Genomic DNA, 52,184 nt, shown 5'->3' on the forward strand with positions numbered 1-52,184 from the left:
AAGCCTGCACACCAACGCTGATCCCCTACCATTGGCAAGCGGCGAAGCTTACGCCACTTCGGCGGCGATTTCCGCGAACACTTTGTCGGCAATCGGCGCCAAGTGCTTTTCAAAGCGACGCCATTTCTCGACCGAGGATCGGTACATCGGCTGACGCACCTGCCACTTGCTGGGCGTGTGCACGGCGCGATCGTTGGAATGAAATTGAAGACAGGCGTCGTCCCACTGCAGTCCACAATGACGGATCAATTCGCGGCTGTGGGTCTCCGGATCCGCAACCAGCGACTCGTAGTCGTTGCTGTGAATCTTGATCGGCAAGACACGTTCCCAGTGCGCCATCAACCGTCGGTAGTTGCGATGATAGTGGACCAGTTGATCCAGGTCGCAAAACGGGGCATTCAGGTTCTGGCAATAACATGACACGAACACATCCATCGGATTGCGGCGGCAATGGATGACCGTCGCACCGGGAAATAGCGTTGCGATCAATCCGAGATGCATAAAATTGGTCGGCATCTTGTCGGTCACATGTCGCTCCCGCGTGCGGAATCGATCCAAGTGTTCCAGGTACCGTGCGGCATGTTGATTCAACTCGCTCGGATCCATGGCCCCCAACAACGCCGGATAGCGACTCCACGCCGCCTGATGAACGGCTGTCGGAGCATGCAACCGCGACATCTCCTGCCGAATTTGATTGATGTGATTCAACTCTCCCGCACCGGCGATCTCGGGATGGCTACTGAGGATCTGTTCGGTCAGCGTGGTACCCGAACGCGGCATCCCGACAATAAAGATCGGCGTTCGGCTCGGATTACCCGCATCACGTATGGAACGGAAAAAATCCGCCGTGTAGTGCCGTGTCGCATGTCGGGTGAACGATTCAAACCAAGGTTCGTCCCCCGGTGACACGGACGGCGTCGGCGTCTTGCCCGGCCTGTTGGCAGGCATGGATTTCAATCGATTCGCGCGATCATAGTGTTTCCAAGCCCGATCGAAATCGCCGGTGTCGTCGTACACCTTGGCGATCGCAAAGTTCAGGTAAACCTGTTTTTGTTTCGCCTGGCCGACTTCGCGGAGCTGCTGCTCCAACTGGTCCAGGTAACGTCGCGTCGGACCGCCAGGTCGGAAACGTTTCGCGCGTGCATACCGAAAATGGGCTTCGGCCCGTTGCGGATCCAGCCGGATCGATTCTTCGAATTGCCCGAGCGCGAGTTCGATTTCTCCGAAATCAACATTGGCGCTGGCTAGCGAGTTGAACGCTTTGGCCGACGTAGGATCCAGATCCGCGGCTTTCTGAAATGACGCCCTCGCGGCCGAATGGTCCAACAGCTGTTGTTGCAGACGTCCTTGCATCAACAAGCTTTGGCTGGTGGGTGCGGCCGCGTTGACGATTCGATAACACTCCAATGCCTCCTGCCGCAACCTGTGCTGGGCCAGATACATTCGTTTTCGCCCCAGCATGACGGCCCGCCGGTCCAACAGACGGGCGAGGGCAAAATTCAGCTTTGGTGAACGGCGATCGCGTATCAGTGAGACACGCAGGGTATGGATCGCGTCCTTCAATTGACGCTGGCGGGCGTGCAACCGTGAAAGCGCGAGCGCCGAGTCGTGTCCACCGTCGTCAAACAAAATGCCGCGCTCATAATACTCCGCGGCCTGATCGTACCGGTCGTCGCTCTCGGCAATCAGCCCCAACCATTTCCAACAGTCGGGCTGGTTCGGATCAAGACGAACGGCTTGGTCAAACGAATGCCTCGCCCGGCCGGTGTCTCGACGAACCAACCAGGCATAGCCGGCAAGCCGATTCCCGACGGGATCGCGTGCGAAGGTCTCGTCATCTCTCTGCAACAACTCCAGCGTCTTTGCGGTTTGACGCTGCACCAGCGTCGAAGCCGCCACGACATGCAAGGCTTGCATGTCCAGCGCGTTGCGGGAAAGCCGCTGCTGTGAACGTTGAACGATCACTTCGTTGGACTGCCGAACCGATTGACCAACGCGGTTGCAGACCGACTCCAGCAACTCGTTCAGAACGTCGCGGCCAACTTCGATCGCTGGACGGGGTGGTGACAGGGTGTTGAGAGACATACGGGTAATCTTGACGCGTTAATCGTGACACTGCGTTCTCGAACACGGATCCGAGAACCTTGCAAATCCAGACAGAGTTCCTCCGCGGCGTGACCAAGTCATCGCCCCGTCGGGGCGGCCTGGTTAAGGTCCCGTGTAGTAATACTCGTAGTAGTAGTACTCTGACCCATAGTTGTACTCACCGTCGTAGTACGACCCGTCGGAGTAATCGTAGGGGTCGTAGTAGGGATCATCCGCCGGATCGACCATGTCATCGTCTTGGTCGTCGGAAATGCCATCGGCCGTCAACGCAAAGCTGACGTTGGTGACGGGCGCGGTCCCGACCGCAATGGCGGTGAAACGAAGGATGTATTCGCCCTGCTGCAACCAGGCCAACGTGCTGCGGGTGATCCCGGCATGTGCCACCGCCACCATCTTGACTTCTCGGGTGTGGGCATCGTAGACCGTCAAGCGGACGGCCTGATCCGCATCCGCGCTGGCGGCATTCAAGTCGAATCGGTAGAGCCGCGTTTTCCCAGCCGTCCAACGAATGAATTTGTCCGATTCGCCCGTCAAATCGCCGCTGGCCAGATCATTCATCTGTGCTTGCGGGGACTCGAATTCTGCGATCGCCACGTAGTTTCCTGTGTCGACCGTTGAATTGGGGTCGACGCTGACTTTGACAAAGTAATCTTGCGACGCCTCGGGCTGCGCGACTTCGACGGTGAAAGTCCCATCTGCGTGCAGTCTGGCGTTGGCTCCGACGGCTTGCCCCTGGCCGTCGACCACTCTCAATCGCACATCGGGCCGGACCGCCCCGACGCCCGAGACATGCACCACCAAGCGTCCCTCGATCGTCGCGGGTGAGGTGATTTTGAAGTAGTCGACGTCCGCTGAGGATGAAATCGAAGACTGGATTTCATAACGTTTGGCTTCGAGTGTTTCGCTCGGAACCGGTTCAGTCGCGCTGGAAAGATGGTCGTCCAGACCGAGTTCATCGTCGGTCAGATCGAAATTGGCGAACAACGTGTCCGGCCCCGAGTCGTAGGCACCCGGATGAAAATCGCCGGCACGCTGCAATTCGCTCCGATAGTCCACTTCCATCCAGTAGTCGCCGACGGCATAGACATCACTCGCATCGACAGCGGAGACACGCAGATAGAGTTCGCCGAGGCTGGCGATGCCGGTGATCGTCAGTTCGTTATCGTTTTCGAACACCGAAACGGCACTGGTTTGATCGATCACCTGTCCGAAGGAATCGAGCACTTCCAAGCGTGATTGCAACAGGCTGACGCCGGAAGCACGCACACGCACGGTCACGGAATCCGCGCCGGCAATCGGAACGATCTTGTAGTAATCGACATCGGCGCCGGCGGACAAACTGCCGCGTGATCGGATCACTTCGGTCTGAGGATCCAGTCCGACCGGCGTCGGGATCAGCGAAGCGACTTGCAGGGTGCCGTTATCCATTTGCTCATACGGGTCACTGCGCTGTCCGTACAGCGCCGTGACCGACGCGATGTCCTCAGGGGCCAACACCCCCTTGGGCACGGTGTATTGCCGGAACATGACGGACCAATCCAGCAAGTTGTCGTCCAATCCAAGCGTGTTTCCGGCTTCGTGCAACAACAGGCTAAACAGATCGCGATCACCCTCGGCCAAGTTCGCCAGGTCGGGCCCTTGGTTGTCGGCCCAATCGTGAAACGTGAACTGCTCGTTTGAATTGAGCACCAGGTCACCCGAGTAGGTTCCGGCGACGGCTTGAAAGGGAATCGAATTGGCAACCAAACCTTCTTGCGGGAACGCGCCGATTCGAAATTCGCCAAAGCGAGGATCGCCGACTAGTAATCCCGGCACCCCGAAGGCGTTGTTGTAATCGTTGCGCAACCCGACGTTGATGTCGGCGTGCACCGCCCAAGTTTGGTAGGCGCGGAGCGCCAGTTCCTGCCATTGGCCACGCTGGGCGATGGTGTCCAGCAAAGCGTTGATATCGTTGTGTTGGCTGCCGATCTGTACGCCGTCGGCCGGAAAGCTGACGGTCAGATCGCGTTGGTTGGGCCAAACGTTCCCAAAGACGGCCAACATGCGACGGTCTTCGAGGGCCTGGAGGGAAGCGGCGGAAACGGTCCGGCCGCGGATGACACGTTTCATGTCAATCGAATCCTGGTGGAAAAAGAGTGTCAGCGGGTTAGTAAAACTTGAATGTCAACAGGAATCTGTTCGTCGTCGGCGACTTGGGGTTGGCGACGTCGGTCACGTCGCGATGTTTCCAAGAACCTTTCAATGACGCGAAACTCTTCGTGATCGCGGATCGATGCCAGGTCCGGATCGTCTCCGATGTCATCGGGCTCATATCCTTCGGCGATTGCCTTGGCCAGCAAGGTGACCGCCCTGCGTTGATTAAACGCTTTGCCGATCATTGCATGAACACACGCCGCTTGGTAAAGCGTTCTACCCGAGTTGAGATCCTCCATCGCGATCTTCGTGTCCGCCAACGCTTCCTGAATACGTCCGAGTCGAACGAGCGAGAGTGCCCGGTCGATCCTGGCAACCTCGTTGTTGGGCTGCATCTCGAGCACCTTTCCGTATGCCTCGACGGCCTCTTCATGGCGGTCAAGCTGGACCGCCAGAACCTGAGCGATCAGACGCTGCAGCGACGGTCGATCGGGATCCAACTGGTACGCCAACTGAAGATCGACGAGCGCGGCTTCCGGGTCGCGTTTGAAGCGTGCGTGAGCACGATAATAAAGTTCATTGGGGTCGTCACAGGGAACCGACATCGCCGTCGAATAGTCGGCATCGGCCGCGTCCGGTTGACCGAGGGCTCGATAGGTCTGCGCCCGCTTGAGCAACGTCCAAATTCGATTCGGTGATAGTTCCAAGGATCGGTTGAAACATTCCAACGCTTGTTGGTAGCGCTGATTCGCATGGTGCAATAATCCGAGTTGCGACCAAGCACCGACACTTTCAGGATCCAGCTCGATCGCTTTGCGGTAGTCCCGTTCGGCATAAGCGTCTTCACGCAAATCGAAGTGGCAGCGTCCCCTCAGCACGCGAAGTTTTGCCGAGTCCGGGGCGCGTTCGATCGATTGCGTGAAGGAAAGTTTGGCGTCTTCGACGCGTCCGGCGGCGAATTGGGCACGCCCCAGCATCGTCCATCGCAACGCCGGCGGCACACTGTTCCGATCCGCCAGTGCGGCCAGCAAGTCGCTCGCGGCCTGGTGATCGTGGTCGGCCAGCAACCGCACCGCTTCCAGATACAACTGCGAATCGGTTCGGGCCGGCGTGTCCTCGGCAATCTGCCGCAACACCTTGTATCGCTCTTCGTTGTCGGCCAATCGAACCCGCTCGGCCTCCAAGAACAAACTCGCCCGGCTCGATTCGCCATCTTCCACCACCTTGGCCGCTTCGATGAGACGATCCAAACGTGCGAAGTCGGTGGACGCTTCGGGGTCGGAATATCGCAATTGATCAAGACGCTGTACCTCCAAGATCGCGATGTGCGCGATGTGCCGGAACAGCGTTTCACGGACGAGTTGTTGCTGCGGTTGATCGAGCTTCGATACCCAGCTCTGCAACTCCTTTCGATCCAAGACGCTGTGCTTTTCCAGCAGCGCCACGCCCCGACTGACGTTGGACTCTTTCTGGCGAGACGGATCCGCCATCAACGTGGACAGGAACTCAGCCGATTCCTCCGAAAACTCCTCAAAGGCAACCTGCCAACGCAGCAACCGATTGTCTTTGACCGAAACAACCGTCATGTAGGAAAGGGGCACGAGGAGCGCGAGCAAGACGGCCGCGACCAGTCCAGACGCGATCGCGCGGGGGTGGCGTCGCGTCCACTTTTTGAACTTCCATGACTTCGGCTCGGCCGTGTGGACGAGTGCCAGGTTTTCTTGTTCGCGCTGCAAATCGAATTGCAAATCGTCGGCGCTGGCATACCGCTGTTCCGGTTCAAATTGCAAGCATCGGTTGACGATGCCCTTCAACCCCGGTTGAACACCGTCGTCGGCCCGCCAGTCCGGTTGCCCGCGGCGGGCTTCGATCGCGGCGTCCAAATCAATCGATGCAATCGAAGCGGGGGTCGGATAGGGCAATCGACCGGTGACAAATTCAAACAGCATCACGCCCAGACCATAGACATCCGACGCGGCACCGGGCTGGGTCTGCTGTCCCATCATCGCGCGATAGGTTTCCGGCGACATGTACGGCAGGGTTCCCCCGGCGTGTCGCAGGTTCTGTTGCCCCAAGGTTTGGGAAAGATTGAAATCCAACAGCGCCGGTTCACCGTCGTTGCGAATCAGCACGTTGCTGGGCTTGAGATCGTTGTGCAACACACCGCGGGCATGTGCATGAGCCAATGCTCCGGCGAGCCGTTGAAACAGGCAGATCGCCAATGCCTCGCAATCCAACGTGCGAAACGCTTCCAACGGTCGAAGCCCGGCCTTGTCCTCGGCGGCGGGAACCAGGGGCGCCGGCTGGGCGTCAGCCGCAACGCCGGAAGAATCCTCGCTGCGGATCGTGGTTTTGCCGATTCGCTCCCGAACCGTCCGGATCAAGCTTTGGCCGCCGCGCTGGGAAACGTCCACCTTGTCCTTTAAAAAGTCATGCAACGTCACGCGACCGGCATAGGGCATGCAGATCACCGATCGAGACAGGATTTGGTGGAAGGAGTAGATCGGAACGATGTTGGTGTGTTGGAGCAACGCCATGTACTCCGGCTCGGCCAACGTTTCAGTCACGATTTTCAACACCACAAATCGATCAGCCAGATCCACTTGAGTGGCCAGGTAAACGCGGCTAAATGCGCCCTCCCCGATCTTCTGGACCAGATGAAACCCGGCGTCGGCCAACGCCACTTCAAACGTCGCATCGGGCGACGGGTTGGAACGCAACTTGGCGGTGCGTGCGTGCGTTTGGTGAACCGATGTCTCCCGCATCAGTTCCTGGAACCAGTGTTCCCGGTTGACCCCCGGCAGCCCCCGCCAACGCATCACCGAGACGGGGTGCCCCTTGGCCGCACGCGAGCGATAATCCTCGAACGCGATTTCAGCGACGCGCTTTGGCCGGTCTTGCAAGATCGTGAACCGATCCAAATACTCACCGAGCTCGATCGACAGACCACGCTCATAGCGCAGTTCGATGTCGATGCGAATCAATTCGACAATCGCTTCCTCATCGTCGCTCAGGCCATGGGCCGCGAGCAACTCTTCGATGTTTGATTGCGACTGCAGCGACCACGTTTCCTCAAACTGATCGATCGCGTCTTCAAGTCGATCGAAAGTGCCTCGATTGATCATCCGGTTCTGAACCTAGGCGTGTCAAAGGTTGGAATCGTTCGTCATATTACGACCGAACATTACGACCGATTGAATCGTCGCAATGAGGAGCAGCGAAGGGCCAAGAACCCCGCCACGGAATTAGCAAAAAAAGAGGGCACGTGTAAAAGGGAATTCCGACCGACCGCCCCCACCGGCATTGAAATCTGTATTCAACACAGGTAGCGACGACACGATTTCACCGTCGACGACGACGGCGACAGACCGTTTTACGATTCATCCAGCAGTGACTCGGCCAACAACTCGCGACTCTTCTGCAGACTCCGCTCGACCGTGCGGCGACTCCTGCCGGTCAGGTCGCGAATCTCGTCAATACTGTGTCCCTGAATCCTCAACGAAAGGATCTTGCGGTGCAGCGGACGAAGCAACTCGAGCGACTCCTGAATGCAAACCTGAAGAAACTCGGCCGAAGCCAAGTCGATCGCCGGCCCCACCCCATCAAGCTCCGCGTCCAACGGTACATTGCGACTCGCGTCGCGTCGCTTGGCAGAATGATGGCTGGCCTTGTTGCTGAGTTTACGGACGGCAATCACCGCCAATAAATTCCAAAGCGTCGTTCCCGGAGGCGCGTCATAGTTGCCCGCCTGCATCCCGCGAAACATGCTCTTGAACACCGACTGCACGATGTCTTCCGGCTCGGTCATCGCGCTCAGCCGCGCCCCGAGTTTGGAACGCACCAGCCCGAAGACCCGGCGCGCGTAACGATCATACAACGCTTCGGCAGCATCCTCGTCGCCATCCCTCACCATCACGACAAGTGACTTGTCAGTGGGAGTGAACTCGATCGGGTCGGGGGACGCTGAATTCACGACTTGATCTGTTGCTGGGTGTTGATCGCGGAACGGATGGTCAAACCATAACCGCCAACGCCCCAAACTCAACCGTCACTCCCCCATTGCCGTGGGCGAGTCTTGCAGCAGGCAACATTGCACCGGGCAAGCGCGGTCATGAACTACTTACTGAGTCAGTAAGAATGCCCCGTCAAAACCGCGCTTGCACCTGTGCAAAAAAACACCTGCCCAGCTTGCCCCTCCAAACCACGAGTAGCCCCCCAAATCATTCGGACGATCTGGTCCCGAGTCTGTATCGCTGGACAGGCTCACAGTGGATCAACAGAATCGCGTGGTTCCCGCCAAAGATTTTGGCGATTTTCAATTTCTTTTTTCAAATGCGTGGCAAAGCCAACGCCTTCACCCCGTCGCATCAACGCCTGTCCATTTAAGCCCGCAGGTGGAAGCGAGAGGCCACGCGGCGAACCTCGCTGACGCGTTGGGCTGACGCGATCGCGTTGCATTTGGAAGATCGACACAATCGACAGGCCGTCAAGAATGTCCGCGAGCCAAACGAAAGCGGACCGGCCGTGCAACGCTCGCGCCGTTCGTACGGCGCAAAAAAAACGCGCCTGGGACATTGGGGCAAAACATCCCAGACGCTTGATGCGAGCCGTGCTCAGCACCCTCCACAAGGCTAATAAATAGGGAAGCCCGAGTCGAGTCCCAAGTGGGGGGCTTTTTGAAAAAGGAGGACAATTTCGTCCACCCGCCCCGCACTGCTCGTCAACTCACTGACCTGCCAACTCAGGAATCTCGTCTGCGGAAGCGTTGACCTGTCACGCGTCGCGGCTCATTCCATCAACAAGCCGTTGACGCTTCTGCTGCGCCCCCCGTTAACGCTGGCGTTGCAACAGCGCGCCGAAAATCGCCGAACGAAGCTCGTCCGGCGTCGTAATGATCCGGCGTGTCGGCGGCGATGTCCTGGGCGATCGCTGCAACTGTGCACCACCCGGAATGGCCGACCGCCCGCTGACTGTTGGCCCAATCTCTCCAACGCCCTCTCCAACGCCACGCCCCCGCGCCGCGTAGGGATCTGCGGAAACCGGGGCCCCGATCGCGGGTCCCCACACGGGACAGGGTTGTTGATCAAATCGATGGTCGATGATCGCCACCGGATGCCCACGCTTGGCGCTGCGTAACTGTTGCAGGTAACGAATCTCATAAACCAACCGCCCGTATGCTTCATAGACCGCCAGCCAGCTCTCTTCCAGATGCAGCTCGGGCGGATAAAGCGGATCGCCAAAAAACGTCAACTCCACCCGGGCATGCAAGGCATCGGTCGTGACGAAGCGACCGATCAGTCGATCGAAACGCGCCGGATCGCGGGCCGCCGATTTCAAATCACTGGTGCTGTCTTCCAAATCGTCGACAAGCCGCTCGACGCTGCTGCGAATCTTGGGCGTCCGCAACACCACGCGTTCAAAGTCCCGCACTGCGTCACGATAATCGCTGGCCGCGGCGTAAATCGGCGTGTTGCCCCCGGCCTCGCCCCCGCGCGGTGCGAGGAAGGTGAAAAAAAGACCGGCAAACGCAGTCGTCCAAAGGCTGACATTTCGATTCACTGGAAGCTCTCCGCGATGAGTGTTCTTGGCTACCGCCATGCCGTGCATTGCGCGTGCCGAGACGTCCCGACGATCGCACGCGACGCCGAAATCACGGTCTTTACCGCCGCAAAGCGGGTCACACCGGGATCGCAGAGCGGTGTCAATTCGACGGCACCGGATCTCAGAAGCGGACACACCACTCCCAATCGGGGTGAATTTCTGCCCCGGGGGATCCGCCGACTTTGTCTTGCAGTCATCCGGGCCCTGGCGGTATACCGGGGAGAATGGAGGGTTCGGGTCGTCCGAATCCATGAACAACTCAGCGAAAAGGACTTCGCCGTGGAAATCCGACTAGATGAAATGGCCCAGATGGTTGGCGGGACGCTCCACGGGGACGGGACGTTGGTTTGCCGCGGTGCCAACCCGCCGGACCAGGCGACGCCATCTGAAATCACCATGCTGGTCGGCCATAACCCGTCAGCGAATCTGGCGTCATCCAAGGCCATGGCGGTCCTTTGTGCCGAACAACTTGACTCGGACCCGCGCCCCCAAATCATCGTCGCCGATCCCCGCGCGGCTTTCGCGATCGTGGTTTCCCATTTCCGTCCCCCGATCCCGGTTTCACTTCCCGGTGTGGGCGTCGATTCATCCGCGGCCATCGCCAACTCGGCCAAGGTTCATCCCACGGCAACGGTTTGTGCGGGCGTGACGATCGGTGAGCGAACGCTGGTGATGCCGAACGTGGTCATCATGCCCGGATGCACCATCGGGGACGATTGCGTGCTGTACCCCGGCGTCACACTCTACGAATACTCATCGCTGGGAGACCGCGTGGTTTTGCATGCCGGAACGGTCATCGGGGCCCAGGGCTTTGGCTACCGGCAAAAGAATGGTCGTCACCTGGCGTCGGCGCAACTCGGTTATGTTCGTATCGATTCGGATGTCGACGTCGGAGCCGGGGTGACGATCGACCGTGGCAGCTACGGTGCGACGCGAATCGGTGAAGGCACCAAGATCGACAACCAGGTGATGATCGCCCACAACTGCCAGATCGGTCGACACAACCTGATCTGCAGCCAAGTCGGAATCGCGGGATCCTGTCGCACCGGCGACTACGTGATCCTGGCCGGCCAAGTCGGTCTGAAGGACCATATCACCTTGGGCGACCACACCATCGTGGGCGCCAAGGCCGGCGTGATGGATGATTGCCAGGGACACCAGGTCTATCTGGGATCTCCGGCGATGCCGCAGCGTGACCAGATGCAAATCTTTGCAATCGAACGCAAGCTGCCCGAGATGCGTCGCGAGCTGAGAACATTGCGAAAGCGACTCGACGCGATGACCGAACAGCTTGCCGAGGGAGAAACCGATTCCGGTCACTCAGAGGCGGGGCGAGCGGCATGATCCAGCGTCGTGGATACGGGCGAGAATTGATTCGCAAGGTCATGCCCGGATTTTCATCTTCGTCAAATCGCCAAGACCAGCCGCCGATCGGACTGATCGCCGGCTGGGGCAGCTTCCCCGTCGAAGTCGCCGAGCATGTGATCGCCAGCGGCCGACGCATCTGCTGCATCGCGATCACCGATCACGCGTCCACGGATCTGGAGTCGATCTGCGACCATGTGAAATGGTCCGGCGTCGGAAAGATCGGTGCGCACATTCGATACTTTCGACGCCACGGCATTCACCAAGTCACGATGGCCGGCAAACTGTTCAAATCCGAGTTGCTGTTTCAAGGCAGCGTCTGGATTAAGCATTGTCCCGACTGGACCGCGATTCGAACCTTCGGCCCATGCCTGCTGGGCAATCGCCCCGATTCACGCGACGACAGTTTGCTGTTGGCCGTCACCAACACCTACGCAAGACATTCGTTGAACATCTGCCCCGCCACCGACTTTGCCCCGGAGCTGCTCGTGGACCAAGGCCATTTGATCGGAACACCCCTGACGCAAAAACAGTCGCGTGACGCCGAGTTCGGTTGGCAAGTCGCCAAGCAGATGGGCGGCATGGACATCGGCCAATCGATCACCATCAAAGACGGCACGGTGCTGGCCGTCGAAGCGGTCGAGGGGACCGACGAGTGCATCGCGCGAACCGGAACGCTGTGCCGCCGCGGCGGATGGACACTGGTGAAGGTCAGCAAGCCGAATCAGGACATGCGATTTGACGTCCCGACGATCGGCCCGCAAACGGTCACCCGCGTGGCCGAAAACGGCGGCACCGCGATCGTGATCGAAGCCGACAAAACGATCTTGGTCGAGCGTGAAGAAACCTACCGCCTGGCAAAGCAACACGGCATCACCATCGTCGCCCTCGCCCAGCCGCAAGCGATTGCCGCCGCGGCATGAACCGCGCCGGTTGATTCAATCTCAGCGGCGAGTCCCTTGCCGCAACGGCGCGCAGAACTCTTTTTTCGAATGTGAACGCTGCGCCCACATCGACCGCCGAAACCGCGGCCATTTGCATCTGCAGAGTTGGCCACGTTCTCGCGTCGATTCGCGGTTCTTAGGCAATGTCATCTCCGATACCAGTCCCGACACTGCGATCGCCAACATTCCACCGGTACCAGCGATACGGCAGTGAATCCGATGCGACGCGATTTCGTGGAACACCGGGCTCGCCGGCAGACTGATCGACACTTGCGGTCTGATAAAAATCCAATTTTGGCTGGTCGCGGATTACTGGGACTCGCTGTCTTCTTTGCTTTAGCACCCAACTGCCTGGCCCACTACCTGTGGGTGGTGGTTGATGGCCGTGGAGAGGGCCGCGTGGCCAATCTTTACTTCGAGGAATCCCCCCAGTCCGGGCGACGGTGCTCAAAGAGGTGGGTTCATCTTCTGGCCTGCAAGATCTTCGGAAGACGCTTGCTCAAGGGCGAGGAAATTGATGACGCTCTCGTACGTCAGAAATGGTCTTCGCCGGTCAACAGATCCTCCACATGATCTGCATACTTCGCGACCTCCGCAATGCTGGTGCGGATCTCATGGGCGTCGCAAGTCGCGCGCGGATACGAATTCACCATCACGAAATGTGGAATCCCGGATACCGACTCGATCCCGATCGCACCGTGACTCATCGCAGCATTCAAATGCAACGCCCGCTCGTAGTAGGACGCGGATGCTGGGCCGCAAATGCTGAAGACTCGGACGATTTCCTCGTGGGTTTCCGCGTCCTCGTCAAGCTCGACGGAGACGATCTGGTTTCTTCCGTCGGGAAGTGTCACTCGAACATGATAACGTTGGCCATCGAACTCAGGCAGCATGGAACTTCCGGCCAGCGCCTCGGTCAACATCGATTCAAGACTTCGTAATCCGCCCAACACGGCTCTCAGATCGTCGCGCAATTCACAGGCATGGCCGTAACGTTGGCTCACCTCTCGCCCCAGTGATTTTTTCATGACGTTGGCAATGCCGGCAGGAAGCCTTTCGGCTTCAAAATCCAGTAAACGAAGTAGGTCGTGCTTGGAGTGAAATCGGACCAACTCACCGATCGACGACGTGTCAACTGCCAAGCGACCCGTCAGCAGATAGAAGTAAGTGACGCCCATCGCATAAATATCGCTTTGTATTGACGCCGCGTGTCCGCGAAACAGTTCCGGCGCCATGTAATTTGGCGTCCCTGAAAGCACTTCGCCCACCAGCGGTTGGTCATTGGCGATTTGCTTGGCGAGCCCAAAGTCGGCGAGCTTGGCGATTTGCGTCTTTGTCACCATCACGTTGGCTGGTTTGATATCGCGATGAATCATGCCCAGATCGTGGGCAACGGCCAGCGCCGAACTGACTTGAAACATCCAAGTCGTTGCCTGCAGCGGGTTCAACTTGCCCTGTTCCAGCACCAGCCGCTCAAGCGACTTGCCGTCCACGTACTCCATCTCCAAGAAGTCCCGACCATCGCTGTGCCCCAGCGTGTACAAGGTGACCGCGTGCGGATGATTGATCGCCGCCGACAGTCGCGCTTCACTCAAGAAGGATTCAATCGCTCGATCACCCTGCTGAAGCGTTGACGGGCGCAGCACCTTGACGGCACACGGACGTTGAAGAGAGCGGTGCGTCGCCAAGTACACCCGCGCCATCCCTCCTTGGCCCAAGAATCCTTCGATTTGATAGTTTGCGAAGGGTTGACCCACCAACTCCTCCGCCGGTTCCTGGTCCTCCACAAGGAACTCAAGTTGATTCGTCTGATCCAAATCCACGGTCGAACCGTCGATCCAGTCGGAAAGCCGATTGCCACATTGCGGACAGATGACTTCGGTCGGAGCCACGTCATATTTTTCGTTGCACCGCTGACAGTATCGCGTCGATCTGGCCATCATCAGACTCAAGCTCATTTGGAGCCAAAAAGGTGTCCGACACCTTTTTGGGTGAATAGGCAGACTGGGGGAAGTGCGGGTTGAGCTGAAAACGGAGTTGCGGTTGTGTGTTAGCGTGAACGAAAGAGTTCGCTGGTCAGGACTTCGATCACGATCGTTCGCAACCGGGCGCCATCTTTGGACTGAACGCGTGCGACGATGTCGTCGATCGCGAAGCGGTCGGCGGGTTCCATCTGTCTGCCCGTCGCGTACGTCAGTAGTTTCTCGATCAGGCTGCGTTGGAACAACTCGTGACGACTCGCTCGCAAGACCGCTTTGAAGCTCGCAAAATCCTCAAACGTTTCTCCTGACGGTAACTTGCCCGAAGCATCGATCGTTGCCGCGGAACCCTTGCCCTTGGGCTTCGGGTACTTGGTCCGCCAACGTCCGATCGGATCAAACGATTCGAGTGCGTAGCCGAGCGGGTCAATGTTTCGATGGCAGACGAAGCACGTCTTGTCTTCGCTGTGTTTCGTCAGCTTTTCGCGAATCGTCTTCGCTCCGCTGACATCGGATTCGATGGAGGGTACTTCGTCCGGCGGCGGGGGTGGTGGTGTGCCGAGGATGTTTTCCATCACCCACACACCGCGGGTCACCGGCGAAGTGTCGACACCATTGGCGCTAACGGTCAACACACCCGCCATCCCCAGAACGCCTCCACGCTGCTTGTTACCGGCCAAGCTGACACGTTGAAAGCCGTCGGCCAAACGCAGCGTCTTTTGTTCGGGCAACCCGTACAACTTGGCGAGCTTCTTGTCGACAAAGGTGTAATCCGCGTCCAAAAAATCGCTCACCGGACCGTCCTTGTCCAGCAGATCACGAAAGAACCGCCTGGCTTCTTGCTTCATCGAATCCGGCAAGTTTTCGGAGTAGTACTGTGGGGCGGCTTTGCGTGGCGGCGGCAGGTTGCCGATCTCTCGCAGGTTCAACCAGCTGTCGGTGAAGCCGCTGACGAAGGCGTCGGATCGCTCGTCGTCGAGCATACGAACGATCTGTTTTTTTAACTCGCCAGGCTCGGTCAACTTGCCCTCGGCCGCGGCGGCGAACAGCACGTCATCCGGTGGGGCGGCCCAAAGTGCATACGACAATCGCGATGCCAGGTCGTAGGGGTTGAGTAACGTTTTCTGTTCCGGAGTGATTTCGCTGAGGTAGAGAAACGACGGCGAACAAAGCATCATCTTCAGCGTGTCCAAGGCTGCCTGTCGCGGCGTCGCATCGTCGGACAATCGCTGCTGATAAAACGTCTCGATCCGATCGCGATCGGAATCGTTCAACGGGCGGCGGTAGGCACGCCGGCCGAAGGCGAACAATTGTTCGAGCGCGCGACCGGCCTGAAAGCCTTGCGGTCCAAACACGGCCACCTGCTCCTTCCCGCCGTGTGGTTCCTCGATCGGACCGTGGACTTTGATCTCCCCGATCCGAATGTGGGGCAGTGCGCCTTCGCGAAGGATGTGGGTTCGACTGACGCCGGCACTATATTTCTTGGGGTCGAACTCGTCCTTGTAGCGTTTGTTGACCTCGATCACCGAAGCCCGCGATTCGTAGGGACCGTTGGGAAAGATGAATCGAGGTGTCTGTCCGGCTTCGAGCCAAACGCGGAACGTCAACCATTCCGGCTGCTCATCCGGCACGATCGCGCGTCCCAGAATCGGTTCGATCGCTTGCGGGTAATGGATGTGTCCCTTCGTCACGTCGCCCGGAACGACGGCCAGTTGAAAGGGCTCGGAAAAGTCGATGCGAAAGATCTTTGGATCGTAGTGGGTGTCGCGGTGCAACGCCTGGGCGTGGACTTCGATGTCATACAGCCCGGCGACGGGCACGCCTTCCAAAAAGTCTTCGATGTGCCCATAGCCGCCCTGCCGCGTGTCGGTGTTGGGCTGTTCGTAAAGACAAAGGTACTCGTATTTGAAAGCGCTCCGGTGAGGGTTCGACAGTTCTTCGTATTGCCGAAAATTGTCGGTAAAATGCCACGTCTTGGGTTCCATTGCCGGTTTGCCGAGACGGGCCTCCACCAGTCGGCTGGCGGCTTGAAAGTACTGATCAAGCAGAAAGCCGGACGTCACCAGGGATTCGCCCAGATTGTCCATGTGGCCGACGGTGTTGTCCTTGGGGAAGTCAGCGGTCAGTCCCAGCGTATCGACGCGACGATCGAACAGTGTCGCCAGCGTGTTTTCATATTCACGATTGGAAAGCCGGCGCATCACCGTCCGCCCGCCGGTGCTACGAAATTGTTCGCGGGACGCTTCGATGCCGTTTCGCAACGCGTCGAGCACTGCCAGACGCTCAGCGTCGGTCGGCTGCGGCGCGTCTTCCGGCGGCATCAGTTTGAGCGTCAGCTGATCGACAATTTCATCGGCGGTGATCTGTTGTTCGACCGAGGCGAGCGGCAACTTGAACGAGTCAAACTCGCGGTCGCCCTCGGCCGAATCGGCGTCGTGACACTCGGCGCAGTACCGACCGAGGAAGTCGGCCACGATCGCCTGGGGCGTTGTTTGTGGTTGGGGGTCGGGTTCCGATTCGGCCGCGCGCGACGCCGTGCCTGCGGCAAGAAAAACGACAACGGTCCACGCGGCGCGAATCGATCCCCCGCCGAAGCACTCAAAGGAAAACATGACGTGCTCGCAATTAGCAGAAGCTGCCGGTACTGGTTCCGAACGACTCCGTCTCGACTCCCATCCGTTGGGCGATGTCGACAAAGAGGTTGCAGAGGGGAACCTTGCCGAGGCCATCGCTGGCGACCTTTTTGAATTCACCGCGACCGTAACCACCGCCGGCCAACACGATCGGCAGATCGTTGTTGGTGTGCGAATTTCCGTTGCCCATTCCACTGCCAAACAGAACCGCCGTCGAATCGAGCAACGTCTGATCCCCGTCCTCGACGGTGGCGAGTCGGCTCAAGAATTTGCCGAACTGTTCCAGTTGGTACGTCTCCAGCGTGATCAGGTTCGCGATCGCTTCGTCGTCATTGCCGTGATGCGAAAGGCTGTGGTAGGACTTGTCGATCCCAAGGTTTTGCGGCAGAAAGCTGCCACCGATTTCCAACGTGGCGACGCGTGTCGAGTCGGTCTGCAGGGCCAAAGCGATCAGCTCGTACAACAACGGCAGATCTTCGACCGTGTTCCGATTGGCCGGTTTTTCGAAGGGCGGTTCGGGCTTGGGCTGGTCGGCCCATTGGCGACGCGATTGCAGTCGTTTTTCGACGTCGCGAATCGAGCTGAAGTACTCGTCCAGTTTGGCTTTGTCTTCTCGATTGACACGTTTGGAAAGCGCCCCGGCCTCGTCGACGATCGAATCCAGGATCGAAGCCTGCAGCGAGTTCTCCTTGACCATTTCGGTCCGACGTTCTTTCGACTCGGTGACGAACAGTTTTTCGAACAGCTCGGCGGGGCCGGTGATCGGGGGCACGCGGACGCCGGACTTGGTCCAGGACAGCTGGCAGCCGCCATGGATGCCGCCTTCGGAGCCTACGGTCAATGAAGGAAATCGCGTTTGAGGCCCGATCTCATCGGCGATGAACTGGTCGATCGTGACGTTCCCATCGGGCCGCTGCTTGGATTCGTGATGCAGCACGCCGGAGAGAAACGTGTGGACGGCAAAGTGTCCACCTCGGAGCCCGTGATCGAGCCCGCGATAGACGGTGATCTGGTCGCGGTTTTCGGTCAGCGGTTTGAGCAGCGTGGTTTCCTCGAACGCTTTGCCGGGCGTTTCGGGGAAAAACTGTTTCTGTTGAAAGCCGAGCAAGTTGCCCACCGCGACGAAGCGACGGGCCCCCGCACCGGCGCCACGTGAGGCATGCACAGGCAAAGTGCCGCCAACGGACTCCGCCCGCAACGACGACAGCCCGGGTAGGGCCAGGGATCCGGCAAGGGATTGCAAAACAAAACGGCGATGATGGAGTGATTTCGACATGCCACCAGTTTAGCCGAAATCTCGCGGCACGACCAACCTCAACGGGCGATCCATGGATCACGCAGTTGGAAAGAAACGTTCGCAACCGCTGCACGCTACCGCTGGACGGCGGGGCCAAGAGTGGTTGATGACCGAGCTTTAGCCCCACACCGCTAAATCGACGTGGGTTTTGCTCAGGGTAGTGCCCGTAGGTTTGCGTCAAACGGCTGATCATCAATTGACATCAGCCGGTTCGCGCCAGCGTCCGGGCCCATCCGATGATCTCAACGACGCGGTATTAGGCTTTACCCAATCCTTCGCATGGCGGCACGCTTGAAGGCGGAACCCCGGCGCGTTTGCGGCGCATCGACATGCAACCGCCAGCCATGACGATCCAAACCGCAAGACTGGCTGGCTCGGGAATCGTCGAATTCGACGAGCTGACCGCGAAATTGTCTATCGCCGCGACCGTTTCAAATCCGAAATCATTGTCGAGAAGTCGAAACGTGATCGTCGCCGACTCGCCGAGCACTGTATTGGGCAGATCCAACGAGACACGTCCGAAGAAGTCCGTCCCGCCCGTCTTGCTTTGAAAGCCGGCGATGGAAACCGAAGGATCAAAGTCGACGTCGATCGGAACTACACCCGGAAAGAAACTTTCCAGACCGTCCAGCGGGTCAGGCACCACCCCCGACACATCGACTACGAACAGATCCAAGACATCCGTATCGGGTGACGTCGTCAGCTCTGCCGCAAAGGAATCGTCAAGTGTTGCACCCGTCGGCGTCGTCGCAGTCGTTGAAAAGGCGAAGTCGAACGTCAATGACGAACTTCCGCCGGGAATCGTAACTGTCTGCATCAACACTCCAGATTCATCGAACAGGGCAAAGTCACCTGGCGGCGGCTCTGAAACCGAACCGGTTGACGAATACCCCTGCAACGCTACGGAACTGGAGAAATCGCCGTTGATGACCACACCTGCGGTTGCCGGAACGCAGGCAAGGGCAAAGACGAGACACAGACAGGATGGAATTTTTAACACTTGTAATACCTCATGATGAACCGCGGCGCGTGCACCACGACGACAGTATAATTGGATTCAAAAGATCGGGTTCGGTCAGGCATCGATCATCTCACGAAGTAGGGGGCAGAGTTTTAAGAAATCTGCGCCCGAATCGGGCATAGTCATGGCCATCGACGTCGCCGTCGCCATCGAAGTCAAACCGGCTGTCATAGCGTAACTCTCCTTGCCGACTGAACATCGACGCTCCGAAACGCCCGTAATCCTGGCCATCGACGTCGCGGTCGCCGTCGGAATCGCCGAAGAAGCGGAAGAACTCATCGATAGCCACACGTCCCGTTTCCGCATCTCGGTCGCCTTCCAAACGGTTGCCGGCGAGGTCGGCGATCTCGGTTTGCAAAGCCGTCAGCACGTAGGATCCGTCGACCAACGATCCCGAATCGTCGACCAGAGAACCGGAAAACGTCAGCGACACGATCGTCTTCCCGTCCACGACCCGCACGGCCTGGTCGATTGAAACCTCACGTCCTTCGCTATCGTGCAGCCGAAACGCAGTTGCACCGATGGCGACTTGGGAATCGATCACCAGATCCAGCGATCGGACCACGCTGTACTGGTCGTTGTCCAGATGCACACCATCAATGCGCGGCGCGATGTTATCCACTTGGAAGAACTGGCCCACCATCGCCGGACCGCTATCGACGCGGAACGATGCGACGGGCGGCGGGGCAGGCGACTGAAGTGTTAACCCGACGACTCCGTTGAACGACGCAAGGTCTCCACCGGCAACAGTCACTTGATACAACGCCTCCCCGGTGCCCTGAACCGGTTCGATCGCAGCCACCTCCGCCGTCGCACCGCCCACAACCTCAAACGCGAGCGTCGACAGGTTCATCACGTGCTGATCAAGCAGTACCCGAAACACCAACTCATCCGAGTTCGTCACGGAATCCAGCGGCTCGTAGCGGGAAACATCCAACAGCACCGGTTGGCGCGCGTCTGCGACGACAAAGGTCTGACTGGTCTGAGCGGCGCCACCGTCGGTCAGAAGGCGGAATTCATAACTGCCTTCTGCATCGGGAACGTCAAAGGTCAACAGCGCCTCAGTCAACGCGCTGGCCGGCTCACTTTGCGTGCCATCCAGATAGAGCGACTGAAGGGGGACGTCATCGGCAGCCCCCGCGGCAAACAAGCCGATGCGATCGGAGGTGTTTCCTGGGCCACCAGTCAGCGTGACGTCGATCGATTGATCCGGACGCAGCAACGAGGCTGAAACGGTCAGGCCGGTCGACGGCGGCGCTGCGGCAGTCGCGGTGACAAGCGGGTCAAAGTGGAAACGCTCCGGCGCCATTCGCAGTTGGAACGGCATCGCGCCGGTCACTTCACCGGGCTCGAGTGTTCCGTCGCCGGTGTAGTCGGTGATCTCAAAGTAATAGACTCCGTTCTCATCGATGGGCGCACCAATAGGAACCGCATCGGCGGGCGTCAGATTCTGAAAATACAATCGAATCGGACCGGTCAGCGGCTCGGACGACAGGTTTTCGACCGTTCCGAAAAACAGATAAGCACCGAACGCTCCGATGTAGCGAATCCCCGTGAACTGCACGTGCACTTTGTCGGTGACGTCGACCGAGTCCGCCTCGTTGGACTCGACCGTAAAGCTCCAACTACCGTCCGCGTTGGAGTTCCCGGCCAGATCGTTGACGATATTCTCGCGGACGACGACTTCGATTCTACCGCCGGGCAGTGTCTCGCCGTCCTGGTTGTACCAGTATCGCGTCGCACCATTGGCGAGCGACTCGATCGCGTCGACGGAGACGCCCGTGATCCGCAAGTCATCCGTACCCAGCGTTGCTTCATCCATCCCGGCCGGTCCGATGTCTGACCAAGCCAAATCGACGTAACCGCGGTCCGTGTTGACGGTCGCATCCGCCGCGGGCGAAACCAGAGAGGCCACCGGGCCGGACGCGTCGAAGGTGAACGACTGCAGGCCACCCGCATTGACATTTCCGGCCAAGTCGGCGACTTGTCCGGCCACAAACGTGACGTCGACGACTCCCTCGGCAAGCGTCTCCCCATCATCGTTGTACCAATATCGAACACGGCCGCCACCAAGATCTTCGGCACGGTCGATCGAGACATCCGAGATCGAGATGTCGGATTCACTGAACGAACCTGGGATAACCCCAGATCCCCCCTCGTCACGTCGATCAATTTCGACGTACCCCAAATCGACTCCGACGACCGATCCGGGGGCAGGATACACAAGTTCGACTTGCGGCGCGATCGTGTCGACGGAGAAGCTTGCGGACGAACGAAGGCTTGGATTCCCCACGACATCACGCGTCGCGTTTTCCGCCAAGACGACGTTCACCGTACCTTGCGGAAGTGTTTCACCGTCATCGTTATACCAGTACCGAACGGTATCATCCCCGAGGTCTTCAATCCGATCGACCGTAACGCCTGTCAAAGTGAGATCAGTGGTGCCATACGACAGCGAATCGATGCCGACTCCATCGTGATCGGACCATTCAATCTGGACATAACCGAGATCTTCTTGCGCGTAATAGAATTCGCGAGGCGTCCGCAGTACACCCGAAGGTCCAGCTTGATCGAGCACGAACGATTCAGTCGTTTGCAGAGATGGGTTGCCAGCCGTATCGCGCACGGCATCCAGCATAAATACAATCTCAATCACTCCGTCGCCGAGTGCATCCCCATCATCGTTGTACCAGTAACGGGCAATCCCTGCACCCACGGACTCCACCCGGTCGACGGACACGCCATTGATGACCAGATCCTCTGGATCGATCGTTGTGTTGTCCAATCCCGACGGCCCTTCGTCAGTCCACCGGACATCGAGATAACCTGGATCCGACGCAATAGCCGAATCCTTGCTAGGAAAGCTTAAGGTCCCCCGCGGTACCAGGCTGTCGACATTGATTGAATCAGAGACTTGTGCACTTGTGTTGCCAGCGACGTCGCTAACCGCACCTTCGACAAGAGTGATCGCATTGGATCCTGAGTCCAGTGCATCACCATCCTCGCCATATCGGTAGAGGACCCTTCCGCCGCCAAGATCCTCGATCGTGTCGATGGTGACGCCGTCGATGATGACGTCGGAGGTATCGAAGCTGGCAGCATCAATTCCGGCATCCCCGATATCGGCCCACTGGATTTCAACGTATCCCAAATCTGCGTTGGTGAATCCGCCAACCTTGGGAGTGATCCGCGTCCCCGTCGGCGCTTCGCGGTCCACCGTCACCGATCGTGACGCAATGACCTGACCGGCACCATTTTCGGCTTTGACACTGACCGCATTGCTCCCGTCGGCCAATTCGAGATCGGCAAGCTGAAACTCTCCCACCACGTCTGCGATGGTTGTCCCATCATCAAAACCGTCTCCGTCAATGTCAACAGTCACGATCGCGCCGGCCTGCGTTTGACCAACGATCGTAATCGGAGTGATCCGAGTCGTATCATCACCGACCATACCTGAATCACTCGCCGCATCGAGCGCAAAACTCAGTGTCGGTGGTGTCTCAGAGAGTAGCACGACGTTGTCAATCACGACCACGCTTTCCGCATCGCCGAAACCAATCAGATCAAAGTACAAGGTTGCGTCGGTGCCGGCCGGGACATCGGTCAGGTCGATCGTGACAATGGTCGGCGCCGAAGAAAGCGAATCAATGCCAGATTGTTTAAGGTTTGGAATTTGCACTGCATCACCGAAATGAGTTTCCCCACCGGCCTGCACATTAAGCATCGCGTCCGTGTTGGTCTGTGTACCGACGGGGTTGACCAAAGCCTGCCCGGTGACGGAATCCAGCAACGCAACTTCAAAAGCGTCAGGTGGCCCATCAGAGTTCTTCCTGAGTTCCAGGTTGACAATCTCAAACTGCAAGGCGGTTGTTCCGGCTGGAATCAAAAACCCCTGCTTTGCGCGAGAGATCCGACGATCGTTTTCACCAATCGCCAGGGCACCACCTTGAATGAGAGCATCGCCACCGGTCTGCCAACCGAAGCCATGCTCATTCGTGTCGACAATTGTGAAGTCACCGTTGAGAATGCCCTCCGGTGGTGCGACTTCGAGATGGGATCCGTGCTTGCGATCACTTGAGTCATAATCGTGGTCCTCGCCGAGCAGGTCGGAGTGTGTCGGCAGACGGCGAACACCTAGCGGTAGTGTTTCGGACATCACTGAATTCGACTTGTCGTGATTGTGCCCGATTCCCCAGGCATGCCCCGCTTCATGGGCCAGCACGGTCAATAGATCTACCTTTCCGTAAGCCGGACTTCCCTGCTGGGCCACATACTGCCCCGAATCGACATCCCACTCAAACTCTTCGTTCCGATCCGGCGTGGAATCAATAAACCAACCGTAGTCGGATGCGTTGTCATCAACTAGCAGAAGCGAGGTCCCCTCATCACGAGACTGGTGAAGGGCAAGCACGCCGGGGGCAAGGCGAGCGTGTTCAACGATGAGTGACGGCTGAGATCCCTCCTCCTCTGCGAGTCCAGCTTGCTCCCACAAATCGGTTGCCACGACGATTGACGGGGCTAAATCATCGTTGCCTAGTCGTGTCGATGCATCCACAAATTCGACCGCCGGAACAGGTGCCTCGATCCGCAGTTCCTCCCCGCCAACCTCAAATTCAAACAGCGAGATCTTTTTGGGAATACCGAACTTGTCCATCCCAAACGTATCGTCGGTCAGAGTGACCAGTTTGGCGAGCGCGAACGTCTTCAGGCTCACGTCGAACTGAGTCGGCTTCAGGTCAGCATGACCTTTAAAGCTCTGGAAAGAAAACACGCTGTCATCGTCGCTTCCGAAAAGCACCGAAAAGCTCGCATCGATATCAGCTTTCGCATCCAAACGTCCCTCGGCGCTTAACAAATCGACATCGAACCCAAACACCGAAACCCCAACGCCACCGGCCAAGACAGCATAGGCTTCAACGTCGCCTTTGGCCGCGAGTTTGACAAACGTCGCGTCTCCATCCTCCGTTTCTGGCACAACTTTGGGTTTGTCGCCCGTTAAATCCACACGCAACCCGGCACTAACCTTCACACTCGTTATACGGCCCGCCGCTGTTCCGGCAAACCCGATATTGCCTTGGCCTTTAACGCCAAGCCCCCCAACCGGGATTCGAATCGTGCTCTTACTGGGCGTTAGACATCGCTTGGAATTTTCTGGGTCAGGGACCTTACATTCTCCAAACGAAAATGATTGCTTCTCCGGTGACGGCACGGGCGCCGCCAGCAATTCAAACTCCTGCGTTTTGAACTGAATCGCCTCGGCCACCAACGTCACCTGGTTCGGTTCAACGACGTTCGGGTCTTCTAAGAAATCCCCCAAGGGGTACGTTTTGTTGACAATCTCGTAACCGAGCAGTTCCAATTGTAGCCTCAACGTATCCGATTCGGCGGTCACCGCCTCTCGGACATCCCATGGGGCAATGACTGTCACATCCATGCCAGCTCTAACCTTTGTTGCTCGGTCGGCAAACGGATTAAATAGCGGATCTGCATCGGTCGGATTGGCTCGATCGATTCCGTCAAGAACGTCCTGCGTCGAATTCGCCAGTTCATCGAGTGGATAGTCTTCATAGTCCACCGGATAGGTGAACTGGAACACGTAGCCTTGATGTTCCTCACTGTAAAGTGGCGGCGACTGCGGTGATGTGAAGTCCATCCAGTCTGGACGTTCAATCGACCGAATTAGAACACGGTTCTTGTCCGCAGCCGACAAGACGTCATTTTCGGAGAACGCATCAACCACCTCAGAGGAAGGCTTTTTGGTCCCAAAAACTTTCTTGTCCGCCTCCATGGTGTAAAGCCGAGCCACATAGTCAAATGCCGTGCCCGCGACGTGGTCAACGAACACATTGGATTCTTTCTTGAATTTGTTGTTCGCTTGTGACAACAGATCAAATCCATCTGACAATTCATGGATCTGCTTCGTGCGATCATCTGTTTCGATGACCATCGTGAACTTTTTGTCGTAGACCGTGGTCGCACCAGGAAACAAGTCGCTGTTGAAGGTGCCGACATCAATCGCGGGCCTGAATTCTACGGTGTGATTCACGTCGTTTTGGTTTGGTTTTTCCGACTTCGGCTCGATAAAGCGAACCACGTCTGAATTTAGCCACGAAGTTACAGGGTTCCCTTCGTTGCCTTCCTTTGAACTCAGCGTCCTCACATCCAAGTCTAATGTCAGATCGCTTGTCGTTATGATCGTTCCGCTAAACGACTCCATGACCACATCAGACTCCCCGTAGGCCGTTACCACGAGGGTGTTGTTAGTGGAATCCTGTAGCAGTGCCTCGTTGAACCACTGTTTCTCCGTCGCCGCCCCCGGAACAGACATTCCATCGGAAAAGACGACGGGGTTGGTTCCGTTGACAATCGCTTCCATGGAGATGAGGTTGGGATTGTTTTTGCTGGAAACCTGAAGCGTTACTCGCTCGACATTCTGAAAAGCACTGGAGTTCGTGTTGAACGTGACTGTGAACGTGTTGTCAATGTCAAGATTGGCTAGATAGGTCCCAAACGTGCTGGAGCCATTGTCGGGATTGTCATATTTTGCTTGCACCGTCATGTTCAATCCGGGCTTCTGCAGCGCCAGACCCTTGGTGCGGCCCAGGACAATGGGCACGTCGGTTGCCCCTTTAGGATCCGGGCCGAAATCGTCCGTGTTTGTGTTTTCGGTGACGACGAACTTGTAGTTGGCACGAACGTCGATGGCGGGATTGAGATCGTTCAGCGGTGTCCCCGATCGCTCAATCACGTCGCCGCCGGTCGATGTCAACGCGTCAACGCTGTAGACAAACACACCGCCGTGTAGGAATGCAGGATTGCCGCCGTCGACCTTGAACGTGTTCTGGTAGCTGACGTACAGGTACTTTCCATCAGCCGATAACACCAGGTCGTCGGGATACCCGTTCGGGATTGGACGTGTTCCGCCGACGATCTCCCCGGTCGCAACGTCGATCACCCCCACGTTGCTGCCAGCCGGCAAGTCCAGGATTGCACCAAATCCGTTCAAGCGACTGCCATGGGTCTTACTCGGAACCGCTAGATCCGGGTAGTTGAATGCCGTGACAAACGCGTACTTGCCGTCCGAGGTAAACACGACGTCTTTCGCATCGTGAACGCCAAAGGTGTCAATCCTGCGAAATTCTTTGATCACGCTTTCCGGGGGAGTGTCGGAAAGCAGATCCTCAACGATCGTCGAAATCGTCTGCCCCACGACCAGCTTGCGAGTGCCGTATTGGTACTCAAACGTCTTCAGTCCCTCCTTATCGGCGGACGTGTAACCGGTGACGGCAACCCGGTCTTTGCCGCCGCCAAGTGCGATCGCGACATCCCCGGCACTCGGTTGGACACCGACACGTTGCAGCTCCTTCAAAAATGCTTCGCTCTTGGGTTTGTCGCTGACCAAATCCAACAACAGCAATTGCCCCGGAGTGTCGGTGTTCTTCGGTGTCCCCGATTCCACGTTCGGACTCCACTGCGCCGGCATGGTGACCAAAAGCGATTGCTGGTCGCCGGTCATCGACATTCCCCGAAGACAGGATGCCGTTTGCCCCGCACCGGCACGGCACTCAGGACCGTTGAGCGTCTTGGTTCGGATGCGTTTGTGATAGGTGTCCGAAGTCGGATCGATGTCGATCACGTAAATGGAGCCACGCTTTCGATCACCGACATACGCGAAGGGGTGAGTACTGCGTGGATCGACGACGACGTCATAGGGTGCGGCACCGGACTCAAGACCCACTGTCCCAATCACCTGCATGGTCAACGTATCGATGACCGAAACCGTTCCGGCAGCTTGATGGGTCACATAAGCACGCGATCCATCCTTGGTCGTCGCGACTCGCTGTGAGAACAGACGGTTGTTGTTTCCTGCGTCATCCGGATCCAGGTCGATCATTTGCGCGAGATTCGGAATCCCGCCCTGGATTTGGAACGCCGCCAGTTTGTCTTGATCGGAAATCACCGAAAGCAACTGCTCGGTGGCAAGCGTCGGTTTGACTTCGTTGCTGACTTGGCGGCTGTCTTCGATTTCCTTCGGCGTCTTGGCGGCGTTGACGTTGTGTACCAGTCGGAAGAACGCCGTGCCGACGGCCAAGCCATCGGGTGGGGGAAACACTGCGTCCCCCGCATCAAACGACGGTTCACCCAACGAGACGTACGACCCTTGCTTCCCGGTCAAGCTGTACTCGATCACGGCGTTTTCGCCGGTCTGTGGTTTGAGGTTGGTTCCCGTGAATTTCAGGCGCGCCCCGGCGCCGGGTGATTCGATCGACAGTCCGCTAATGACAGGTCGTGGATCTTTCTTGTCGACGCTCTCGCTAAAGGTCGCATCGAATTGCCCACCTCCCACAGGCACCTGCAGCTGGATCGTCTCGACCGTCGGAGGTCCGACCGGCGGGATCGCAACCAATTCCACGGTCTGCGGACCGATGCACATCGTCAGCAGGGCTCCGCCGGTGACTCCCGCAGCAATGCCTCCGATCAGTACGCCCTGTGACAAAACGCCGACCAGCGACGTGCCGCCCACCAGAGCGCTCGATCCGCCGATAATCGCTCCCATCACCGCATTCTGGCACAGCAGCGGGCTGAAGATGTGGGTGCCGTTTTGCAGCACACCTGGATACGGTTTCGAGTTGGTTCGCGCGTATCCGTCTTCGCCGACATACGCGACCTCTTCTTGAATCAATGCGTCGCGGAGATTGCCGTCCGCGTCGGGAACGGAATCGACTCGGTAGACGATCATCTGAGTGCCGACGGCAAACTCGGACGATACCGGGATCGCCAGTTCGACCGGGTGGGCCAATGCGGATTCGTCAAGATCGAGTTCAACGGCACCTGCGAATCCGAGGATGTCGGGCAATTCGAAAGACAATTCGGTTTCATCGATCATGCGAATGTCCGCGGTGACCGATTCGGCGAGCGCACCGGGGGCGACTTGAACCAGCGACCCGTCGTCGCCGACGATCACAGCGCCGTCTGCTCCGATCTCGACCGGGCCGGGCATCGGAGAGAAGACAGCGACATCGATCACCTGCTGGGCACCGCCGCCGATCACCGTGACCGTCGCTGTTCCTTCACCCGCCGCGGTGATCACTCCGTCGGCCGAGACGGTGATCACATCCGGATTGCTGACAAAGAACTGCGTGTCGCTGGGCGGATTGATGTCAAAGAAATCGCCGTTGCCGGTGACTTGAATCCGCCGCGTTCCACCGGATAGCGGTAATGAAACGCTGTTCGGATAGACCTGCAGATCGCTGACAAAGAGTTCCGGTGACGGTCCCGTGTCTTCATAGACATTGACCACCGTGACCGCTTGAATTCCGCCCGCCGTGATTTCAACAATCACACTCCCCGGCGATTTTCCGGTGATCGTGCCATCGGGTGTGATCGACGCGACACTCGGGTCCGTTCCGGTAAAGCTCAAGTAGCCGGCCGGCAGGGGGACATCTTGCTGGTCGGCGAAGTCCCCCATCACGACCAGTGACTGTGATTGGCCGAGCGGCAAGAACAGCGAACGCGTTTCGATTTCCATCCCCACCAAGGGCGCATCGCTCACCTCAATGGAGAGCGTCTGTGGCAGAGAATCGCTGAATCCGTCACTCGCGACCAGTTCGATCGTGGCCGTCCCCTGGAATCCTGCGTCGGGCAAAAACCGAACACGCGTACCGTCATCGACGATCGTTGCGACACCCCCGCTGGCGGCCTGAACACGCAGCGACACCGAGTCCCCGTCCGGGTCGACTGCCAATTCGTCGACATCGACGGTCACCTCCATCCCAACGTGGGTGAACGCAGACGAAGGTGAGACTTGTGGAGGCCGATTCGTGGCGAACAGGAAGTTGCCACCCAAAATCTGCACGTCGGACGCATCGACAACGCCATCTCGATTGACGTCGGCCAGCACATCATATCCCGGCTGTCCTGTGGTGGTTCCCAAAGCGGCCGCCTGAAGCCCACCGTCTAATCCGTCGATGACGCCGTCGACGTTGACGTCGCCGGCAATCGAAACGCTAAGGGAATAGCTGCCCGCTGCGCCGACGTCGGCACCGCTGATCGACAGCAATTTGATTCCGGCGGCGTCGAGCGCGAAGAGTGCGAATGCAGACTGAGCGTCCGAGCGAGTTTCCACAGGCGTCACGCCAGCGATTTGAGGGATCGCCGGAGCAAGGCCGCCGATCGTTCCGTCCACTTCCACGGCGACCCAAACAAGGTCGTTGGGTGTCGAGTCGAGTTCGCTTTGACGGATCGTCAGCGTGTAGCGGTCGGTGTCGCCTGCCGTCAACGCACCATCGGTTGTCGTACCCACAAATTGATGTGCCGTTCCCAAGTGGTCCGCAATTGGGACGACATTCAGCGGATCGTAACTCGTGACGGCTTCCGTCGATCCGTCTGCCGAGGCGATCAAATTCAACCGCCCAGGCAAGCCGGAATCGTAGCCATAGTGAACCGCATCCTGCGCCGCGTCCGAGCGCACCGCGACAAGATTCCCATCGGTGTCGTATTGGTAATCAATCGGTGCCATCGGCGCATCGATCCATTCAATCCGTCCCCCCATGCCACGGACCAGATTCACTCGTTCTCCGTTGGCTGCGATGATCGCCGAATCGCTGACGATCAACCTCGCATCGGTCGCCGTGTTGATGGCGACCGTCTTGCCGTCGGCATCGAGCTCGTAGGTCGTTCCGTCGGCCGCGGCGAGGGTATACGCGGTATCGCCGAATCGCGGATCGGCCGGGTTGTACGGCAGCCCCGATTGGAGATCGAAAAAGCGACTTCCCGCGCGGGTGAGCAAGGTGTCGCTCGATTGAAGCGTGTAAGTGACTCCGTCATCGGCAATCCAAGCGGGCTTGAAGTACTTCAGTCCCGTGATCTCCATCGGCTGTGGAGCGAAGATAAATCCGGTCCGCTCGCCTGTCGGCAACGTCACGTACAGTCGAGTTTGTGCGGAGTAAGCAGAGAAGACACCCAGCGACTCGCGACCGGTCTTCGGCACATTGGTTTCCACGCGAAGATCGACGGCACTCCAACGCCAACCCGGTCCGAAGCTGCCCGAGTGGATGGATTCGAGCGAGTCGTAAACACGTTCAATGGTGAACGCACCACTGCCCAAGTCCACTGTCAAATCTGTTTCGACACGTCGATATTGGTTCGACTTCACGACGCTGTTGATTTCGACGCTGACGATCGCTTCGGCAGATCGCTCCGTCAGATCGCTCGCGGTCAATCGCAGTTGGTAAAAACCGTTGGACAGCGTGCCGGGATCGAGACTGACCAGTGCCGCATCGGTCACATTCGCTGAACCGGTTGCCAAGGTAACGAAGTCGTCCGAACCGGCCGGTGCCAGTTCTAATTGCCATTGATCCAAGTTCAGATCATCGACCGACGCGATGATTTCGGTCGCAACACGAATCGGCTGGCGTCCCAATTCGCTCGTGAATCGAACCTGCGGCGGTTCGCTATCGGCCGGATCTCGCACCTTGATCGTTCGCTCTGCCACGCCGGTCAAACCGTCAGCATCGGTGGCGGTGGCGATGACATGGAACTTGCCCGGATTTGCAGGGACGAATCGGGCACGTCCGAGTGTGTCCAGCGGTAGCACTTCCCCGTCGACCTCGATCGACAGATCAACGATCTCGGCCAAACTCGATGCGAGGGGATGTACCAGCACCGCCTGTCCCGGAGCCGCGGGAAAACTGGGCGTCAATTCGATCGACACCGAAGGACCTTGCGGGGCCAAGCTGGCACGCAGGATTTCGCCGCGACTGGCCGACAACGAACCATCCGAAACGGTGTAGGTGACCACGTAGTCACCGACTTGGCCGGGTCCGGGAGTCCACGTGACCTCGCCGGTCAACGCATTGATCGACGCCCCCTCTGGCAGACCGACGGCCGAATACCGAAGCATCGCGTCTGCATCCGGATCGCTGCCCGAGGCGAAGAAACGTGTCTCCACCCCGACCGGTGTTTGATGACTGGTCACGTCGATCTCGGGCGGGCGGTTGACGTTGTTGATCGTCACCATCAGTTCGATCGAATCCGACGCGCCGCCGGAATCGGTCACCGTGACGGGGATCGAATAGTTGTCTGCCTGCTCGAATCCCGGTGTCCAGCGAAACTGTCCCGACAGACGATCAAGGACCGCTCCGTCGGGCAATCCGTTGGAGGTAAACGTCAGTGCTCCGCCGTCGACGTCGGCGGCGTCAATGAAGAACTCCAGCGACGTACCTTCGTTGCCCGATTGCAGCGGAAGCGGCGTTGCCAATGGCGGCTGATTCGTGTTTTCGACCCGGAAGGCGACCGTTTCGCTGTCGGACCGATGTCCGTCGGAAACCACAAAGACGAGATCCTGGTAGTCGCCCGACTGGAAAATGTTCGGCGTCCACTGGAACAGTCCCGTTGTGGCATCGAGCACGGCGCCTGCGGGAAGATTCTCGGCGGAATAGAACAGATCGTCGCCATCGGAATCCGTGGCCGCCAGCGAGATGGACAACGATTCGGTTTCAGCGACGGTGTGATCGCCAACGGGTGTCATCACCGGAGCCGTGTTGGTCTGGCGAACCGTGATCGTGATCTGCTCTTGGTCGTCGAGAATTCTGCTGCTGTCACCGTTGCCGCTGTCTTGGACCTGCAACGTGACCGGCCACACGCCAAGGTCACCGACCGTCGGCGTCCACTGGAAGATTGCCGTGCCGTAGGTCGCTCCCGGTACGAACGTCGCGTTGCCTGGCAGGTTGTCGGCGTCAAAGGTCAGCGGGTCTTCGTCCAAGTCGCGAACGTTGACTTGGAACTCGAGTGGCTCACCGACGACGGCCACCTTGTTGCCGATCGGTCGCAGCATCGGGCGTTCGTTCAACGATTCGACGGTGACGATGAATGTAAACTCGGTCATCTGCGCCGCTTGCTCGCCGGCATCGCCGCCATCATCGGTTGCCCGCAACGTGATCACATGGTCGCCTCGGTCCCCGTCGCCGGGCGCAAAGGTGAATTGTGCCGTCGCGTCCCCGCGATCGACAAAGCTCGCGAATTCGGGAATCGGAAAACCGGGCAGTCCGGACGCGGAAATCGAAATCGGATCCCCATCGGGATCGGTGGCGGTCACGTCCAGTGTCAGAACGTCGCCACGCTGCAACGTCACGTTGTCGACGGTGGTAAATTCCGGCGGGCGATTGAGATTCAAGACCGTGATCGGAACCGAAATCGCGTCCGTCAGATTTGTTCCGGTCCCGTTGCCGTCATCGGTGGCGATGAATTCGGCGATGTAGTTTCCGGCATCGTCGCTGCCGGGCAGCCACTCAAAGAGTCCGAGCTCGGCGTCAAAGCTGGCGCCCGGCGGCAAGCTGATTGCCGCGTAGCTGACCGATGGGAAATCGCCATCGATGGGGCTCAACTCATCGTCATCGCCACGAACTTGGGATTCGTAGGCCGGCGTATCGGCATCGAAAGCAAAGGTTCGGAAACGCAGCGTTTGTCCTTCCTGAACCACCCATTGATCGACGTCACCGAAATTCGGGGCGGCGTTAACGTTCAGGACCGTGATGGTCGTGGTTGCCGTCGTTTGCTCGGTGCCATCGTCGATGATAAACGGAACTTCGAATACGCCTGCTTGGAAAAACTCGGGCGTCCAGCTGAAGACCCCGCTGGAAGGATCGAGCAATGATCCACCAGGCAGCAAGGGGCTGCTGAATTCGACTTCGTCGCCGTCGGGATCGCTGCCCGACAGGTCCAAGCGGATCGATTCGCCTTCGCGAATAGTCAGTTCAGCCGGAACGGTCAATCGAGGAGGCTGGTTGGTCGGTTGCACCAGGATGGTTGTTTCCGCAGCCGTTCGGCCGACACCATCGCTGGCGACGAACCGCACCGCGTCGTATGTCCCGGCGGCATCAAATGCCGGTGTCCATCGCAACACGTTCCGGGCGGAATCAAAGAAGGATCCAGGTGGCAGATTCTCAACCCAGACGGCCAATGCATCGGCGTCTTCGTCAAACACCGACAGCGGGATCTCCAAGGTTTCGCCTTCGGTTGCCATGATGCTTTCTGGCAGGCCAGCGATTTGGGGCAACCGATTTCCACCGGCGACATCAACCGTGAATCTCTGAACGGCGAATCCACCTCTTGGATCATAGGCGTGCAGCACAACATCAGCCGCCGCGGGACTCGAAGGATCGGGAGTCCAAGTCACGCGGCCGGTGCCCGACTCGACCAGCATGCCGTCGGGGCCATCGACCAACAGGTAGCTGACCGTGATCCCGTCGGGATCCTCGGCAACCGCTTCGTACACGTAGGGCTCTGCGACGACAGCCTGTGTGACCGGAGCCGAACTGAATACCGGTGCAAGATTATTCGATGGCAGCGTAAAGATGCCGTATTCGAACAGCACGCGTTCCCAGCCAGGGTTGCTCACCGTCAACGTCCGGCCACTGGTTGCTTCACCCGGAGCCAACACGCCGTCGCCAACGCTATCAGCCAGATCGATCAACCACGCATCATCAACGAATTGCTGAACCGCCGTGGCGGGCGTGCCGGTAAAGCCCGATGTGGGATCGAGCACCAGCAACAAGGGCAACACCAAATCATTTTGTGAGGCATTGGTGATCGAAACGTCATACGAGACCGTTGCGTCGACGCGGTGCGACCGGGCGTTGCTGAATTCGATGTCGACCAGATCCGAGAAGTCCGAAACGGCCACGAATTGCGTTTGGTAGGGATCAGCCAGTCCCACACCGAAGGAACTCTCGATCGACGCATCAACGGTGAAGCTGTAGCTGTCGGGAACGAACGAGGCGAACGTGACGATCGCGGTGTTGGTTGTGGCTTCATAGGTGACGCCATCGACCGAGATGACACCGGCCGCATCACCCACCAACTGATAGTTCGACGGGTTCAAAACCGATGCGACATCGGTCTGCGCGCCGACAAACATCGGCTGGTCAAAGGCGACCGACACTCGGTTTCGCGGCAGGGCGACAAAGGCGTCCGCGGGCGGATCGGTGAACGCGACTTGGGGGGCGATGATGGGTTGCAGGACGTCGACTTGATTGGACTGGCTGATCAACAGCCGGCCGTCGGGGGTGGCTTTGACGATGTCGCCGCGGGTGCCTCCGGTGGCGACGGCGGTTTGTTGCCGTGTGGCGAGGTCGACCATGATCAGCTCGCCGCCGGCCCCGAGCTGGCCGGCGTTGCTGCTGATGAACAGCAAGCCTTCCAGGTCGGTTCCCGGAACGCCGAACGTCAAACTGTCGATCGGAATGTCAAAGTCCAACATCGGCTCGGGCGTGCCATCTTCGGCGAATCGGACGACCGTTTCGCGGTTGGGCCAGGTCGCTCCCCAGAGCGTGCCGTCGGAATCGAAGGTCAGATTGCCGATGCGGAGATCGCTGAACGGGGTGAACGCTTCACTGATCGGGTCGAATCGATCGACGCCGCGACTGGTCGAAACAAAGATATCGCCGCTGGACGGATCGATGGCCAACGCCTGTGTGATGCCTTCACCGAATTCGCGTTCGACGGCGCCCGTCTCGGCATTGAGTAAGAGCAACGGACCGCCGCCGGTCGTCGCCCACAATCCGCCGGAAGGTCCGAATTCCAGATCGAAAATCGGATGGGGCGACTCGGCGATCGCATTGCCGGCGATTCCCCCCTCGATCGGCACCTCGTACAAGAAGTTGCGACCGAGTCCGCCACTGATGAGCGTCGACCCGTCTTCGCGTACGGCGATCGCCATCGGGCCGATCCCGGCTTCGCTGGTCGGAATGCCACTGGCGAAGCGCCGCGCCGCGAAGGGATTCAAAACGGTGCCAAACTCCGACGTGTTGCCGGCCGATGGGACAGCCGACTGGGCCGCGAGAAAGAGTTCGTTGGTCGACGGAGTTTCGACCGGTTTCGGTGCCGGCGGCAGTGGCGCGCTCGTTCGGTCGAATCGGTTCGTCGTGCCCAGGTTGACTTGTGAGCCGTCGCCGGGCACTGCCGTGCCCAGGTTTGGCGACTCCTGGTTTCCGGCATGGTCGGTCGCCAAGGCGAGGAACTCGTAAGCACTCCCCGGCTGGCCGACATAAATCGCGCCGGCTTCGGTCGACTGGCGTTGCCAGATCGCAAAGTCGCCGCCGTCCTGGGCGACGTAGACGGTAACGTGTTTGACGCCGGAACCGTCTGTCTCGTCGACCGCGTCCCAGGTGACTTCGAATCGGCTGCCATCGGCCCCGATCGGCGTCGAGGTGACGGTGGTCATTGGCGCGGCAACGTCGACACGGTGCGAAGTGACGTTGGTTTGCATCGGCGGTGCATTGCTGAGCAGCACGCGAGCCGATGCGGTGATCTCGTTGTCGATCGCAAGATTCGCGGCCGGGTTGACCTGGTAGGTCACAAAACCCGCCCCGCGACCGCGTGCATCATTCGGCGGCAACAAGCCAATGTCACCTTCGCGGACGAGTTCGCCGGTCGCCGGATCAATCGCTTGCAATCTCCAGCTGGCGATCCGTGTTTCCAGATCCACTCCTGCCGTGACGCGAAGGATGAAACCTTTGCTCTCAACGAAATCAAAGTCGCCCTGGAAAGTTGCCAGATCATCTGGAATGTGAACCTGGACGTCGCCGAGTTTCAGATCGCCAAGCCGGAAGGAACGCACGTCGACGTCCTCATCAAGTTCTGTCACAACGCGAAGGTCGTTTGTGGCCGCCGCCGCGGAGGCATTGTTTTGGAACTGAATGGTATAGGGCAGCGGCGCCGTGGCGGGAACGAATTGTTGGTCGCCAAAGCCGAAGGGACCGACCAGGCTGGCGTTCGGCGTTTCGGCGCCCGTGCCTTCGAAGAAGCGGGCGAAGTTGGGTGGAGCGAGCTCGGCGCCGGGAGGAATGTCCAACGCAGCCGAACTGAATCTGTTCGAGAAAGGAACGTAGATGTTGAAGGACTGGAAGTGTGTCGGTCGACTTTGGTTCAATTCGAACGCGGCCGGATCCACTTCGGTGGCGTAGGTCGCTCCGGGGTTGGACGTTTCGGCAAGCGATGCATCGTTTCCGTACCAGCGTCGGACGTTTTCAAAGAACTCGAGCAGGCTTCCGCTGGTTTGAATCTCTTCACCGACCGGACCGGCAAGCACACCGGTGGAGAGTACCGCAGCGAGGCTGATGACTTTGGGATTTTCACGAATCGGTGGTGCGTCATCTTCCACGCGGAGCAATCCGCCTTCTTCCAGAGCCGCCAAATAGGCGTCGGCCCAGGCATCACGGTCGGCGGCCAAGACTCGTAGAGCCGGCGTGGCATTGGGATCGTCCAGGATCGCGTCGCGCAGGCCCAGGGCATCACGTGTTTGCAATGCGATGAATTCATCGCGGTCGACCGCGGTGGCTGATGCCAAAATGTGGAACTGGAACGCGACAAGCTCCGCATCGATCGTATCCAGGAACGATCCGGCGTACTCCCCGTAGGCTTCACTGAGTTGCGGGAAGAATTCCTCAAGTTTCTGTTGGTCCGTGATCGCGGCGCTGAGCGCATCATAGAAGCGATCCATGACCGCAAGAAACTCAGCCTGCTCCTGGTCGATCAACTCCTGCAGCCCCGGATAGGTGTGAACGTTGAAGGTTAACCCCGCAAAGTCACCGACGGTTAAGTCCGGAATCACACCGGGCGTGGTGATCTGGCCCAGTGCATCGGTTTGAAAGCTGTCGTCGTGGGGTGTCGTGATCGCCGAATCGAGACTGGCCCAGGGAACGTCGTCAAACGCTTGACCGTCGGGCCGGCCGCGGAGGTTTGATGTAAACGCCGCGTAGCGGAAACCGAACAGATCGGGATTCGTGCCCAGTTCAGGAACGCCGAGAGTGAAGTAGACGTAGGGCGCATCAACGTTGCTGCGGTTGTCGACGGAGAAGCTATACGTGCCCACTTCGCCGGGATTGAGAACACGCGGGCCACCGAGTCCCACCGAGACGTCGGGTTCGACCGCCCGTTCGATCTGGTAGCGGTACGGCAAAGACGCTTCTTCGCCGCCGGGGTTGATCACCTTGACGTCGTACAAACCTCGCGGCGCATCTCGCAAATCGAACGTGGCGAGGATCCGGGTGCTGTCGAGCACTTCGTAGTTCACCGGTTCGAACTCGCCAAACCGCGGGCGAACCAGTTTGGGAATCGCGTCTTCATCGAACTTGGCACCGTGAATCGTCGTGGTGACCCAGCGGGAATCGCCGCCGATGTCGGTGGTCACATCGGTAACTTGGAACGGAAGCAACTCGGCCAGGACGGTGACCGGAGTGTCGTCTTCGGGCTGAGAATAACCGCGGACCAGGACGTAGTACGATCCGGGTTCGGTGGTTGCGATGACGGCGGCTTGATCGGGTTTGAGTTGCCCCGAGTAGGCCGCGTCGTATTGTATCCCGTTGGGCACGTCGCGGAAACGAATGAACAACTCGTTGGCGGCGGCGTCGGCATCGGAATCGATCGAGACCCGCAGCGTTTCGCCGGCACCGACTTGGACTTCATACAAACGAACTTGTCCGGTGCTGAGCGTTGTTTCCAGCGGAACGCCGGGTTGCAATGCATCGACCGTCAGTTCAATCGTTTCCGGTGATGCGGTTTGATTGTTGAGTTCGTTCTCGGCTTCGAAGACGTCATCAAAGATGTCGGCGCGGGTGATGACGCGGTACTGGCCTGGCTTGGCGGGCGGCAGTGTAGCGGTCAGTGTGGACGTGTAGGATTCGCCCACGGCCAACGACAATCGAGTCGAGTTGTTTTCGACGATGCCCGGAAATTCAGCGCGTCCCAGCGGGATATCAGTGATGTCCCAGATCGCATCTTCGGAGAGGTACAGCGCGTCCGACCAGACTCCGGTTGCTGGTTCGGGGCCATGATTGGTGACCGACCAGGTAATCTGGACGTCTTCGCCCGACTTGCCGCTTGGTGGGATCTCAATCGATGCGACTTGCAAGTCCGCCGGCGGGGGCAATTCGATCACGGTCGGTGGCTGGGCGGCAAGCGAGTTGTTGAATTCCCTGTCCAGTTCAAACACGTCGCCGTCGGGAAAGCGATTGTCGATCACCGGATCGGTAATCACGATCACGTAGTAGGGGCCCTCGAGATTCCTTGGGGCGCGGACCGATTGTGTCGCCGTATACGATTGGTCCTTCGCCAGACCGCCGGAATAGGAATTCGAGCCGAGGTAACGATCGGCATCCCTGTCCAAGAAAGGATCGCGCGACAAGTAGATGAGATCCGTCCAGCCTGACTGTCCCGGCGGCGTGTCACCGGGGCCGAGGTTGCTGACGGTGTACTCGACGTCGAACGACTTTCCGGCCAGCAATCGTGGCGGCACGACAACCGAGGTGACTTGCAGGTCCGGCGGATCGGTCAGTTCGATCGGCAGCAGTGTCTTGGCAGTGTTATCCGCCTCACCGTCAAATTCCTGCACGACTGCCATCCCGGTATCGCCGCAGCCGACGATGTCGTTCCGGAAGATGGCCAGACAGTCCACCGCTGACGAGCCTCCTACCTCGAACTCAATGCCGCTTCCGTCGACTTCGGGGAAGCGTGCACGGGTGAACTTGGAGTCGACGTCGACGATCAGATAGAAGTCGCCGTCGATCCCTTGTGGAAGTCGTACATCGAGCGATCGACTGTAGGATTCATCGACGCCGAGTGTTTTTCCGTTTGCGCCGTAGCCACCACCTGCGCCCAGCAGCCAGTCGGACGAGTCCAATGATTCGTCGCGGGAAAGAAAGATGCGATCGGGCCAGGCTTGTTCGGCCTGATCGGTGTCGGGTCGCGGATAAGTCGCCGCATCGCCGATGTTCTGAACGGTCCATTCAACCGTGATGGTTTGACCGGACTGGGCGACGCCCGATGGCACCGTCAATGAGGTGACCTTCAGGTCCGGTTCGGAATAGCTGATCTGAATCGGTCTTGAGTCCCGGTTGTTGTACTCTTGGGGCGCGAAACCGCTGCCTGGTCCTCGCCCGCCTTCGTAAACGGCGCCGCGTCCCCAGCCATTCGTTCCGTCGTAGAAAGTGCGGCTGCTTGTGTTGTCGCCCGCCGACGGGACAGTCGGTTCGTACTTCCGCGGATCAGGGATCGGCAGTGCATCGGTCCAGACGTAGACGTAATACTCGCCATCAGCGCCGCGTGGCATGCGAATCCGAGTCGATTCGGTATAGCTGTCTCCGGTACCCAGCGGCGTGTCACTGCGGTGGATCTGTTTTCGCACCAGAGTCGATTCGCTGAGCTGGAATTCAGGGAAACGTGACAGGTAAACGTACTCCGTCCAGTACGTTGTTCCGGACCAGACCGGTGCACCGACGTTGGTCACGGTCCAACTGAGGTCGACGTATTCGCCCGACTCGCTTGTCGCCGGCAAGTTGATGTCGGTGATCTGTAAATCGGCTGCCGAGTGACTAATTGTTATTGGAGTCGACTGGTCATTGTTGTTTTCGAAGGAACCTTCGTAGATGCCGGGCAATCGCGCGTCGGTCTCAACGATCACGTGACTGCCAAAAATCTCTGGCGACAGCTTGAATTCGGCTTCGGCGGTGTAGCTTTGACCGGCTTCCAAGCGACCGCGACGCTCGACGAAACCGAGAGACGATATCTGCGCGTCGGGATGGTTACTATCAGCGTGTGTCGAAACGTAGATCCAATCGGTCCACGCATCGCCTCCCGTCGCGTTTTCTCCCTGGTTTAACACCGTCCACTGGACCGTCATCGACGTTCCCGCATCGATCGTTGCCGGTGCGACGACGCTGTCGACGACCAAGTCCGCGGGCGTGGTGGCTAGCGGCAGAACCGTGATCGGCCGCGCCTTGTAATTGTTGCTGTCCAGTTCGTTTGGATCATCTGGGTTCGTATTGATGTCCCGAGTGTCCTCGATGACGACGTTGTAGGCATCCGACCAGACGGTGACATGCCACTGACCGGCTTCGAAGTCTTTGCCATCGATTTTTGGCAACGTTACCCGGCGAGTCGCGGTGTAGTCTTCCCCGATCGCCAGCGGGCCCGAATGTGAAAACGTTCCCAGCAAGATGTCGTCGGTCCGAACGTCAGGTCGATTGCGATCGACGGTCAACCAGATGGTGTCGTTCCAAGAATCCACATTGGTTTCACCGAGTCCCAGGTTGGTGACCGTGTAAGAAACATCGATCGTCGTGCCCTCGAAGACTTCATCCGGCGCGATGACGTCGGAGGTGACCAGATCAGCCGGAGGAAGGGAATCGGCAAAGAACGATTTTGTTCCCAAGTTATTGTCTTCATCCGGGTATTCTTCGATTGAATCTTCGAAGTCGGTTTGGACAAGCACAAACACATCGCCGCGGAATCGTTTCGGCACGACGTAGGGCTCGACCGAAACCTGGTACGGTTCGTTCGGGGCCAGTGCAGCAGCATTGTCAAAGGTGCCGAGCACGATGTCATCGCTGGTGACTTTGTTGTCAAGCGAGAGGTACACCCGGTCTTTCCAACGTCCCTTGGTCGTCTCGGTACCGCGGTTGGTCACGATGTAGGTCGCCGAAATCGTTCCACCGGCGGGAACGCTTGACGGCGCGATGATGTCGGTGACTTGCAGGTCCGGACGCGGCGGATGGCTGACGACGATGATTTCGTCGTCTTCGCTGACGTTGTTGTCCCCCGCCGTGGCGTGTTCGTACAGCGAACCGGTGAAGTTCGAGTGCACGACGACTTGAAATGCACCTTCCAGTTCGGCGGAAAGCGAAAATTGTTCGGCGCGTGTGTACGATAATCCGGCGTCGAGCGTCAGCGACGTTTCGAAGATTCCCAGGTGAATCAGACTCGCATCGGGATCCCCCACGGGTTTCAGTGACAGGCGATCACTCCAGCGTCCATCGGCCACTGCGTCGCCCGTGTTGCGAACCGTCCACTCGACGTCGATCTTGGTACCCGACTTCGCTTCCGGCGGCGCCGTGATCGCTTCAACGATCAAGTCGGGCGAAGGGGCGACGGTGATGTTCGTCGCCGAGGAGACAAGACGGTTGTTACCGCCGAAACGATGTTCGAACACGCTGGAGAAGATTCCGGTGTCGACGACGACGTAGAAGGTCCCTTCGAGTCCGTTGGGAAGCAAAATTTGGCTCGTGCGACGATAACTTTGATCAACATCCAGCACGCCGAAGTGGCTGCTGCCTGCGGCGATGCTCGGATCGTTGGGGTTCACTCGGAAGGCACGCAGCAGGTCCGTTCCGTCGGGGTTGCGGGCCAGTCGAATGACGTCTGTCCAAGTGGGGATGTCGGTGGGTCCAATGCCCTGGTTGGTGACTTCCCAGGTGATTTCAAGCGAACCGCCGCTGGAGGCCGTCGGCGGAACGTCGACCGAGGAGACGACGAGGTCGGCATAGGGCGTCGGCGTGATTTCGACTTTGTCGGCAGCCAGCGTCACATTGTTCGCCGTCTTGCTGTCTTCGAAGACATCGCCTTGAGCATCAGCGGCGACGAAGACATGGAATAGACCCGCCGTACCGGCCGGCAGCGTCAGGTCGACCGACGCGTCGTAGCTGTCGCCGACCGGCAACGATGTGTTGCGTTCCAGTTGACCAACCACGCGATCGTCGCCATTCCCAAAAATCTCGTCCGACGACAGGACAATCGTATCCACCCAGCGATCAGTATTCGTTGCCGCCTCGCCGGTATTCGCCACCGTCCAGCTGACGGTCATGGCTGCCGGGTCACCGATCACCAAGGTGGGACTGACCACGTTGCTGGTCACCAGGTCTGCGTGTGGTGGCACGGTCAAGGTGATCGGACTGGCAATCACGTTGTTGCCTTCGCCGCCCAGTTCGTAGATTTCATCTCCGTCGTCAATGCTGAGCAGCAAGAATTGACTTCCGCTCAATTCAATCGGAATGTCTACTTCCGTTTGAAAATCTTGGCTGCCGCCGGGTTGCCAAACCGCGGTATCGACGCGCTCCGAAAGCAGCACATCGTTGGCATCGACTTGGTCATTTTCCGACAGATAAATCCGCGTGGTGAAACCGGTGAGCGTTGCCGCGGTTCCGATCTGGCTTTCGCTCCAATCGAGCGTGAGTGAGTTCCCTGCGACGACTTCGGTGGGCGGACTGATGAAGACGCCTGTCAGATCGGGATGCCCGAGCGTGATGGTTTGCGGCAGCACGAACACGTTGTTCGATTCGCCTTCGCGTTCGAATAGCTCGTCGTCAACGTCGGTCTCGAACACGACGCGATAGTCGCCATCGGCGAGATCGGGGATGACGATCGTATGTGTCACCAATCGCGACGAACCGTTGGCGAGCAACTCGTCGTGCCGCTCCGTGGCGACCGCGACTCCGTTGGCGATGGTCCCGTCGGTTGAAAAGTAAACGCGATCGGTCCATGATGCATCGGTCGCCGCGTCACCGGAGTTTTCGACGGTCCAGCGGAGCGTGATTTCTTGGCCGGGTTGGATGGACGGCTCACTGATGGATGCGGATGCGAAAACCAAATCGGGCGTTGGCGCGGGGGTGATGGTGATCGCCGCAGATTCAACATTGTTCAGCTCATCGAGCTCAATGATCCCGCCGGTCACATCGGTCGCAAAGAGAAGAAACAGGTCGCCGAACGTGTCGCGTGGAAGCGTGACATCGAGCTGCACGTCGTAGTTGCCAGCGACCGCGAGGTCTTCGGTACGAGTGAATTGGCCCAGCAACGTGTCCGACGCATCGATGACTTGATCGGTCGACAGGTAGACGTGGTCAACCCAGGGCGATTCGGCGGTGGCTTGCCCGATGTTGCTGACCCGCCAGGTGACGGGAATGACCTGGCTGGTCTGTGCGGTCGCGGCGGACGAGACGACTTCGATGTCGAGGTCGGGTCTTGGTGCCGCCTCGACGAATGTAATGTTATTGTCCTCATCACATTCGAGCAGCGTGCCGTTGCCGGCACCGTCGTCATCGGCGTCATCGGCGACGACCCAGAGTTGCGAGAATCCCACCGGGACGGTGAGCGTGACGTCTTCGAATTCTCCAGGTTCGAGTCGTTGTGTCGTATTCGTCGTTCCGAGCAGCACGCCGCCCTGGCCGGGGTCGCCGTCGTAGAACGCGACGGGAACGCCGGGCTCGGTGGGCACTTGGCCTCCGTTTCCAACCCGAGCCACGACGTCGACCGATGTACCTGCGGCGTTCGTCCGAATGTAGGACGCGGTCAGATCGGGAGCGGGGAGCTCAGATCCTTCGATACCGGCAAGGCATTCATGACGAGCGTAGTTGTTCAGCTCGTCGATCTCCGCGAAGGCGTTCTCGCTATCGACGACGCCCCAAATCACGTTGTCCACGAAACGGACATTCCCGGAAAGTGTCGCGGAGACGGGAACGCTGGTGCCAGCGGCCAGAGGATCGCTGATCGTCGCGCTTCCCAAAACTTTGTCGACAGCAGCGTCAAACAATCCGTTCAGGTCAGTGTCTTCAAAAAAGGCGACTTCGATCGGACCGGTGGTGCCGATCGGTCCCGGGTTGGCGACGGTCGCTGAAACGGAACCACCGACGGTCAGCAATTGCGAATCGTAAGTCAGTCCACTCGTGTCGACGTTCTTAAGCCTTAAATCATAAGTGTCGGTTCCGAGGTTGATCGCGGGTAAGGCCCCGAGCAAGATTCCGTCGTAGAGAGGATCTCCGCTGGTCGTTGCGGCAAAAATGATCTCGTAAGGGACATCACCGTCGTCCAGCAAGTCGTCCAGGCCGGTGACAGTGAACGTTTGCGGTTGATTCCAGTTGGTCGGGGTGAACGTGTGGGTTCCCGGTGCAAGCGAAGCTTCGGTCGGGTCACTGACTCCGAGTTCGATGGTAACGTTTTGGACCGGCTGACTGTCCAGTGTGATCGAAAACGTCCCGGTCCCTCCGGCCTCGGTGGTTTCCAGCGTCGCCGGAGCCGCGACGGTGATGCCCGCCGTGTCGTCGTCGAGATTGGTCAGACCCAGCGTTTGATCGGCCAGGCCTGCATACACAACGTCGCTGGAACCGGAGACGCCGATCGTGACTTCATAGGGAATGTCGCCATCGTCCACCTCGTCGTCTTGACCAACGATGGCAACGCTTCGTGGTTGATCCCAATCGTCGGGGGTGAAAAGGATTTGGTCGACGGACGGCGTGCCTTCGCTCTCGTCGCTGGATTTGACCGCGAGCGTGACATTGGCCGTGGGTTGACTGTCCAGGACGACCGTGAACTCGGCGGGAGGAGATGGGGGTTCCAGCGTGAGAGTCGGATCACCGAAGATGGAATGATCATTGGCATAACCGTCACCGCGATCCGTCGCGACCAACGTCAAGAACCGATCATTCGGCGAAAGTATTGTCGTCAACGCTTCCGATTCATTGCCACTTAGATTGACCTGGTCATGGATGGTTCCGTCGACAACAACGGTAAACTCAACGCTGCCCATGCTATTTTCGATCGCGACCAAGGTTGTAAAGGTCGTCGCTTCGAGCCCAGGATTGACCAATTCGAATGCATCCAGGTCAAAGGTGATCGCCTTATTGGAGTGGAATCCGATACGCGTGTCGGTCGGATGAACGGTTGAGACACTTTGGGTGTTCCCGTTCCAAATGTGGTCGTAAGAAAAAGACACACTGTCGCCGATCCCAGAAACCTCCAGCCCAGTTGACGAAACGGTGATCGGTGTTTTTCCGATGCCTCCGCCGTCAGGGATGAAAACACCATCGATAAATGGCGAGGAGGGTACGGGAGAGAAAACGTTCCTGGAGCCCACCGGGAGAATGCCTGTGTGTGACAAGACGACTGCCCCAGTGACCGGATGGATGCCCTGGTCGCCGCCGGTTCCCGTCCCATCACCACCTCCAACCACATCGGCCAGATCGAGCGTGATGGTCGACAGTCCCGAAACAGCGCCACCACTTGCTTCGGTCGTCTGTGTTGTCGTCGGTGTACTGATCGTGAAACCAGCCGTGTCGTCATCCACGTTGACAACCGGGACGTCCGACGGGTCGAGCCCGCCGAACAGCGGATCGTCGCTGATCACCGGGGAGGTGATGATCGAATAGGGCTGGTCACCATCGTCGACGAAATCATTGACGCCGGTGATGGTCACCGTTTGCGGCACGTTCCAGTTGCTGCCATCGAAACTCACCGACGGGACATTGAGCGTCCCTTCGCCCGAGTCACTCGGCTCGAGATTGATCGTCACCGGCGACGACGGGGCATCTTCCAGCTCGATCGTAAACGTCGCGGTGCCGCCGGCCTCGGTCGTTTGCAGTCCGGTCAGTGGTTCGATCTTGATTCCCGCGACGACGCTGGCCAGTGAATACGTCGTGTCACCACGGAGCGGCACGAGAGCCCGATTGCTGTCGATCACCAATCCGTTGAAGGTTGAAAAATCACCGGTTAGTCCGACGAATGTCACGACGTCGAATTGATCGCCGCGACTGGGAAGGAAGGTATTATCGACGGCCACGTTCAGGGTGCCGTCAAGGTCGACCGAACCGGTGACCTCCAGTCGATCGTATGTGGTACCCGCGGCCGTTCCGGCGATGTCGACGGAAAGTGTCCCGCCAGCATCCTGACGATAATTCCCATCGATGGTCAACCTGCCGGGTTCATCATCGAAAATGCCGAGATGAAGTGGAATCACTTGGCCGCCGATGTTCAAGACGTCGGCTGCCACCGTGCCGTCGCCGACAAGTGCGCCGGACTGAAGTGCAAGGCCTCCGGTGAGTTCGAGTCGTCCGCCATCATAGACCTCGGTGGACCCGGAGGTCTGCAAGTAGTTTCCGGCAACCGAAAACGTGCTGTCAAATTCGATATCGACGAGGCCCGCATTGGTGAAGTCCGCCGGCACGGTGACATTGGCCCCATCGGCGATGGCGAAGGTCCCATCGGCTTCGTTAAGAAAAAACGCTCGCAGGGCGTCATTCCCACTCGTATCGCGAATCGCAGCCCCCGGAGCGATCAACTCGATCGTCGCGGCATTGGACTGGATGTCGGCACCGGGAAATCGCAATTCACCGGCGATGATGTAACGTCCTCCGGCAAGCCGCTGATCGGAGAAGTTGTCGAAACTGCCCACAAAATCAAGGCGTCCCGATTCAACGGAAATCACCCCAGTATTCTCGACGTCGGGACCGATGATTGTCTGGCCAGTACCGGTGTGACGTAGCGTTCCCGCATTGGTCAGACGCCCGGAACCGTTGACCCCCAAAAATCCGCCGCTGAAGGTAACACGCACGTCGGTTTCACCATCAACTTGCAACAGGCCCCCGTCCATGTTGGCTAGCACACCAATCTCTCCAGACGACGTCCGCAACACATGAAAATTGCCGCCCGTCAGCGTCAGATCACCATGGTTTTCCAGCACCCGCAGCAGACCGCTATTAAACCCAGTCGAGGTCGCCGATCCGGTCGCTCCCGCAGCAAGGATGGTTGTGCCCGAGCCGCGCATGAAACCGCCGGTCCAGTCCAACGTCTCGGTGATCGTGACATCGCCGTTGCCGGAAAGGCTGCCACCGGAAACGCGCAGTCGATTCACCGTCGCGTCGGTCGCGATGTTCACGTCGCCGACAACATCTAGAAAGGCATTGCCGGTCAGGCTTGCACCGGGAACAATCGTCAGGCTCCCGCTGTCGATTCGCACTTCGTTGTCAAACGCGAGGCTATCGATCGTCACGGTCCCCGCAACGGTCAGTCCGCTGCCGACAACGGTGGCATCAATGAGATTCGCCCCACCGGCGAGTCGGACCGATCCCGCGTTGATGTCAATGGTGCCGCCATCGCTTTCAAATGATGCGTCGATCAATGTCTGGCCAGTACCGGTGTGACGTAGCGTTCCCGCATTGGTCAGACGCCCGGAACCGTTGACCCCCAATGATCCGCCGCTGAAGGTAACACGCACGTCGGTTTCACCATCAACTTGCAACAGGCCCCCGTCCATGTTGGCTAGCACACCAATCTCACCAGACAACGTCCGCAACACATGAAAATTGCCGCCCGTCAGCGTCAGGTCACCGTGGTTTTCCAAGACTCTCAGCAGACCGCTGTTAAACCCAGTCGAGGTCGCCGATCCGGTCGCTCCCGCAGCAAGGATGGTTGTGCCCGAGCCGCGCATGAAACCGCCGGTCCAATCCAACGACTCGGTGATTGTGACATCGCCATCGCCCAAAAGCGTTCCGCCCTCGAGCCCCAAATCGATCAAGAGGGCACTTGAGGAGATTGCTGTTGTCCCTCCGGCGATCGCGACGAGTTCTTCCGCGTAGACGGTGTTGACCGTGACCGACTGTGTGATCGAAACGGTGGGCGTCCCCGGTTGGTCGGGGATCCGGACATCGGCGCCCGAATCCGGCACGGCATCGCCGAGCCAGTTGAGCGGATCGTGCCAGCTGGTTCCGTCGCCGCCGCCGTCCCAAACGAAGTTCGCGGTGTCGTCGTCGAGATTCGTCAGAGTGATGGTTTGATCGGCGGCCGCTTGGTAGTCGGTGTCAGCCGTTGAAGCGATGCTGAGCGTGATTGCGTAGTCGGTGTCGCCGTCATCGACCGGGTCGTCTTGGCCGGTGACCGTCACCGTTTGTGGAATGTTGAAGTTCTCGGGTGTGAAGATGAGCCTGTCGACGGAAACTTGGCCTTCACGGGTCAAAGAAGAACGGACGTCGACGACCACGTCCGCGGTCGGCTGACTGCCCAGGGAGACCGAGAACTCACTTATCCCGCCGGCTTCGGTCGTTTGTGTGGACGACGGCGGCGTGACGATGAGGCCGATTTCATCGTCATCTTGGTTGACCAGCGAAACATCGATGGGATTGAAATCTTTGAAATTCAGGTCATCGCTGACGGCGGCATCAGTAATGATCGCAAACGCGATGTCGCCATCGTCTTGGAAGTCATCGACGCCGGTGACGGTGACCGACTTGGGAGCCCAATCGGTGGGCGTGAAGGTGACCGAATCGACGCTGACGATTCCTTCGCTTTCGTCGCTCGAAGAGATCCCGATCGTGACGTCGGCGGTGGGTTGCTGATCCAGCGTGATCGAAAACTCGGCGGTGCCTCCGGCTTCGGTCGTCGTCAATCCTTCAAACGGTTCGACGCTGATGCCGACGACATCGGCCTGGAGAAAGTAGCCGTCACCGGTCCGGTTCGGAACCAAGATGCGATTAGGCGCATAGTCGAGACCGGAGAACGCGGCGAAATCACCGCTGCTTGAAAAGAGCGGATAGTCAAAGAATTCAAACGAGTCCCCTGGCCCGGGAGCGTATCCGGGAAGCACCGAAACATCGAGGGTACCGTCGAGACTGGCCGAGCCCGCTTGGATCCAGCCGAACTCACCAGGCGTCGCACCGCCGATTTCGATGCGAAGGGTTCCACCATTGCCTTGTTTGTATGGCCCCGCTCCCTCGACCGATGAGATTGCAAGACCGCCGGCCAACGGTCGGACGACTCCACCCTGATTGTCCACTTCCCCGAGAATCGAGCCGTTGCCTTGCAAGGTACCACCGTCGATGCGAAAGACATTTGTAAATATCTCAGCTTCGGCCGTGACTTCGGTCACGCCGGCGGACTGGGTGAAGTTTGCAAAGAACCCGGTGCCGAAATCGCTCTGATTGTCGAGGCGAAATCGTCCTTGGTTTTCGAAGGCGCCACTTAAATAGAGGAATGAATTGTCGAGTAATTCAAGCTCTCCCTCGGGTTCATTGAGGGTCAGCGACACCAATGAGATGCTGCCGGAAGGATCAAAAATTCCGACGGCGCCAGACAGTCCGTGCGTCTCGATGGATGCCGCGTTGGATTCAATGCCCGTGTTGGGAAATGTCAGCCTGCCGTACAGGACATAGCTGCCGCCATCTAAACGGCCCGCCGAATAGTTGCTCGGTGCTTCGCTGAGCGAGAGATCCTGCGACTCGACCAGAATCGTGCCGTCGTTGGTGATCGGGCCACTAATGGTGCGTGAACCGCTCGTTCCAGTACCGCCGCCAATGAGTGACTTGATGGTTCCGGTCGCTTGATTGACCAGCGTGCCACCGCTGACTTGCAGCACCGTGATGCCGGCATCATCGCTGGAACTCGGTCCCTCGCTCAGTTCAATGATGCCCGCATTGGTCAGGCCGTTCTGAAAGTCAACCGTCAGCGTCGCACGCTGATTGCTGTACGAGGGAGCATTCATCCCCGGGAGCAATCGCAGCACACCGCCGGCAGCATTGGTGAACGCGCCGGCAAACGTGCGTGTTGCCGAGGATGTCAAGACATTGCCAGGCTGGTACGGAATGATCAGCTCACCGGCATTGACCAGCGTCGCATCGGCCGGGACGGTCGCGTCATAAAAATAGGCTCGTCCTCGAAGCGTTCCGTCGCCGAGCTCCGCGCCCGATCGCAGTGCGAAAGTACCCTCACCGAGCACCTGTCCGCTCGACGGATTGAAGCGTGAACCAGTCGACATCGTCAACGTGCGGCCCGCATCGACAGCGATGTCACCAGCACTCGTGACCGTACCACCGGTCAGGGTGAGACTCCGGCTGGTGACCTGAATCACGCCGTCGTTGTTGATCGTGCCGGCGATGGTTCGCGAGCCGATCGTTCCGAAACCGCCACCGACGAGTGACTCGATCACGCCGGTCGACTGATTGTTCAAGGCCCCACCGCTCACCAGCAACGTCGTATTGCCGGCATCATCGCTGGAACTTGCTCCCTCGCTCAGTTCAATGGTCCCCGCATTGGTCAGGCCGTTCTGAAAGTCAACCGTCAGATTCGCCCGCTGGGTGCTGTATGACGGAGCGTTCATCCCGGGGAGTAATCGCAGCACGCCGCCGACAGCATTGGTGAAGGCGCCGGCAAACGTGCGTGTTGCCGAGGATGACAAGACATTGCCAAGCTGGTAAGGAACTTCGACAGTGCCTTCGTTGACGAAGTTCGTTCCGATGGGAAACGTCGCGTCGTTGTAGATCAATCGCCCGGTGAGGGTGCCATCCCCGAGTTCTGCACCAGCGGCGAGACTGATTGCTCCGTCGCCAGTCATTCGACCGCTGAGCGGATTGAACCGGCCGGCCGATAACGAAATGCTGGATGTTGCTGGAATCCCGATGTCTGCCGCGTTGTTCAGGGTTACATCGATCAGCGACAGACTCTGACTTGCGGTCAGTGAAAGCAACCCGTTGTTGTCCAAGCGGGCACCGACTCCGATTCCCCGATGCACCAGACCGCTTTCGATGGTGATCGTCCCATCGTTGACCAGACTACCCTCGATCGAGCGGCCACCGATACTTCCGAGACCTTCGCCGACGAGCGACTTGATCACGCCGGTTGACTGGTTGTTCAGCAACCCGCCGCTGACTTGCAGCACCGTATTGGCGGCATCATCGCTGGAACTCGGTCCCTCGCTCAGTTCAATGATGCCCGCATTGGTCAGGCCGTTCTGAAAGTCAACCGTCAGCGTCGCACGCTGATTGCTGTACGAGGGAGCATTCATCCCCGGGAGCAATCGCAGCACGCCGCCGGCAGCATTGGTGAACGCGCCGGCAAACGTGCGTGTTGCCGAGGATGTCAAGACATTGCCAGGCTGGTACGGAATGATCAGCTCACCGGCATTGACCAGCGTCGCATCGGCCGGGACGGTCGCGTCATAAAAATAGGCTCGTCCTCGAAGCGTTCCGTCGCCGAGCTCCGCGCCCGATCGCAGTGCGAAAGTACCTTCGCCGAGCACCTGTCCGCTCGACGGATTGAAGCGTGAACCAGTCGACATCGTCAACGTGCGGCCCGCATCGACCGTGATGTCACCAGCACTCGTGAGCGTACCACCGGTCAGGGTGAGACTCCGGCTGGTGACCTGAATCGCGCCGTCGTTGTTGATCGTGCCGGCGATGGTTCGCGAGCCGATTGTTCCGAAACCGCCACCGACGAGTGACTCGATCACGCCGGTCGACTGATTGTTCAAGGCCCCACCGCTCACCAGCAACGTCGTATTGCCGGCATCATCGCTGGAACTTGCTCCCTCGCTCAGTTCAATGGTCCCCGCGTTGGTCAGGCCGTTCTGAAAGTCAACCGTCAGATTCGCCCGCTGGGTGCTGTATGACGGAGCGTTCATCCCGGGGAGTAATCGCAGCACGCCGCCGGCGGTATTGGTGAACGCTCCGGTCAACGCGACCGATGATGAGGCCGTCAATTGGTTGCCACGCTGGAAAATCGCCTCGAACACCCCATGATTGACGACGTCACCACCGATCGAACCGGGCGCGGTGACGGCAACCGTCGAACCGGCCTCGATCTCAAACAATCCGCTGGTGACATCAAGGGTGCTTGAATTCAGCCGCAGCGTCTGGGTCCCCGTGGGGTTGCCGACGGTCAGTGACTGAAGGGAAACGTCGTTGGAGAGCACGACCGAATAGTCCCCTGGCAGGCTGATCGCGACGTCGTCAACCGCCGTGGGCAACTGATCGGAACTCCAGTTCAACGGATCCGACCAGCTACTTCCGTCGCCCCCGCCGTCCCAGTCGACCTGGGCCAGTAGCCGACGATCTTCCAGAAGTTCAAGATGCAGCTGTTTGCGATGTCGGCGTTGCAGTCGTTGACGTCGAGTCTTTCGTTTTCGTCGCGGTGCGTGGAGCATTTTGGGTCTACCGTTCGCTCGCCTGGCCGCCTGGCAGCCCGCCAATCAGAGTCGTACCGTTTTCACGGCGAAATCTGTTGGTCGGCTGGCGAACGGTTTGTGGAAAGCAGTTTGGGGCAATCGCGGAGTGCGTGTACTGGCGTACGTAACAAAGTTTAATGCGATTTCCCGCTCCGATTCGTCCGGGAAGGTTCGGTCTAAATCAAAAAAATTCGACACTTCTTGGTGAACGCCAACACTTCCATCTCTATCCCGAAGGGATTTCAGCAATTAGCCCCGGGTCGCAAAGCGCACCCGGGGAACGCAATACGAACCCCGCCGTTTCCACCGCCCGCCAATCCGCCTTCGGCGGATTGGCGGGCGGTGGAAGGGATTGTTTTTCCATGCTTTCCGATGGTGGCGCTGCGCTTACCACCGGCTAATGGCTTTAACCTCTTCGAGGTGTGAGGTGGCGTTTACCGAGACGTGTCGAAAATTCCGAAAGAAGCCGGTGGGTCCCCAAATGGCGAAATCACGCCGGTCGCAGGAAGGAGGCACGTCGAGCGGAAAAGGGGTCAGGTACGAATGGCGCGGGCTTAAGTGTTGGTGTGCAGGCT

12 protein-coding genes are annotated in these 52,184 nt (G+C 58.7%); 2 read left to right on the plus strand and 10 right to left on the minus strand.

The genetic code is table 11. The features are described from left to right. Positions 1-48: 48 nt before the first annotated feature. From NZK35_RS26320 to NZK35_RS26340, 5 genes are all read right to left on the minus strand, one after another. Positions 49-2,085, minus strand: coding sequence for a tetratricopeptide repeat-containing sulfotransferase family protein (locus NZK35_RS26320; protein WP_259635502.1), 2,037 nt, complete (start codon positions 2,083-2,085; stop codon positions 49-51). A 123-nt stretch (positions 2,086-2,208) separates the two neighbouring features. Further along, on the minus strand, positions 2,209-4,215 hold the full coding sequence (locus NZK35_RS26325) for a matrixin family metalloprotease (protein ID WP_259635503.1): 2,007 nt from the start codon (positions 4,213-4,215) through the stop codon (positions 2,209-2,211). 29 nt (positions 4,216-4,244) lie between these two features. Beyond that, entirely contained in the window at positions 4,245-7,364 is a 3,120-nt protein-coding gene (locus NZK35_RS26330) for a serine/threonine-protein kinase (protein WP_259635504.1), read from the minus strand. 248 nt (positions 7,365-7,612) lie between these two features. Further along, positions 7,613-8,212, minus strand: a complete 600-nt coding sequence (locus tag NZK35_RS26335) for an RNA polymerase sigma factor (protein ID WP_259635505.1) — start codon at positions 8,210-8,212, stop codon at positions 7,613-7,615. A gap of 857 nt (positions 8,213-9,069) precedes the next feature. Then, positions 9,070-9,798 (minus strand): hypothetical protein, encoded by a 729-nt coding sequence (locus NZK35_RS26340; RefSeq protein WP_259635506.1) that lies wholly within the window; start codon positions 9,796-9,798, stop codon positions 9,070-9,072. 15 nt (positions 9,799-9,813) lie between these two features. Here NZK35_RS26340 and lpxD point away from each other — a divergent pair, with 15 nt between their 5' ends. Continuing rightward, positions 9,814-11,184 carry a UDP-3-O-(3-hydroxymyristoyl)glucosamine N-acyltransferase gene (gene lpxD, locus NZK35_RS26345; protein WP_259635507.1) on the plus strand — a complete coding sequence of 457 codons (1,371 nt, stop codon included), beginning with the start codon at positions 9,814-9,816 and terminating at the stop codon, positions 11,182-11,184. Next, positions 11,181-12,128 (plus strand): LpxI family protein, encoded by a 948-nt coding sequence (locus NZK35_RS26350; RefSeq protein WP_259635508.1) that lies wholly within the window; start codon positions 11,181-11,183, stop codon positions 12,126-12,128. The genes lpxD and NZK35_RS26350 overlap by 4 nt, the downstream gene beginning before the upstream one ends. A gap of 554 nt (positions 12,129-12,682) precedes the next feature. Here the strand turns inward: NZK35_RS26350 and NZK35_RS26355 are convergent. From NZK35_RS26355 to NZK35_RS26375, 5 genes are all read right to left on the minus strand, one after another. Further along, positions 12,683-14,092, minus strand: coding sequence for a serine/threonine protein kinase (locus tag NZK35_RS26355; RefSeq protein WP_259635509.1), 1,410 nt, complete (start codon positions 14,090-14,092; stop codon positions 12,683-12,685). Positions 14,093-14,199: 107 nt separating this feature from the next. After that, complete coding sequence (locus NZK35_RS26360; protein ID WP_259635510.1) at positions 14,200-16,740, minus strand: DUF1592 domain-containing protein; 2,541 nt, start codon at positions 16,738-16,740, stop codon at positions 14,200-14,202. A 13-nt stretch (positions 16,741-16,753) separates the two neighbouring features. Further along, entirely contained in the window at positions 16,754-18,037 is a 1,284-nt protein-coding gene (locus NZK35_RS26365; protein WP_259635511.1) for a DUF1552 domain-containing protein, read from the minus strand. A 277-nt stretch (positions 18,038-18,314) separates the two neighbouring features. Next, positions 18,315-19,058, minus strand: coding sequence for a hypothetical protein (locus NZK35_RS26370; RefSeq protein ID WP_259635512.1), 744 nt, complete (start codon positions 19,056-19,058; stop codon positions 18,315-18,317). Positions 19,059-19,149: 91 nt separating this feature from the next. Next, positions 19,150-51,588, minus strand: coding sequence for a CARDB domain-containing protein (locus NZK35_RS26375; RefSeq protein ID WP_259635513.1), 32,439 nt, complete (start codon positions 51,586-51,588; stop codon positions 19,150-19,152). Positions 51,589-52,184: the final 596 nt, after the last annotated feature.

This window comes from Stieleria sedimenti, from assembly GCF_025060895.1.
In the GTDB taxonomy this organism is placed as follows: domain Bacteria; phylum Planctomycetota; class Planctomycetia; order Pirellulales; family Pirellulaceae; genus Stieleria; species Stieleria sedimenti.

Coding starts and splice junctions, on each gene's coding strand:
- NZK35_RS26320 (WP_259635502.1), bottom strand. CDS start 2,085: ATGTCTCTCAACACCCTGTCACCACCCCGTCCAGCGATCGAAGTTGGC.
- NZK35_RS26325 (WP_259635503.1), bottom strand. CDS start 4,215: ATGAAACGTGTCATCCGCGGCCGGACCGTTTCCGCCGCTTCCCTCCAG.
- NZK35_RS26330 (WP_259635504.1), bottom strand. CDS start 7,364: ATGATCAATCGAGGCACTTTCGATCGACTTGAAGACGCGATCGATCAG.
- lpxD (WP_259635507.1), top strand. CDS start 9,814: ATGAGTGTTCTTGGCTACCGCCATGCCGTGCATTGCGCGTGCCGAGAC.
- NZK35_RS26350 (WP_259635508.1), top strand. CDS start 11,181: ATGATCCAGCGTCGTGGATACGGGCGAGAATTGATTCGCAAGGTCATG.
- NZK35_RS26355 (WP_259635509.1), bottom strand. CDS start 14,092: ATGATGGCCAGATCGACGCGATACTGTCAGCGGTGCAACGAAAAATAT.
- NZK35_RS26360 (WP_259635510.1), bottom strand. CDS start 16,740: ATGTTTTCCTTTGAGTGCTTCGGCGGGGGATCGATTCGCGCCGCGTGG.
- NZK35_RS26365 (WP_259635511.1), bottom strand. CDS start 18,037: ATGTCGAAATCACTCCATCATCGCCGTTTTGTTTTGCAATCCCTTGCC.
- NZK35_RS26375 (WP_259635513.1), bottom strand. CDS start 51,588: ATGCTCCACGCACCGCGACGAAAACGAAAGACTCGACGTCAACGACTG.